At 71.4% G+C, this 41,945-nt stretch carries 40 protein-coding genes; 14 read left to right on the top strand and 26 right to left on the bottom strand.

Annotated features, from left to right (window positions below; genetic code table 11):
- Positions 1-163: 163 nt before the first annotated feature.
- From murC to EDM22_RS12880, 12 genes are all read right to left on the bottom strand, one after another.
- Positions 164-1,567 (bottom strand): UDP-N-acetylmuramate--L-alanine ligase, encoded by a 1,404-nt coding sequence (gene murC / locus EDM22_RS12935; RefSeq protein ID WP_122937498.1) that lies wholly within the window; start codon positions 1,565-1,567, stop codon positions 164-166.
- A 43-nt stretch (positions 1,568-1,610) separates the two neighbouring features.
- Positions 1,611-2,711 (bottom strand): undecaprenyldiphospho-muramoylpentapeptide beta-N-acetylglucosaminyltransferase, encoded by a 1,101-nt coding sequence (gene murG / locus EDM22_RS12930; protein ID WP_122937497.1) that lies wholly within the window; start codon positions 2,709-2,711, stop codon positions 1,611-1,613.
- On the bottom strand, positions 2,708-3,964 hold the full coding sequence (gene ftsW / locus EDM22_RS12925) for a putative lipid II flippase FtsW (protein WP_122937496.1): 1,257 nt from the start codon (positions 3,962-3,964) through the stop codon (positions 2,708-2,710). Before ftsW ends, murG begins: the two co-directional genes overlap by 4 nt.
- The gene (gene murD / locus EDM22_RS12920) at positions 3,921-5,477 is read right to left on the bottom strand and encodes a UDP-N-acetylmuramoyl-L-alanine--D-glutamate ligase (RefSeq protein ID WP_245989358.1); all 1,557 of its coding nucleotides are present in this window, start codon (positions 5,475-5,477) and stop codon (positions 3,921-3,923) included. Before murD ends, ftsW begins: the two co-directional genes overlap by 44 nt.
- Entirely contained in the window at positions 5,462-6,559 is a 1,098-nt protein-coding gene (gene mraY, locus EDM22_RS12915) for a phospho-N-acetylmuramoyl-pentapeptide-transferase (RefSeq protein WP_122937503.1), read from the bottom strand. The genes murD and mraY overlap by 16 nt, the downstream gene beginning before the upstream one ends.
- A complete protein-coding gene (locus EDM22_RS12910) occupies positions 6,556-7,968 on the bottom strand; it encodes a UDP-N-acetylmuramoyl-tripeptide--D-alanyl-D-alanine ligase (RefSeq protein ID WP_122937502.1) in 1,413 nt (470 codons plus the stop codon). Before EDM22_RS12910 ends, mraY begins: the two co-directional genes overlap by 4 nt.
- On the bottom strand, positions 7,965-9,509 hold the full coding sequence (locus EDM22_RS12905; protein ID WP_122937494.1) for a Mur ligase family protein: 1,545 nt from the start codon (positions 9,507-9,509) through the stop codon (positions 7,965-7,967). The genes EDM22_RS12910 and EDM22_RS12905 overlap by 4 nt, the downstream gene beginning before the upstream one ends.
- Before the next feature lie 13 nt (positions 9,510-9,522).
- The gene (locus EDM22_RS12900; protein ID WP_245989357.1) at positions 9,523-11,322 is read right to left on the bottom strand and encodes a peptidoglycan D,D-transpeptidase FtsI family protein; all 1,800 of its coding nucleotides are present in this window, start codon (positions 11,320-11,322) and stop codon (positions 9,523-9,525) included.
- A gap of 46 nt (positions 11,323-11,368) precedes the next feature.
- Positions 11,369-11,989 carry a cell division protein FtsL gene (gene ftsL / locus EDM22_RS12895; protein ID WP_122937492.1) on the bottom strand — a complete coding sequence of 207 codons (621 nt, stop codon included), beginning with the start codon at positions 11,987-11,989 and terminating at the stop codon, positions 11,369-11,371.
- The gene (gene rsmH, locus EDM22_RS12890; protein WP_170964125.1) at positions 11,986-12,939 is read right to left on the bottom strand and encodes a 16S rRNA (cytosine(1402)-N(4))-methyltransferase RsmH; all 954 of its coding nucleotides are present in this window, start codon (positions 12,937-12,939) and stop codon (positions 11,986-11,988) included. The genes ftsL and rsmH overlap by 4 nt, the downstream gene beginning before the upstream one ends.
- A gap of 102 nt (positions 12,940-13,041) precedes the next feature.
- On the bottom strand, positions 13,042-13,473 hold the full coding sequence (gene mraZ, locus EDM22_RS12885; protein ID WP_122937490.1) for a division/cell wall cluster transcriptional repressor MraZ: 432 nt from the start codon (positions 13,471-13,473) through the stop codon (positions 13,042-13,044).
- Between the two features lie 331 nt (positions 13,474-13,804).
- Positions 13,805-14,185, bottom strand: coding sequence for a DUF3040 domain-containing protein (locus EDM22_RS12880; RefSeq protein WP_122937489.1), 381 nt, complete (start codon positions 14,183-14,185; stop codon positions 13,805-13,807).
- Positions 14,186-14,259: 74 nt separating this feature from the next.
- Here EDM22_RS12880 and EDM22_RS12875 point away from each other — a divergent pair, with 74 nt between their 5' ends.
- Positions 14,260-15,372, top strand: coding sequence for a polyprenyl synthetase family protein (locus EDM22_RS12875; protein ID WP_122937488.1), 1,113 nt, complete (start codon positions 14,260-14,262; stop codon positions 15,370-15,372).
- A 48-nt stretch (positions 15,373-15,420) separates the two neighbouring features.
- Here the strand turns inward: EDM22_RS12875 and EDM22_RS20065 are convergent, their stop codons facing one another.
- Entirely contained in the window at positions 15,421-15,759 is a 339-nt protein-coding gene (locus tag EDM22_RS20065) for an Rv2175c family DNA-binding protein (protein WP_122937487.1), read from the bottom strand.
- An 810-nt stretch (positions 15,760-16,569) separates the two neighbouring features.
- Here EDM22_RS20065 and EDM22_RS20055 point away from each other — a divergent pair.
- On the top strand, positions 16,570-17,163 hold the full coding sequence (locus EDM22_RS20055) for a LysM peptidoglycan-binding domain-containing protein (protein ID WP_245989356.1): 594 nt from the start codon (positions 16,570-16,572) through the stop codon (positions 17,161-17,163).
- Positions 17,164-17,292: 129 nt separating this feature from the next.
- The gene (gene pknB, locus EDM22_RS12860) at positions 17,293-19,200 is read left to right on the top strand and encodes a Stk1 family PASTA domain-containing Ser/Thr kinase (protein ID WP_122937486.1); all 1,908 of its coding nucleotides are present in this window, start codon (positions 17,293-17,295) and stop codon (positions 19,198-19,200) included.
- 28 nt (positions 19,201-19,228) lie between these two features.
- Here the strand turns inward: pknB and EDM22_RS12855 are convergent, their stop codons facing one another.
- The 4 genes from EDM22_RS12855 to EDM22_RS12840 all read right to left on the bottom strand — a co-directional run bounded on the left by EDM22_RS12855 (position 19,229) and on the right by EDM22_RS12840 (position 22,842).
- Positions 19,229-19,612, bottom strand: coding sequence for a YciI family protein (locus tag EDM22_RS12855; RefSeq protein WP_122937485.1), 384 nt, complete (start codon positions 19,610-19,612; stop codon positions 19,229-19,231).
- Between the two features lie 86 nt (positions 19,613-19,698).
- A complete protein-coding gene (locus tag EDM22_RS12850; RefSeq protein WP_245989355.1) occupies positions 19,699-21,027 on the bottom strand; it encodes a class II 3-deoxy-7-phosphoheptulonate synthase in 1,329 nt (442 codons plus the stop codon).
- Positions 21,028-21,147: 120 nt separating this feature from the next.
- A complete protein-coding gene (locus EDM22_RS12845) occupies positions 21,148-21,837 on the bottom strand; it encodes a lysophospholipid acyltransferase family protein (protein ID WP_122937501.1) in 690 nt (229 codons plus the stop codon).
- 54 nt (positions 21,838-21,891) lie between these two features.
- A complete protein-coding gene (locus EDM22_RS12840; protein WP_122937483.1) occupies positions 21,892-22,842 on the bottom strand; it encodes an ROK family glucokinase in 951 nt (316 codons plus the stop codon).
- A 143-nt stretch (positions 22,843-22,985) separates the two neighbouring features.
- Between EDM22_RS12840 and EDM22_RS12835 the strand changes: the two genes are divergently transcribed.
- Entirely contained in the window at positions 22,986-24,821 is a 1,836-nt protein-coding gene (locus EDM22_RS12835; protein WP_122937482.1) for an AMP-dependent synthetase/ligase, read from the top strand.
- A 116-nt stretch (positions 24,822-24,937) separates the two neighbouring features.
- Here EDM22_RS12835 and def read toward each other — a convergent pair whose 3' ends face one another.
- The 3 genes from def to EDM22_RS12820 are packed head-to-tail and all read right to left on the bottom strand — an operon-like array spanning position 24,938 to position 30,271.
- Positions 24,938-25,429 (bottom strand): peptide deformylase, encoded by a 492-nt coding sequence (gene def / locus EDM22_RS12830; RefSeq protein ID WP_122937481.1) that lies wholly within the window; start codon positions 25,427-25,429, stop codon positions 24,938-24,940.
- An 11-nt stretch (positions 25,430-25,440) separates the two neighbouring features.
- A complete protein-coding gene (locus EDM22_RS12825; RefSeq protein ID WP_245989354.1) occupies positions 25,441-26,829 on the bottom strand; it encodes a MinD/ParA family ATP-binding protein in 1,389 nt (462 codons plus the stop codon).
- Between the two features lie 37 nt (positions 26,830-26,866).
- Positions 26,867-30,271 carry a pyruvate carboxylase gene (locus EDM22_RS12820; protein WP_122937479.1) on the bottom strand — a complete coding sequence of 1,135 codons (3,405 nt, stop codon included), beginning with the start codon at positions 30,269-30,271 and terminating at the stop codon, positions 26,867-26,869.
- A gap of 75 nt (positions 30,272-30,346) precedes the next feature.
- Here EDM22_RS12820 and EDM22_RS12815 point away from each other — a divergent pair, with 75 nt between their 5' ends.
- Complete coding sequence (locus tag EDM22_RS12815; protein WP_122937478.1) at positions 30,347-31,192, top strand: ParA family protein; 846 nt, start codon at positions 30,347-30,349, stop codon at positions 31,190-31,192.
- Between the two features lie 108 nt (positions 31,193-31,300).
- Here EDM22_RS12815 and EDM22_RS12810 read toward each other — a convergent pair whose 3' ends face one another.
- The 4 genes from EDM22_RS12810 to EDM22_RS12795 all read right to left on the bottom strand — a co-directional run bounded on the left by EDM22_RS12810 (position 31,301) and on the right by EDM22_RS12795 (position 33,794).
- Positions 31,301-31,852, bottom strand: a complete 552-nt coding sequence (locus EDM22_RS12810; RefSeq protein WP_122937477.1) for a MerR family transcriptional regulator — start codon at positions 31,850-31,852, stop codon at positions 31,301-31,303.
- Positions 31,853-31,963: 111 nt separating this feature from the next.
- Positions 31,964-32,656, bottom strand: a complete 693-nt coding sequence (ftsR, locus tag EDM22_RS12805) for a transcriptional regulator FtsR (RefSeq protein ID WP_122937476.1) — start codon at positions 32,654-32,656, stop codon at positions 31,964-31,966.
- On the bottom strand, positions 32,653-33,156 hold the full coding sequence (locus EDM22_RS12800) for an FHA domain-containing protein (protein WP_122937500.1): 504 nt from the start codon (positions 33,154-33,156) through the stop codon (positions 32,653-32,655). Before EDM22_RS12800 ends, ftsR begins: the two co-directional genes overlap by 4 nt.
- 17 nt (positions 33,157-33,173) lie before the next feature.
- Complete coding sequence (locus tag EDM22_RS12795) at positions 33,174-33,794, bottom strand: CDP-alcohol phosphatidyltransferase family protein (protein ID WP_122937475.1); 621 nt, start codon at positions 33,792-33,794, stop codon at positions 33,174-33,176.
- 31 nt (positions 33,795-33,825) lie between these two features.
- Between EDM22_RS12795 and EDM22_RS12790 the strand changes: the two genes are divergently transcribed.
- On the top strand, positions 33,826-34,656 hold the full coding sequence (locus tag EDM22_RS12790; RefSeq protein ID WP_122937474.1) for a DUF1295 domain-containing protein: 831 nt from the start codon (positions 33,826-33,828) through the stop codon (positions 34,654-34,656).
- Positions 34,657-34,720: 64 nt separating this feature from the next.
- On the opposite strand, the gene EDM22_RS12785 is transcribed toward EDM22_RS12790, so the two are convergent.
- Entirely contained in the window at positions 34,721-35,170 is a 450-nt protein-coding gene (locus EDM22_RS12785; protein WP_122937473.1) for an NUDIX domain-containing protein, read from the bottom strand.
- Between the two features lie 23 nt (positions 35,171-35,193).
- Positions 35,194-35,730, bottom strand: a complete 537-nt coding sequence (locus EDM22_RS12780; protein WP_122937472.1) for a MarR family winged helix-turn-helix transcriptional regulator — start codon at positions 35,728-35,730, stop codon at positions 35,194-35,196.
- Between the two features lie 95 nt (positions 35,731-35,825).
- Between EDM22_RS12780 and idi the strand changes: the two genes are divergently transcribed.
- The 8 genes from idi to EDM22_RS12745 are packed head-to-tail and all read left to right on the top strand — an operon-like array spanning position 35,826 to position 41,914.
- Positions 35,826-36,368 (top strand): isopentenyl-diphosphate Delta-isomerase, encoded by a 543-nt coding sequence (gene idi / locus EDM22_RS12775; protein ID WP_122937471.1) that lies wholly within the window; start codon positions 35,826-35,828, stop codon positions 36,366-36,368.
- Complete coding sequence (locus tag EDM22_RS12770) at positions 36,361-37,407, top strand: polyprenyl synthetase family protein (RefSeq protein ID WP_245989353.1); 1,047 nt, start codon at positions 36,361-36,363, stop codon at positions 37,405-37,407. The genes idi and EDM22_RS12770 overlap by 8 nt, the downstream gene beginning before the upstream one ends.
- On the top strand, positions 37,404-38,294 hold the full coding sequence (locus tag EDM22_RS19610) for a phytoene/squalene synthase family protein (protein WP_170964123.1): 891 nt from the start codon (positions 37,404-37,406) through the stop codon (positions 38,292-38,294). Before EDM22_RS12770 ends, EDM22_RS19610 begins: the two co-directional genes overlap by 4 nt.
- Positions 38,291-39,913, top strand: a complete 1,623-nt coding sequence (gene crtI / locus EDM22_RS19605) for a phytoene desaturase family protein (RefSeq protein ID WP_170964122.1) — start codon at positions 38,291-38,293, stop codon at positions 39,911-39,913. Before EDM22_RS19610 ends, crtI begins: the two co-directional genes overlap by 4 nt.
- Positions 39,910-40,275 (top strand): lycopene cyclase domain-containing protein, encoded by a 366-nt coding sequence (locus EDM22_RS12760; RefSeq protein ID WP_122937470.1) that lies wholly within the window; start codon positions 39,910-39,912, stop codon positions 40,273-40,275. Before crtI ends, EDM22_RS12760 begins: the two co-directional genes overlap by 4 nt.
- On the top strand, positions 40,272-40,610 hold the full coding sequence (locus EDM22_RS12755) for a lycopene cyclase domain-containing protein (protein ID WP_122937469.1): 339 nt from the start codon (positions 40,272-40,274) through the stop codon (positions 40,608-40,610). Before EDM22_RS12760 ends, EDM22_RS12755 begins: the two co-directional genes overlap by 4 nt.
- Entirely contained in the window at positions 40,597-41,496 is a 900-nt protein-coding gene (locus EDM22_RS12750; RefSeq protein ID WP_122937468.1) for a prenyltransferase, read from the top strand. The genes EDM22_RS12755 and EDM22_RS12750 overlap by 14 nt, the downstream gene beginning before the upstream one ends.
- Positions 41,497-41,542: 46 nt before the next feature.
- A complete protein-coding gene (locus EDM22_RS12745) occupies positions 41,543-41,914 on the top strand; it encodes an RNA-binding S4 domain-containing protein (RefSeq protein WP_122937467.1) in 372 nt (123 codons plus the stop codon).
- The last annotated feature ends 31 nt before the right edge of the window (positions 41,915-41,945 follow it).

Below are 41,945 nucleotides of genomic sequence, written 5' to 3'. Positions count from 1 at the left end.
GGGCGGAGCGGGCGGCGCCGGCGGACGACGGCGCGACCCCGCGCCGGCCCCCGCGGGCGTGGGCGCGGCATCCGGGTGCGAGCCCTGCGAAGCACCCGGACGCGCCACCCGTGCGCGCGTCGCCCGATCGTCGAAGCCCTGGGGCCGCTTCACGGGCGCCGCCTCACCCGCGCTCGCGCTCGAGCGAGCCGAGGATCTGCGGCACGATGCGGTAGACGTCGCCGCAGCCGAGGGTGATCACGAAATCGCCCTCGCGTGCGATGCGCGCAGTGTGGTCGGCGGCCTCCTGCCAGTCGGGCACGAAGGCCACCCGCTCGGGGTGCGCGAAGCGCTCGCTCACGAGCGCGCCCGTGACTCCGGGCTCGGGGTCCTCGCGGGCGCCGTAGACGTCGAGTACCACGGTCTCGTCGGCGTACTGCTCGAGCACCTCCGCGAACTCCTTCGCGAAGAGGCGGGTCCGGCTGTAGAGATGCGGCTGGTGCACCGCGATGATGCGCCCGTCGCCCACGACCGTGCGCGCCGCCGACAGGGCGGCAGCGACCTCGGTGGGGTGGTGGGCGTAGTCGTCGTAGACGCTCACGCCGCCCACGGTGCCGTGCAGCTCGAACCGTCGACCGGTGCCCGCGAACCGCGCGATGCCCTCGAGGGATGCCGCGGGGTCGAACCCGAGTCCGACGAGCACCGCGAACGCACCGGCGGCGTTGATCGCGTTGTGGCGCCCGGGGATGCGCAGTCGCGCGCGGTACTCGACGCCCGCGTAGTCGACGGCGAAGGCCACGGGACCATCGGTCTCGATGTCCTGCACGCGTACCGTGGCATCCGCCGCCTCGCCGAACGTCATGACGGTGGAGTGCTGCAACCGCTTCGCGACGTGGGTGGCGCCGGGGTCGTCGGAGGAGATCACGACGAACTCGCGGGCTCCGTCGGCGAAGTCGACGAACGCCTGCTCGAACGCCTCGAGCGAGCCGTAGTGGTCGAGGTGATCGGGGTCGACGTTGGTGATGAGCGCCACCGACGTGTCGTACAGGAGGAAGGAGCCGTCGGACTCGTCGGCCTCGACCACGAAGAGCTCGCCGTCGCCGGAGGCCGCGCTGACGCCCAGCTCCTCGATGACGCCGCCGTTGACGAAGCTCGGGTCCTCGTCGAGGGCGAGCAGCGCGGTGATGATCATGCCGGTCGAGGTCGTCTTGCCGTGCGCGCCGGCCACGGAGACGAGGCGTCGACCCGCGATGAGCGCCGCGAGCGCCTGCGAGCGGTGCAGCACGGGCAGGCCGCGCTCGAGCGCGAGCTGGTACTCGGGGTTGTCGAGCCAGAGGGCCCCGGTGACGACGACCGTGTCGACGTCGTCGCGCAGGTTGGCTGCGTCGTGCCCGATCGCGATCTCGGCACCGAGCGCACGGAGCGCCGCGATGTTGTCGGAGTCGCGCACGTCGGAGCCCGTGACGCGGTGGCCGTCGCCGAGGAACAGCCTCGCGATGCCGCTCATGCCCGAGCCGCCGATGCCGACGAAGTGCACGTTGCCGAGCTCGGCGGGGATCTGGATGGAAGGGTCGGGCTTGATCGTCACGGTGTCGCGGTGCTTCCTGCTTCGAGTGGGGTCGAGGTCAACGTTACGCGCCCGCGGGCGGTGGTGCGCCCGCCCCGCCGCGGGCGGCGTCGACGAGGGCGACCATCCGGTCGGTGCCGTCCAGGGCGCCGACGGATGCCGCGGCCGCGGCCATCGCCCGGAGCCGGTCGCGGTCGGCCAGCAGCGGGACGACGTTCGCCGCCACCCATTCGGGCAGGAACTCCGCGTCGTCGACGAGGATGCCGCCGCCCGCGGCCACGACCTCGGCGGCGTTGAATCGCTGCTCGCCGTTGCCGACGGGATACGGCACGTAGATGGCCGGGATGCCGAGCGCGGAGAGCTCGCTCACGGTCGCCGCGCCCGCGCGCGACACGGCGGCATCGGCGAGGGCGAGGGCGAGGTCCATGCGGTCGGCGTACTCGACCATGCGGTAGCCGTCGAGCCCGGGATCGGCGACCTCCGACGTGGCGCCCGTGATGTGCAGCACCTGCCACCCGGTCGCGACGAGCGCCGCGGCGCTGTCGACGACCGTGCGGTTGATGCGGCGCGCGCCGAGCGACCCGCCGGTCGCGAGCAGTACGGGTCGTGAGGCGTCGAGGCCGAAGAAGCCGGCCGCCTCCTCGCGGAGGGCCGCACGGTCGAGCGTCTCGATCTCACGTCGCAGGGGCATCCCGACGAACTCGGCGCGCGGCAACGGGGTGCCGTGGAACGCGACGCCAACCCGGGCGGCGAAGCGCGCGCCGAGGCGGTTCGCGAGGCCGGGCCGCGCGTTCGCCTCGTGGATCACGACGGGAACCCCGGCACCGCGCGCCGCGAGGTACGCCGGCGTCGAGACGTAGCCGCCGAAGCCGACGACGACATCGACGTGCCGCTCGGCGAGCATCCCCCGGACGTCGTGGATCGAGCGGCGGAACCGCGACGGGAACGCGACCGCGTTCCGGTTGGGGCGACGCGGGAACGGCACCTTCGCGATGGTGAGGAGCTCGTAGCCGCGGGCGGGCACGAGGCGCGCCTCGAGGCCCTCGGCGGTGCCGAGCACGAGCACGCGCGCGTCCGGGTCGCGCTCGCGCAACCGGTCGGCGACGGCGAGCAGGGGGTTCACGTGGCCGGCGGTGCCGCCGCCGGCGAGGAGGTAGGTCGTCATCGGGTGGTCCGCGCCCCCGTGCGCATGCCGGCGCGCGCGGCCGAGCGCGCGGCCGCGCGGGCGGGGGCCTCCGGGTCCCGCGCGACGGAGAGCACCACGCCGATCGCGAACAGGGTGGTGAGCAGCGCGGTGCCGCCCGCCGAGACGAGCGGGAGGGGAACGCCGAGGACGGGGAAGACACCGAGCACGACACCGATATTGACACACGCCTGCCCGACCACCCAGACGAGCACCGCCGCCGAGACCGACCTCGCGAACGGCGTGCGGGCTCCGCGCAGCACCCGGGCGAGCGCGACGGCGAGCACGACGAAGAGGCCGATCACCACGACCGCGCCGATGAGGCCGAGCTCCTCCCCGATGATCGCGAAGATGAAGTCGTTGTCGGCCGCGGGCAGCCACGACCACTTCGCCGCCGAGTTGCCGAGGCCCACCCCGAACAGCCCGCCGTTCGCGAGCGCGAACGTGCCGTGCTGGATCTGCCAGCAGTCGGCGACGTCGTAGCGCGTGCAGTCCTCCTGGAGGAAGGAGGTGATCCGCCGCATCCGGTTCTCGCTCGACAGGGCCACCATCGTGAACGCGGCCGCGCCGAGGACCACGGGCAGGACCAGCAGCCGGAAGCGAACCCCGATGAGGAAGAGCGTGCCCATGAGCATGCCCGCCATGATCATGACCGTGCCCAGGTCCCCACCCAGCAGCACGAGCCCGATCGCACCGCCGCCCACGATGAGGATCGGCATGATGCCGTGCGAGAAGTCGCCGAGCTGGGACTCCTTCTTCGTGATGATGAGGCCGAGCCAGAGCACGAGGGCGACCTTGATCAGCTCCGACGGCTGGAACTGCAGCGGTCCGAGGTTCAGCCAGTTCGTGTTGCCGCCGACCTCGACGCCGAGGGGCGTCGCGACGACGAGGAGCTGCAGGAAGCACGACACGGCCAGGGCGGGCCACGCGACGCGCATCCAGAACGCCTCCGGCATGCGGCTCGCGATGAGCATGATCGGGATGCCGACCACCGCGTAGGTCGCCTGCTGGATGGCCTTCACGAAGAAGCCGCCGTCCTCGAGGCGCGACTCCACGGTCGACGAGGACAGCACCATCACGAGGCCGAGCGCGACGAGGAACAGCGTCGTGCCGAGCAGGAGGAAGTAGTCCTTGGACTCGACGCGGAAGATGCGGCCGAGGCGGATGCGGGCGGCGGAGACGCCCGCCGCGTCAGCTTCCTTCGCCGGACGGGTCGTGCGGGGCGGGCTCGTCATCCGCCTCACCTCCCAGCATCTCCCTGACCGCGTCGTGGAATCGTCGCCCGCGGTCGGCGTAGTCGGCGAACTGGTCCATGGATGCCGCGGCGGGAGCGAGGAGCACGGTGTCGCCCTCCTCGGCGACGGCCGCCGCGAGGGCGACCGCGTCGGGCATCACGCTCCCAGTGTCATCCGCCGTCACCTCGAAGAGCGGAAGCCCCGGCGCGTGTCGCCGGAACGCGGCCACGAGGGGCGCGCGGTCGACGCCGATCACGATCGCGGCACGCAGTCGCGCGGCATGGGCGGCCACGAGCGCATCCGCGTCGACGCCCTTGAGGAGGCCGCCGACGATCCACACGACCCGGCCGAACGCCCGCAACGACGCCTCGGCCGCATGCGGGTTCGTCGCCTTCGAATCGTCGATCCAGCGGATGCCGCCCGCGACGGCCACCGTCTGGATGCGGTGCGCATCGAGGCGGAAGTCGCGCAGCGCGTCGTGCACGATCGCCACCGGCACGCCGAAGGAACGCGCGAGCGCCGAGGCCGCGAGGATGTTCGCCACGATGTGCGGGGCGGCGAGTCCGGCGGGCTCCAGCTCGTCGAGCGTCGTGATCTCGAGGGCCGCCGTGCGGCGCTCCTCGAGGAACGCCCGATCGCACAGGATGCCGTCGACGACGCCGAAGTCGCTCGGACCGGGCACGTCGAGGCCGAAGCCGATGGCGCGGGCGCCGTCCTCCACCTCGGCATCCTCGACCATGTGCATCGTCGCCTCGTCGGCGCGGTTGTAGACGCACGCGACCTTCGTGTTCCAGTAGACCTTCGCCTTCGCGTCGCGGTAGGCCTCCGCGGAGCCGTGCCAGTCGAGGTGGTCGTCGGCGATGTTGAGGCACACGCTCGCCCACGGATGCAGCGCGCCCGGCCCCCAGGTCGGCAGGTGGTGGAGCTGGAAGCTCGACAGCTCGACGACGAGCACGTCGAAGCCCGCGGGATCGCGGATCGCGTCGAGCACGGGCACGCCGATGTTGCCGCAGGGCGCGGCGCGCAGCCCGTTGGCGGCGAGGAACGTGGCCGCGAGCTGCGTCGTGGTCGTCTTGCCGTTCGTGCCGGTGACGAGGATCCACTCGGCGGCGTTCACCTTGTCGCGCACGCGCCACGCGAGCTCGATGTCTCCCCACACGGCGATCCCCGCGGCATCCGCCCACCGGAGCACCGGGTGGTCGGGGTGGAACCCCGGCGACGCGATGAGCACCTCCGGAGCGAACGCCACGAGCTCGGCGGGCACGGTCTCGAGCGGGTCGTCGACGTGCCGCACCCCGATGACGTCGAGGATGCGCGCGCGGTCGTCGTCGCGCGCCGGAGCGGCGACGAGCACGTCGGCGCCGAGCTCGGCGAGCGTGTCGGCCGCCGCGAACCCGGTGACGCTGAGCCCCAGCACCCCGACGCGGAGGCCGAGCCAGTCGGCGTGCCAGCTGGTGAGCTCGTCGAGCCGACCCGCGGCCGAGGCATCCGGACCGCTCAACTCTGCAGCCACTCGAAGTAGAACGCGCCGACGCCCGCCGCCACGAAGCCGCCGGCGATGATCCAGAAGCGCACGACGATCGTGACCTCGGCCCACCCCTTGAGCTCGAAGTGATGGTGGATGGGACTCATGAGGAAGATGCGCTTGCCGCCGGTGGCCTTGAAGTACGCGCGCTGCACGATCACCGAGCCGGTCTCGATCACGAAGAGGGCGCCGATGAGCAGCAGGAGGAGCTCGGTCTGGCTCACGATCGCGAGGGCCGCGAGGGCGCCGCCCAGCGCGAGCGAACCGGTGTCCCCCATGTAGATGTGGGCGGGGTTGGTGTTCCACCACAGGAAGCCGATGACCGCACCGACGATGGCCGTCGCGACGATCGCCAGGTCGAGCGGATCGCGCACGTCGTAGCACCGGTACGCGTCGCTCGGGTTGAGGTTCTCGCTGAAGCACGACTGGTTGAACTGCCAGAAGCCGATGATCACGAACGATCCGATCGCGAGGATCGAGGCGCCCGACGCGAGCCCGTCGAGCCCGTCGGTCACGTTCACCGCGTTCGACGTGGCCGTCGTGAGGAGCACGATCCAGATGACGTAGACGATCACGCCGATCACCGTGCCGAAGACCATGAAGTCGAGCGGCAGGTCGCGGATGAACGAGATCTTCGTCGACGCGGGCGTCGCTCCCTGCTCGTTCGGGAACTGCAGTGCGAGCAGCGCGAACGCCGCGGCGACCACGGTCTGGCCGAGGATCTTGGCCCAGCCGCCGAGGCCGAGGCTCTGCTTCTTGTGCGTCTTGAGGAAGTCGTCGATGAAGCCGACGAGCCCAAGGCCCACCATCATGAACAGCACGAGCAGGCCCGAGGCCGTGGGCCGCTCGTCGCTCAGCAGCAGCGTCGCGCCGAAGTAGCCGAACAACGTGCCGAGGATGAAGATGATGCCGCCCATGGTGGGCGTGCCGCGCTTGACGTGGTGGCTCTTCGGGCCGTCGTCGCGGATGAACTGCCCCCACCCGAGGCGCGTGAAGAGCCGGATGAACAGCGGCGTGAGGAACAGCGTGAAGGCGAGCGACAACGCCCCGGCGGTCAGCAGTGCTCTCACGAGAACCATTCTCCCAGTCGGTCGCCGAGGTGTCGGAGACCCGCCGCGTTCGACGATTTCACCAGCACGGTGTCCCCCGGGCGGATCGATCCCGTGACGAGTTCGAAGGCCTCCTCGTCGGTCTCGACGAAGGCCGACTCGCCGTCCCACGAACCCTCGTTGATGGCGGAGATGTGCAGGCGCCGCGCACCGCGGCCCACGACGACGAGCTGCGAGATGCCGAGCCGCACGGCGAGGAGGCCGATGCGGTCGTGCTCCTCGCCCGAGAACTCGCCGAGCTCGCTCATCTCGCCGAGCACGGCGACCGTGCGGGTGCCCGGGGCCTTGACCTGGGCGAGCGTCTTCAGCGCGGCCGCCATCGAGTCGGGGCTCGCATTGTACGCGTCGTTGATGATCGTGATGCCGTCGCGGCCGCCCAGGACCTGCATGCGCCAGCGCTCCGCGAGCGTCACCTGCTCGAGCCCGCGCACGATCTCGGCGAGCGGCACGCCGAGCTCCCTCGACGCGGCGATCGCGGCGAGGGCGTTCATGACGTGGTGCTCGCCGAGCACCGAGAACCGCACGCGCGCCGACTCGCCGCCGGGCACGATCACCGTGAACTCGGTGCCGCGCGCGTGGGAGACGACGTCGACCGCGCGCACGTCGGCGCTGTCGGCCATGCCGAACCAGGTCACGCGGGCGCGGGTCAGGGCGGCCATGGGCACGACGCGGGGGTCGTCGGCGTTGAGCACCGCGACATCCGTCTCGAGCAGGTCGGTGACCATCTCCGACTTCGCCCGCACGGTCTGCTCGATGCCGCCGAACTCGCCGGCGTGGGCGAGCCCCACCTTGAGCACGATGCCCACGTCGGGCCGCGCGAGGCGCACGAGGCGGGCGATGTGCCCCACGCCCGACGCGCCCATCTCCGCGACGAGGAACTGCGTCTGCTCGGTGAGCTCGAGCATCGTGATGGGCGCGCCCACCTCGTTGTTGAACGAGGCGCGCGCCGCGACCGTCGGGCCGACCTGCTCCAGCACGGTGCGCAGCAGGTTCTTGGTCGTCGTCTTGCCGTTGGAGCCCGTGACGCCGACGATGCGCAACCGGCCGAGCGCGCGCACGCGGCGCACGACCTCGCTCGCGAGATCGCCGAGGGCGTCGACCGAATCGGCGACCACGACCTGCGGCACCGGCAGGTCGAGCGGGCGCTCGACGATGAGCAGGGCGGCTCCCTGCTCGGCCGCGGCAGCCGCGAAGTTGTGGCCGTCGTCGAACTCGCCTCGCTTCGCGACGAACACGTCGCCGGTGCCCACCTCGCGCGAGTCGGTCGTCACCGCGCCGTCGACGACGGTCTCGGGCGCGGCATCCGTGGCGCCGAGCTCGAGACGGCCGGATGTCGCGGCCGCGATCTCGGCGAGCGTGAGCGCGATCACGCGAGCCACCCCGCTTCGCGCAGTGCGAGCCGGGCATCGTCGCGTGCCGAGTAGGGAATCTTCACGCCGGCGACCTCCTGGTAGTCCTCATGGCCTGGGCCAGCGTAGAGGATCGCGTCGCCCTCCGCCGCCAGGGCGAGCGCGGCGCGGAACGCGGCGCGCGGGTCGGCGATCTCATGGAGCTCGCGGTCGGGCACCGCCGCGAGGGCGCCCGCGACGAGGGCGGCGCGGATCGCGGCCGGGTCCTCCCAGCGGGGGTGGAAGTCGGTGATGACGACGACGTCGGCGCCGCGTGCCGCGATCGCGCCCATGTCAGCCCGCTTGGTGGTGTCGCGGTCGCCGTCGGCGCCGAAGACCATGACGATGCGGCCGTTCGTGGTGCGCCGGATCGCGTCGAGCGTCTGCAGGAAGGCGTCGGGCGTGTGCCCGTAGTCGATGTACACGACGGGGCCGCGATCGCCGGAGATGCGCTCGGCGCGCCCGGGGATGTAGGCGTCGATGCCGCCGTCGCCGAGGGCGTGGGCGATCTGGTCGAGGTCGTAGCCCGACTCGACGAGCATCACGATCGCGAGCGCCGCATTGGCGGCCATGAAGTGCCCGAGGAGCGGCACCGACGTCGCGAGGCTGCGGCCGCCGGGACCCGTGAGCTCGAAGCCCGTGTGCGTGGGCGCCTCTTCGGTGACGGTGACGTGCCAGTCCGCCTCGACGGCGGCATCGGTCGCGAGGGTCGTGACGGGGATCCGGCTCTCGCCGACGAGCCGTCGGCCCCACTCGGAGTCGACGGTGATCACGGCGCGGCGGGCGCGCTCGGGCTGGAACAGCTCCCGCTTGGCCTCGTAGTACTGCTCCATGGACTCGTAGTCGTCCATGTGGTCATGGGTGAGGTTCGTGAAGCCGGCGACGTCGAACACGATGCCGTCGACGCGGTGGCGAGTGAGCGCCTGCGCCGAGACCTCGATGCCGACGGCGCGCACGTCGACCTCGCGCATGCGCGCGAGCAGCGCGTGCAGCTCGCTCGCCTCGGGCGTCGTGAGCGAGCTGGTCACCGCCTCGTCGCCGATGCGGCGCTCCGCGGTCGAGGTGAGCCCCGCGACGACGCCGAGCTGGCGCAGGATGCCGTACAGCAGGTACACCACGCTCGTCTTGCCGTTGGTGCCCGTGACCGCGAAGAACGTGGCCGGGTTCTCGGCCGTGCGGTGGATCCAGGCGGCGACCTCGCCGAGCGCGGCGCGCGGGTCGGCGGTCACCAGCACCGGCAGGTCCGCGGCGGCCGCGGCGTCGGCGCCGGCGGCATCCGTGAGCACCGCGACCGCGCCGTTCGCCGCGGCCTCGGCCGAGAAGTCGGCGCCGTGCGCGTTGCGGCCGGGCACGCCGACGTACAGGTCGCCGCCCTGCACGGTGCGCGAGCTGATTGCAGCGCCGGTCACCTCGACGCCGTCGATGTCGCCGCGCACGTCGAATCCGAACGTCTCGGCAAGGCCGTGCAGCGATCGGGGGCTCGGATGCTGCGGCCGGAGTGCCGTGGGAGGCGTTCCGGTCACGAATCCAACTTTCTCACCAGGTTGCTGGCAGCTCGGGCGCCGGAGCGCCGGACGGAACGGTCCGATACTTCTTCAGCACCTGGCTCATCACCTGTTGGAAGACGGGAGCGGATGCGGCGGACGAGTTCATCTTAACGGGATCCATGATGCTGACCGAAACGACGAACTCGGGGTCGTCGGCGGGCGCGAAGCCCGAGACCGAGACGAGGTAGCCGCTCTGGTAGCCGCCCTGACCGTCGGGAACCTGCGCCGTTCCGGTCTTCGCGGCCACCCGGTACCCGGGGATCTGCCACACGTCGGAGAGCCAGCCGTCGGCGTAGACCCGCTCGAGCATCTGCGAGGTCTGGTCTGCCGCCTGCTCGGAGATCACCTGCCGGCCCTCGGTGCTCGGATTCTCGGTGACCGTGCCGTCGGGCGCCCGGCATCCCTCGACGAGGGTGACGGGCATCCGCACCCCCCCGTTCGCGATCGTCTGGTAGACGCTCGCGATCTGCAGGGCCGTCGTGGTGAGGCCCTGGCCGAACATCGTCGCGTACTTGGTCTGGTTGTCCCACCCGTCGGGGCCGCCGTGCAGGTCGCCCGACGCCTCGCTCGGGAACCCGACCTCGGTGGGGTTGCCGAGGCCGAAGTCGAGGAAGTCCTGGTACCGCTGCTCGTCGGTCAGCCGCTCGCCGAACAGCGACATGCCCGTGTTCGACGAGTCGATGAGCACGCCCGTGAGCGTGTAGCGGGTGTCGTCGTGGAAGAAGCTGTCGTTGATGTCCGCGCCGTTCGGGGGCAGGTAGCGGTAGGGCGCGACGACCTGGCTCAGCGGGTCGGCCTTGCCTGCGTCGATGACGGATGCCGCGGTGAGCGCCTTGAGCGTCGAGCCCGGCTCGAACGGCGCCGTGAACGAGCGCGAGCCGCGGTCGTCGGAGGCGACGCCGGCGGGGTCGTTGGGGTCGACCGTCGGCACGTCGGCGACGGCGAGGAGCCGCCCGGTCTTCGCCTCCATGACGGTGACCGTCGCCCACTGCGCGCCCGTGGCCTGCACCTGGGCGGCCGCGATGCGCTGCACGTCCCACTGCAGGTCGGAGTCGATCGTGAGCTGCAGGTCGCCGCCGTCGCGGGCCTGCTTGTGCACGACCTCGCTGCCGGGGATCGCGACCCAGTCCTTGAGGCTGTGCAGGAAGCTCGACTCGCCGTTCTCGGCCGCGAGGCACTGGTCCTCCGAGAGCTCGAGCCCCGCGAGGGCATCGCCGTCGTCGCCCATGAAGCCGATGAGGTTGCCGGCGACCGCTCCGTTCGGGTACCGCCGGCCGGGGTGCTCGTAGGGCACGACCCACGGGATGTCGAGCTTCTTCACCTGCTCGTAGGTCTCGGTGTCGACGAGCTTCGCCGCGTAGGCGAAGTCGGAGTCGGGGTCCGCGGCGAGGGAGTCGTCGATGAGCTGCTGCAGCTGCGCCGCCGGCTTGCCGATCACGGCGCCGAGCTCGGCGAGCACCTGGTCGAGCGGCACGTCGACGTCGATCGTCTTGGCGGGGTCGGCCGGATCCGGCTCCTCCCGCACGAGGGGACCGCTGGCGGCCTGCTTGGGCGAGAGCGCGATGTCGTATCGCATGACGCTGTCGGCGAGCACGGTGCCGTTCGCGTCCACGATCTCACCGCGGGTGCCGTACAGCGTGCGCGTCTCGGAGCGCACCTGCGTCGACTCCTGGTTCAACTCGGCCGCGCGTACCACCTGGATGTCGACGAGCCGCACGACGAAGACGCCGACCATCGCCACGAGCAGCACGGCCGCCAGCAGGATCCGCCGCATCGGGTGTCGGCTCACTCGGTCCATCCGGTGCCGTCCTCGCTTCTCGGTGGTGGTCGTCGGGTCAGTGGGTGGCCGGAGTCGGCAGCCCCTCTGCGGGGGCCGGGGGCGTGGTTGCCGCCGGCTCGGCGGCGGGCGCGGCGCCGATGCCCGCGCCCTGTCCCCCACTCGGAGTCTGCGCCGCCTGCTGCTCGGTGACGAGCGGCACGCCGTCGATGAGCGAGTTCGGGACGAGCGGCCCGGATGCCACGGCGCCGCCGTCGGCCGCCGTGGGCACGCCGAGCACCGCGCCGTCGGAGAGCCGGAGGTACACCGGGTCGGAGTTGGGCACCATCCCGAGCGCCTCCGCGTTCGCCGCGAGGAACTGGGGCGACTCGACGCCGTCGAGGTCCTCGGAGAGCTTCGCCTCGTCGCGTGCGAGCTGCGCCTGGCGGATCTGGTAGCCGTCGAGCTCGTAGGCCCCCTGCGTCATGGCGATCGAGAGCAGGAGCTGCGCGATGGCGATGACCCCGATCGACCCGACGGCGACGATCGCATAGACGAGGCGCGGCTTCGCGCGTCCGAGTGCCCGGTCGGGTGCCGGGCGCAGGCGCGGCTCGGCGGCGGCGCTGGTGGTGCGACGATCGGGTCGCGGTTGCGCCGCGCGCGCGCGCGGAGGCCTGGTCTGGGCCGGCAGTGCGCTCATGACGGCCTCCTCACTCGTTCTGCGGCGCGAAGTCGCACCGGCTTCGCACGCGGGTTCTCCGCCTGCTCGGTCTCGCTCGCGAGTTCCGCCCCTCGCACGAGGAGCTTGAACTGCGGACGGTGCTCGGGCAGCTCCATGGGCAGCCCGGCCGGCGCCGTCGACGACGACGCCGCCTGGAGGACCCGCTTCACGATGCGGTCCTCGAGCGACTGGTAGGCGAGCACGACGATGCGGCCGCCGACCGCGAGCGTGTCGAGGGCGGCGGGCATCGCACGCGCGAGCACCGAGAGTTCCTCGTTCACCTCGATGCGCAGCGCCTGGAACACGCGCTTGGCCGGATGCCCGGCCCGTTGCACGGCGGCCGGCGTCGCGGCGCTGATGATGTCGACCAGCTGCGCGGAACGCGTGATGGGCTGCTCGGCGCGGGCCCGAACGATCGCCCTCGCGTACCGCGGGGCGAGCTTCTCCTCGCCGTACTCGTAGAACATGCGGCGCAGTTCGTCTTCGCTCGACTCGGCGATCACGTCGGCCGCGGTGCGTCCGCTCGTGGAGTCCATGCGCATGTCGAGCGGGGCGTCCTTCGAGTACGCGAAGCCCCGTTCCGCACGATCGAGCTGCAGCGACGAGACGCCGAGGTCGAACAGCACGCCCTGCACCTCGGGGAACCCCTCGGAACGCACGGCGTCGGCGATGCCGTCGTACACGGTGTGCACGAAGCGCGCACGATCGCCGAACGGCGCGAGGCGCTGCCGGGCGATCGCGAGTGCCTCGGTGTCTCGGTCGAGGCCGATGACGGTGAGCTTCGGGAAGCGCTCGAGGAATGCGGCGGTGTGCCCGCCCATGCCGAGCGTGGCGTCGACGAGCACGGCGCCGTCGCCGTCGATGGCCGGGGCGAGCAGCTCGATCGTCCGTTCGAGCATGACCGGGGTGTGAATGCGTTCGATGTCCATGATGTGTTCGGGACTCGTGCCCCGGGCTCCGATCCCCATCCGTTCGTCCTGGTGCGGGGAAGTGCATCAGGCGCGCACGGCTGGGAGTCGCAACCCGGGGACTCAGAAGAGTCCGGGAATCACCTCCTCCGCCGTCTCCGCGAAGGCCGCCTCCTGCTCGGCGAGGTAGCTCTGCCACGCCGTCGCATCCCAGATCTCCACCCGGCTGCCCGTGCCGATGACCGTGAGGTCTCGGCCGAGGCCCGCATAGCTGCGGAGCATGGCGGGGATCGTGACGCGATTCTGCTTGTCGGGGGTCTCCGCGGATGCCCCCGAGAGGAAGACGCGCATGTAGTCGCGCGCCTGCTTGCTCGTCACCGGGGCCTGGCGGATCTTCTCGCTCATGCTCTCGAACTCCCGCGCGCTGAACACGTAGATGCAGCGCTCCTGCCCGCGCGTGAGCACGAGGCCGTTCGACAGCTCCTCCCGGAACTTCGCCGGAAGAATGACGCGACCCTTCTCGTCGAGCTTGGGCTCGTACGTACCAAGAAACACCGCATCACCCCCACTCCTCCGGCCAGGAACCAGGTAACCCCACTTTACTCCACTCCCATCCACATATCCACGATGATGGGCGGTCTCGCAGGGAATCTCCTCAGGGCAGCCCCGGAATCATGCGGATCCAGCGGGTGGAGCGAGGTGGAGGAAACGGAGCCACCGGGGAGGATTCCGGGCGCGTCGGCGGCCGCACAGGGTCGATTCCGGTCCCGTTCGCCCGGATCCGGCACCTCCCGGCGTGCTCAGCGACCGAGTGACGGCCCCCGAACACGACGAAACGGGCCGATCATCCGATCGACCCGTTCAGTGGTGGTGCGAAGTGGAGGGGTTAGTCGCGGCCGTCCTGGCGGCGGTCCCATCGGTCGTTCAGGCGATCCATGAATCCCCCGCCCGAACGACGGGCTCGCGGGGCGCTGGGCTCCGACGGAATGGAGGATGCGGAGACGCGCTTCGAGGGCGTGATCGCGATCAGGACGCCGGCGAACATCAACGCGAAGCCGAGCACGCCCACGACGAGGATCTGCAGTGCCACTCCCGCGATGAGCCCTGCGACTCCGGCGACGGCGAGGAGGATTCCCAGGACGATGGACCGGTAATTGGGCCGACCGCGACCGGCCCCGCCGACGGTCGCGACGAAGTCGGCGTCGTTCTTGTAGAGATTCCGTTCCATCTCCTCGAGAAGGCGCTGCTCCTGCTCTGAAAGCGGCATCTCATTCCCTCCTTCTCGGGACCGACGCTTCGTGACGCCATTCTAGGCCTCCGCGCCGTCGCTAGGCTAGGACGATGGTCCCGGTCCCCCGCCTCGTCGATCTGGTGCACGATCGGCTCGAGGAATTCCTCGATGATCGCGCTTCCATTCTCCGCTCGATCAGCCCCGACCTCGACCCGCTCGCCGCATTCTCAAAGCGGTTTCTCAGCGGCGGGAAGCGGTTCCGCGCGCTGTTCTGCTACTGGGGCTGGGAGGCCGTCGGCGGACGCGGCGCGGACGCCCTCACGGGACGTGACACGGGCGATCGATTCGCGGTCGTCTCCGCGGCATCCGCCCTCGAGATCTTCCACGCGGCGGCCCTCGTGCACGACGACATCATCGACAACTCGGACACCCGCCGCGGCGCCCCTGCGGCGCACCGGCTCTTCGAATCGCTGCACGGCGAGTCGGGCTGGGCGGGCGCCGGCGACGACTTCGGCCGCGCCTCCGCGATCCTGCTGGGCGACCTCCTCCTCGGCTGGAGCGACGAGCTCCTCGACGAGGGGCTCGCGACGCTGCGCGATCCCCGCGCGGTGCGCGCGGCGCGCACCGAGTTCAACCGGATGCGCACCGAGGTGACCGCCGGCCAGTACCTCGACATCCTCGAGGAGCGCGCCTGGCTCACCCAGCCCGAGGAGCAGCAGCGCACCCGGGCCGAGCGCGTCGTCATCTTCAAGTCCGCGAAGTACAGCATCGAGGCACCGCTCGCCATCGGCGCGGCGATCGCGGGCGGCTCCGTGGCGCAGCTCGACGGCCTCCGCTCCTTCGGCCTGCCGCTCGGCATCGCGTTCCAGCTGCGCGACGACCTGCTCGGTGTCTACGGCGACCCCGAGGTCACGGGCAAGCCCGCGGGTGACGACCTCCGCGAGGGCAAGCGCACGCTCCTCGTCGCGATCGCGCGGGAACGGCTCGCGCCGGGGCAGCGGCGACTCCTCGACGAGCTGCTCGGCGACCCGTCGCTCGACGGCGCGCAGGTGCGGATGCTGCAGCAGACCATCCGCGAGTGCGGCGCCGTCGACGAGGTCGAGCGCATGATCGCCACCAACATGGACCGGGCGATGGCCGCGCTCGAGGATGCGCCGATCAGCCGCGAGGCACGCGCCGAGCTCGGTTCGATGGCGAGGGCCGTCACCCGTCGGGCGAGCTGAGGGGCGCGCCCTCGTCCATGGCGGTGCTCGGGCCGAGCGCGGGACCGGTCAGGCCAAGGCCTGGGCGACGCGGCGCACCTCGGACTTGCGGCCCGCGCGCAGCGCCTCGATCGGCGTGGTGCCGAGGCTGTCGTCGACGCCGATCAGCCACTCGAGGGCCTCGGCGTCGGTGAACCCCGCGTCGGCGAGCACGATCGCCGTGCCGTGCAGCTCCGGCAGCGGCGCGGCGTCGCGGAGGAAGAGTGCTGGCACCTTCAGCACGCCGTCGACGCGCGCGGCGAGCAGGTAGCGCTCGTCGATCAGTCGCCGGATGCGGCTCGGGCTCTGCCCCAGCAGCTCGACGAGGTCGGGAACGGTCAGCCAGTCGATCGGGTCGGCATCGGTCACCCCATAAGAGTGCCACGACGGGACCGGACGGTGGAACCCATCCGCGGGTCTCGCCGAGTGCCGCGTGGGAGTTTGACTCGCCCCCTCCCCCGTGCGACGTTGAGCTCGACCGCTGACGGATGTTCGCGGAGGGGGAACGATGGCGTACGACTCCGATGCCCGGGCTCCGCGCGATCCCGCCCCATTCAGCCGACACCACGCACTCGAGTCCGAGCCGGGCGCCCGGCCCCGTCGCATCCGCCGCCTCCTCGCGGTTCCGCTCGCGATCGTGAGCACGGTGAGCATCACGCTCGGCATCGCGCAGCCCGCCGAGGCGGCGCCCCAGCCGCCGAAGCGCCAGCCGAAGGGCAAGGAGCATCGCGCCGCGACGACACCCGCCGCCGGCGCGGTCGCCGCAGCCGCATCCGTGCCGTCGGAGGTGACCGTCGCCGACGGCGACACCGTGAGCTCGATCGCCGAGCGTTTCGGGCTCGCGACGGCCGAGGTGCTCGCGATCAACGGGCTCGGCTGGTCGAGCCTCATCTTTCCCGGCCAGCGGCTCGCGCTCCCCGGCAGCGACCACATCACGCACGATCCGCCGCCGGCGGCGGTCCCCGAGATCTCCCGGCACATCGTGGCCCCGGGCGACACCATCGCCGACATCGCCGCCGCGCACGGGCTCGGCATCGACCAGGTGCTGAGCGCGAACGGCCTCAGCCGCCAGAGCCTCATCTTCCCGGGACAGGCGATCGTGCTGCCGAGCCCGCAGCCGGCGGATGCCGGGCAGCCGCTCCGGCCGCACCGCCTCCGCCTCCCGACACGGGTGCCGAGGTGCACGTCGTCGTCGCCGGCGACACGCTCATCGGCATCGCCGAGCGCACCGGCGTGGAGGTGGAGGACCTGCTCGCCCTCAACTCCATCGCCCGGTCCGAGGTCATCGCGATCGGGCAGCGCATCGTCGTCCGCCGACCCGAGCCGCAGGCGGTCGCGGCACTGCCGGTCGCCTCGGTGAACGTGCCGCTCACCGACGAGATGCGCGCGTCCGCGCGCATCGTGATCGAGGTCGGCCGGTCGCTCGGCGTGCCGGACCAGGGCATCGTGATCGCGCTCGCGGCCGCTGCGCAGGAGTCGGGACTCCGGAACCTCCACCACGGCGACCAGGACTCGCTCGGCCTGTTCCAGCAGCGGCCGAGCACCGGGTGGGGCACGCCCGAGGAGGTGCTCGACCCCGTACGCGCCGCCACCGCCTTCTACGGGGGCCCGTCGAATCCGAACTCGGGCCGCACCGCAGGCCTCCTCGACATCGACGGCTGGGAGTCGATGACGCTGACCCAGGCGGCGCAGGCGGTGCAGCGCAGCGCGCACCCCGACCACTACGCGAAGTGGGCGGCATCCGCCCGGGCCTGGCTCGAGGAGCTCGGCTGACGAGCCACGGCGCGTGAATCGGGCGACACGGCCGCGAACCGGGTTGGAGCGTGTCACGATGCCATTGCGATCCACGGCACCCCGGCGTTTGTTCGACTTGGGGCATATGGCAGTTCGTAGACTCGAACGGTGACCACCGCGCCCGCAGATCCGATGATCGGTCGTCTCGTCGACGGCCGCTATCAGGTGCGCTCTCGGATCGCCCGCGGGGGCATGGCCACGGTGTACCTCGCGACCGACCTCCGCCTCGAGCGCCGGGTCGCCATCAAGGTCATGCACGGCCACCTCGCCGACGACAACACGTTCAAGACGCGGTTCGTGCAGGAGGCGCGGTCGGCCGCGCGCCTCGCGCACCCGAACGTCGTCAACGTCTTCGACCAGGGCCAGGACGCCGACATGGCGTACCTCGTCATGGAGTACCTGCCCGGCATCACCCTGCGCGAGCTGCTGAAGGACTACAAGAAGCTCACGCCCGAGCAGACCGTCGACATCCTCGACGCCGTGCTCTCGGGACTCGCCGCGGCGCACAAGGCCGGCATCGTGCACCGCGACCTCAAACCCGAGAACGTGCTGCTCGCCGACGACGGTCGCATCAAGCTCGGCGACTTCGGGCTCGCGCGGGCCGCGACCGCGAACACCGCGACCGGGCAGGCACTCCTCGGCACGATCGCGTACCTCTCCCCCGAGCTCGTGACGCGTGGCGTCGCCGACGCCCGCAGCGACATCTACGCGCTCGGCATCATGATGTACGAGATGCTCACGGGCGAGCAGCCGTACGTGGGCGAGGCGCCCATGTCGATCGCCTACCAGCACGCGAACGACACGGTGCCGACCCCGAGCTCGAAGAACCCCGCGGTGCCGCACGAGCTCGACGAGCTCGTGCTCTGGGCCACGGCGCGCGACCCCGACGAGCGGCCGGCCGACGCGCGCGTCATGCTCGACCGCCTGCGCGAGATCGAGCCCGTGCTGCGCGGTGGCGCTCCCGCCGCCCCGACGCAGTCCACGACCGTCCTGTCGCCGCTCGCCGACGCACCGACGGCCGAGACGAGGGTGCTCGCTCCCGCCGGTGCACCGCTCGTCACGACCGTCGAGGACGACGACAGCGGTGAGGATGCCGCGGCCCTCACCCGCAGCGTCGAGCGGCGGCGCCGTCGCGGCTACTGGCTGCTCGCGCTCGTGCTGCTGCTCACCGGGCTCGCGGCGGGCACCGGCTGGTACTTCGGCGCCGGGCCAGGCGCCCTCGCCGAGGTGCCCAAGACGGCGACGATGCTGCCCGAGAACGCCACCGCGGTGCTCGAAGGCGCCGGCTTCGTCGTCGAGACCGACCAGCGCAACGATCCCGTGGTGCCGAAGGGGCAGGTGTCCGGCACGTCGCCCGAGGCCGGGGCGCAGGCGCGCAAGGGCTCCACCGTCACGCTCTTCGTCTCCCTCGGTCCGACGATCCTGCCCGTGCCCGACGTGATCGGGAAACCGGAGGCCGATGCGCGCGCGGCGCTCGCCGACTTCAGCGTGAACGAGACGAACGCCCAGCAGTTCTCCGCGGACGTCGCGGCGGGAACCGTGATCGCCGTGCTCGACGCCGACGGGGCCGCCGTGGCTGCCGAGTATCCCGAGCGGGGCAAGCTCACCCTGCTCGTCTCCGTCGGCCCGGTGCCGCCCGTCGAGGGGTTGCCGGTGGCGGAGGCCCAGGCGACGCTCACCCAGGCCGGGCTGCAGGTGCAGCTCGAGGACCCCGTCTTCGACAACGAGGTGCCCGCCGACCACGTGAAGACCGCCACGTGGACCGAGGACCCGATGAAGCCCGGATCGGTCGTCGTGCTCACCCCGTCGAAGGGTCCCGACCTCGTCGACGTCCCGAACGTCGTGGGAAAGAACATGGCCGAGGCGATCGACACGCTCACGGCCGCGGGCTTCGAGGTGAGCTACGAGCTGCCCGACCTGTTCCTGCCGGTCGCGACCGTGAAGTCGCAGGATCCCGAGTCGGGCCAGGCCGTGCGCGGCAGCACGATCCGCCTCGTCGGCTCGCTCACGCTGTAGCTGGGCGACGCGACGCGGCCTCGGCGCGTCAGTCGTCGGGCATCGAGCGACGGTCGCCGACCGGCCGATCGGCGAGCGGGAAGGCGAGCGATCCCGCACGCACCCACCACTCCATGACGTCGTAGGCGAGTCGGCCCGCGATCACGGACGGATCCCCGTCGGAGAGCCGCGCGGCCTCGACGGGATCGCAGGCGAAGATCGACATCCCGCGATACGAGGGGTCGCTCTGCCCGTCGAACGGACCGTTCGCCACCAGGATGCCCCGCCTTCCCAGCTCGGCACGGTAGGCGAGGTGTCGTGCCTGGAGCGCGTCGAGGTCCGCTTCCGACATCTCCGGTGCGTCGGCGGGCCGCCGCAGCACCACGACCGTGACGACGTCGAACGCATCGGGGATGTCGGGATTGCGCGCCATCCGACGATTGTAGGTCGGTGTCGCCGACGAGCGGGCGGTAGCGGCATCCGCAGGGATGCCACGACCGTCCGGGCGAACGCCGCCGGTCAGCGGACCGCGAGCTCCTCCGCCACCAGGAAGGCGAGCTCGAGCGACTGCATGTGGTTCAGGCGCGGGTCGCACAGCGACTCGTACCGGGTTGCGAGGGTGGCCTCGTCGATGTGCTCGGACCCGCCGAGGCACTCGGTGACGTCGTCGCCCGTGAGCTCGACGTGGATGCCGCCCGGGTGCGTGCCGGCGGCGCGGTGCGCCTCGAAGAAGCCCTTGACCTCGTCGACGACGTCGTCGAAGCGGCGCGTCTTGTACCCCGTGGGCGTCGTGATGCCGTTGCCGTGCATGGGATCGGTGACCCACAGCGGGTTCGCATCGCTCGCCTTGATCGCCTCGAGCAGGGGCGGGAGGGCGTCGCGGATCCTGCCGGAGCCCATGCGCGTGATGAACGTGAGGCGACCGGGCTCGCGGTGGGGATCGAGCTTCTCGACGAGCTCCATCATGGTCTCGGGCGTCGTGGTCGGCCCGAGCTTCACGCCGATCGGGTTGCGCACGCGCGAGAGGAAGTCGACGTGGGCGCCGTCGAGCTCGCGGGTGCGCTCGCCGATCCAGATGAAGTGCGCCGACGTGTTGTACGGCGTGCCCGTGCGCGAGTCGATGCGCGTCATCGGCCGCTCGTAGTCCATGAGCAGGCCCTCGTGGCCGGTGTAGAACTCGGTGCGCTTGAGCTCGTCGAAGTTGGCGCCGCAGGCGTCCATGAACTTGACGGCTCGGTCGATCTCGCGGGCGAGCTTCTCGTAGCGGGCGTTGGCAGGGTTCGAGGCGAAGCCCTGGTTCCACGAGTGCACCTGGCGCAGGTCGGCGAATCCACCCTGCGTGAAGGCGCGGATCAGGTTGAGCGTCGACGCGGCCATGTGGTAGCCCTGCAACAGGCGCGCTGGGTCTGCCGTGCGCGATTCGAGCGTGAAGTCGTAGCCGTTCACGATGTCGCCGCGGTAGGCGGGCAGGGTGACGTCGCCGCGCGTCTCGCTGTCGCTCGACCGGGGCTTGGCGAACTGACCCGCCATGCGTCCCATCTTCACGACGGGCATCGAGGCGCCGTAGGTGAGCACGACCGCCATCTGCAGCACCGTCTTGACGCGGTTGCGGATCTGGTCGGCGGTCGCGCCGGCGAAGGTCTCGGCGCAGTCGCCGCCCTGCAGCAGGAACGCCTCACCCCGCGACGCGGCGGCGAGCCGCTCGCGCAGCATGTCGACCTCGCCGGCGAACACGAGCGGCGGCAGGGTCGCGAGCTCTGCGGATGCCGCGTGCGCGGCCTCGGCGTCGGGCCACTGCGGCTGCTGCTTGATCGGCAGGGTACGCCAATAGTCGAGGCCGGCAATCACGGAGGGATCTGCATTCACGACCGGCTCGACGAGCTGTACCACGGGTGTGTCCTGAAGGGTTCGGGCGCCTCGGCGCCGGGTGGAGACGGGCGTCGCGGATCGCGACGCCATCGTTCGAGCCTACCGCGACGCTGAGGCGCGTTGCTCCTTCACCGAGCTCGCGTAGACGTCGACGTACTGCTGGTCGCTGAGCTCGCGCAGGTCGTACACGAGCTCGTCGGTGACCGAGCGCAGGACGAAGCGGTCGCCCTCCATCCCCTCGAACCGGCTGAAGTCGAGCGGGGCGCCGAACACGATGCCGATGCGGCGCACCTTGGGGATGCGGGTGCCGATCGGCATGACCTCCTCGGTGCCGATCATCGCGACGGGCACGACGGGGACCCCCGCCTCGAGCACCATGCGCGCCACGCCCGTGCGACCGCGGTACAACTTGCCGTCGGGGCTGCGGGTGCCCTCCGGGTAGATGCCGAGGACGCGCCCCTCACGGAGCACGCGGAGACCGGTGTTGAGCGACGCCTCGGAGGCTTTGCCTCCGGACCGGTCGATGGGGAGCTGGCCCGTCGCCTGGAAGAACATCTTCGTGGCCCAGCCCTTGAGGCCCTTGCCCGTGAAGTACTCGCTCTTGGCGAGGAACACCACCGGACGGTCGACGACGAGCGGCAGGAAGATGGAGTCGATGAACGAGAGGTGGTTCGAGGCCAGGATGACGGGCCCCTCCTTGGGCACGTGCTGCAGGCCCACGACCCACGGCCGGAAGATCGCCAGCAGGATCGGGCCGACCACGATGTTTTTCATGATCCAGTAGAACACCGTGGACTCCTTCCGTCGGACGACCATCGCCCAGCCTATCGCCGGGGGGAGCGGTCAGGCGTGGTCGTCGACCCAGACGCGCGCGAGGTCGGCGGCACCGACGACGCCGGCGTCGTTCACGAGCTCCGCGATGACGAAGTCGGGCTCGGGGTGGTAACCCCGCGCGGGGAGGTGCTCGAGGTAGGCCTCGCGGACCGGGCCGAGCAGCAGTTCGCCCGCCACCGCGACGCCGCCGCCGAACACGAACCGCTGCGGATCGAGCACGGCGGAGAGGCTCGCCGCGGCCTCTCCGAGCCAGTGGCCGAGCTGGCGGAGTGCCGCGACGGCACCCGGATCCTGCTGCTCGATGAGCGCACCGACGAGTCCGCCGTCGAGCGCCCCGTGCTCCGCACGCACTCGGGCGAGTGCCTGTCCGATGCCGCCCGCGTCGGCGATCTCGTTCGCCATGCGCAGGAGGGCACGGCCGGAGCCGTACTGCTCGAGGCATCCGTGCTGGCCGCACCCGCACGCGATGCCGTTGGGCACCATGCGCATGTGGCCGAGCTCGGCGCCGGCGCCGAATCCGCCGCGGAAGAGGCGGTCGCCCGCCACGATCGCGCCGCCGACGCCGGTGCCGATGGTGAGCATGACCATGTCGCTCACCAGGCGCCCGGCCCCGAAGCGGAACTCGGCCCAGCCGGCCGCGTTCGCGTCGTTGTCGACGACGACCGTCGCGCCGACCCGGGCCTCGAGCTTCTCGCGGAAGGGCTCGTTGCGCCAGTCGATGTTCGGCGCGTAGTAGACGGTGGACTGGGCGGCGTCGATGAAGCCGGCCGCGGCGACACCGACGGCAGCGACGGGACCGGAGTCGGAGAGCGACCGGATCATCTCGACGACCGCGTCCTCGAGTCGGCGCGAATCGCCGGCCGGGGTCGGGACGCGCTCGCTGCGCACCATGGCGCCGAGCTCGTCGACGACGGCCCCGGCGATCTTCGTGCCGCCGATGTCGATGCCGATCGCGTGCACGCGGACCGCCTTCCGGAGAGAGTCGAGGGGTGTGGAACGGTCAGGAAGGCCCCCGACAGCACCGACTAGAGTGTAGTCAACCCCAATGCCGAGGTTCGCGCGGTACCCGACGAGTGCGACCTCCCGGTGCCGAAGGAGCTACCGTGATCGAATTCGCCACTGCCCCGCTGGTCGCGCCCGACCCCGAGGCGAACACCACCGACCTGCTCGTCGAGCGCGTCCGCGCCACGCCGGACTCGGTGCTGTTCTCCCTCCCGACCGCCGACGGCGGCTGGTCGCCGGTCACGACGCGCGAGTTCCACGAGCAGGTGGTGGCGCTCGCGAAGGGCCTCGCCGCAGCGGGCATCCAGCCGGGCGACAAGGTCGGCCTCATGTGCAAGACCCGCTACGAGTGGACGCTCATCGACTTCGCGATGTGGTTCGCGGGCGCCGTGCTCGTGCCGATCTACGAGACCAGCTCCCCCGCTCAGGTGCGCTGGAACCTCGGCGACTCCGGGGCGATCGCCGTCATCCTCGAGACGGCCGACCACTTCGCGCGGTTCGACGAGGTCCACCCCGACCTGCCCGCCATCCGCAACGTCTGGCAGATCGACCTGGGCGACCTCGACAAGCTCGTCGCGTCGGGCGCCGACGTGCCCGACGACGAGATCGAGCGCCGACGCAATCTCGCGGTGGGCTCCGACATCGCGACGCTCATCTACACGTCCGGCTCCACCGGCAAGCCCAAGGGCTGCGTGCTCACGCACTCGAACTTCGTGGAGCTGTCGCGCAACGCCGCCGTCGCCCTCAAGGAGGTCGTCCTCGACCCCGACGGCGCGTCCACCCTCCTCTTCATCACGACGGCGCACGTGTTCGCCCGGTTCATCTCCGTGCTCTCCGTGCACGCCGGCGTGCGCGTGGGCCACCAGCCCGACACCAAGCAGCTCCTGCCCTCGCTCGCGAGCTTCAAGCCGACGTTCCTGCTGGCGGTGCCGCGCGTGTTCGAGAAGGTCTACAACGTCTCGGAGCAGAAGGCCGAGGCCGGCGGCAAGGGCAAGATCTTCCGCGCCGCCGCCGACGCCGCCGTCGCCCACTCCACCGCGCTCGAGTCGGGTGCGAAGATCCCGTTCGGGCTCAAGGTCAAGTTCGCGCTCTTCGACCGGCTCGTCTACTCCAAGCTGCGCGCGGCGATGGGCGGCAACGTGAAGTACGCCGTCTCCGGCTCGGCACCGCTCGGTCCGCGCCTCGGCCACTTCTACCACTCGCTCGGCATCACGATCCTCGAGGGCTACGGCCTCACCGAGACCACCGCGCCCGCCACCGTCAACCTCGCCACGCGCTCGAAGATCGGCACGGTCGGCCCCGCGCTGCCTGGTGTGGCAGTGCGCCTGGCCGACGACGGCGAGATCCAGGTCAAGGGCAACAACGTGTTCAAGGAGTACTGGAAGAACCCCGAGGCGACCGCCGCGACGTTCGACGGCGAGTGGTTCAAGACCGGCGACCTCGGCTCGTTCGACGCCGACGGCTTCCTCACCATCACGGGTCGTCTCAAGGAGATCATCGTCACGGCCGGCGGCAAGAACGTCGCCCCCGCGGCGCTCGAGGACCCGATCCGCGCCAACCCGCTCGTCGGTCAGGTCGTCGTCGTCGGCGACAAGAAGCCGTTCATCTCGGCGCTCATCACCCTCGACCCCGAGATGCTTCCCGTGTGGCTCAACAACAATGGAGAGGACGCGGGCATGAGCATCGAGGAGGCGACCACGAACCCTGCCGTGCTCGCGGAGGTGCAGCGCGCGATCGACGCCGCCAACGAGAACGTGTCGCGCGCCGAGTCGATCCGCAAGTTCACGATCCTGCCCACCGAGCTCACCGAGGCGAGCGGGCACCTCACCCCGAAGATGAGCATCAAGCGCAACGTGATCCTCGAGGACTTCGCCGACTCCATCGAGTCGATGTACTCGGGAGCGCCTGCGACCGAGGGCCACTCGATCATCGCCTGACCCGCGTCAGTGCATCGCGAACGGCCCCGCGGATGCCGCGGGGCCGTTCGTCACTCGTCGCGGCGGCGTCGGGCGCCGGCGGGGTGGCACCGGCCGCACGCCGACCGGTGGCGGGGTCAGAACCAGTCGGACTCGCGCACGGCCTTCATGGCCGCGCGTCGCTCGTCCTTCTCGAGTCGGTCGAGGTAGAGCAGCCCGTCGAGGTGGTCGGTCTCGTGCTGCAGTGCCTGCGCCATGAGCCCGGTGCCCGAGAGCTCGATCTCGTTTCCGTCGAGGTCGATCCCGCGCACGCGCGCGAACGCGTGGCGCGGCGTCTTGTGCCAGAGACCGGGAACCGAGAGGCATCCCTCGTCGATGGCCTCGACCTCGCCGGAGAGCTCCACGATCTCGGGGTTGATGATGTAGCCGATCTCACCGTCGACGTTGTAGCTGAACACGCGGAGGTTCACGCCGATCTGCGACGCCGCGACCCCTGCGCGGCCTGGGAGCTTCACGCTGTCGATGAGGTCGTCGACGAGCGCGCGCACCCGGTCGTCGATCTGTTCGACGGGGGCGGAGACGGTCTTCAGGACAGGGTCGCCGAACAGGCGAATGGGTCGTTCCGGCAATGGTGCTCCGATCAGTGCCCGCGGTCGACGGGCAGGCCTTCCACCACGAGGGCGGCGAGTTCGCGGGCCGCGTACTGCGTGACCGGGCGGAGTTCGCTCCAGTTCACGACCGAGCCCGCCGCGAGCTGCGGATCGTACGGGATGCGCACGATCTCGCGCACGCGAGACTGGAAGTGGGCCTCGATCTCGTCGACCTTGACGAGATGGGTGCCCTGGGTGGCCAGGTTGATCGCGACGACGGCATTTCGCACGAGGTCGCCATAGCCGTTCGCCTCGAGCCAGGTGAGCGTCTCGCTCGCGAGCCGCGCCTCATCGACACTGCCGCCGGAGACCACCACGATCGAGTCCGCGCGCTGCAGCGTGGCGCGCATGACCGCGTGCACGATGCCCGTGCCGCAGTCGGTCAGCACGATCGAGTAGTACCGCGCCGCAAGTCCCGCGACGATGTTGTAGTCGTCATCGTCGAACGCCTCGGAAAGGGTGGGATCGGTGTCGGACGCGAGGATGTCGAGCCGGGTCTCGTCGCGGGAGACGAATCTCGAGAAGTCGGTGTACCCGCCGATCGACGGCGCCTTCGTGACGACGTCGCGCACGGTCTCGCGCGTCTGCCGGTCCACGCGCTCGGCGAGCGTGCCACGGTCGGGATTGGCGTCGATCGCGATCACGCGGTCGTCGCGGGCATCGGCGAGGGCCATGCCGAGCAGCGTCGTGATCGTGGTCTTGCCGACGCCGCCCTTGCGTGTGAGCACCGGCACGAATCGGGCACCGCCCTCGAATCGGCGCTGGATGCGGGCGCTCATCGCCTTGTGCGCCTGCACCTTCGCCGAATCGCCGAGGTTCACGAGGTGCAGGGTCGCCTCGTAGAGGAAGCGGTTGAATCCGCCGTGGGGCGCCGGCCGCGTGGTGCGGTTGACGTCGATCAGCCGGTCGGCCGTGAGCGATTCGGCGGTCTCGGGCACCTCGGGTGCGACGAGCTCGTCGTCGGGAACGTCGACGACCGCCACGTGGCTGCCCGTCTCGGTGCTCACGCGCTCGCGACGGAGCCGCGACGCGTCGGCTGCGAGCAGCGCGCCGTACGGCGACGGATCGCGCCGCATCGCACTCGAGCCCCTGCCGCCGCGTCGAAGGGCGGGCGTGACGACCTCGACCGAGGTGACGGGCTCGGCGACTCCCCCGAGCGAACCGGGATTGACGGCCACGTCGTCGATCGCGACGGCCACCTCATCGTCGGGCATCTCGGGTTGCGGCGCCGGTGGGAGATCGACCCGCACCGTGACGGAGTCGGCGTCGTCGGCGGCGTGCGCGCCCCCCGACGCAGCCCCGCCCCGGCCGGCGGCACCCGCGCGAGAGCCCGACCCCCGTCGAGCCGTGGACTCCTGGTCGTCGTGATTCTCAGCCACCGATACCCCTCCTCATCAGTGCGGAACACGCATCAGCCTACCGTGGACGTACGACCACCAGCAGGTCACCGGCCTCCACCTGCTGCGTGCGCGGGATCGCGACGCGCTCGACGACCCCCGCGACGGGAGACGTGATCGCGGCCTCCATCTTCATGGCCTCGATCGACGCGACCGCCTGTCCGGCCTGCACCTCGGCCCCGACCTCGGTCGACAGCGTGACCACGCCCGAGAACGGCGCGGCGACCTGGCCCGGCTGCGAGGCATCCGCCTTCTCGGCCGCACGCGACTCGACCGTGATGCTGCGGTCGCGTACGAACACGGGGCGGAGTTGCCCGTTGAGGATCGTCATGACGGTGCGCATGCCCTTGTCGTCGGCCTCGCCGATCGCCTCGAGCCCCGCGTAGAGGCGGACGCCCTTCGCGATCTCGACGACGTGCTCCGAGCCCGGGCGGAGGCCGTAGAGGTAGTCCGCCGTATCGAGCACCGAGAGATCGCCGAACAGCTCGCGGATCTGCTCGAACTGGCGGGTCGGCGCGGGGAAGAGCAGCGTGTTGAGCATGGCGCGCCGGGCGGGCCCCGCCTCGACGAGCGCGGCGCGTTCGTCGTCGGCGAGCTCGGTGACGCCGATGCGGACGTCACGACCGGCCAGCACCTTGGTGCGGAACGGCTCCGGCCAGCCCCCGGGCAGGTCGCCGAGTTCACCCGCCATGAACCCGATGACCGAGTCGGGCACGTCGTACTTCTCGGGGTTGGCCTCGAAGTCGGCCGGATCCGCCTTGACGGCCGCGAGGTGGAGGGCGAGGTCGCCGACGACCTTCGACGAGGGCGTCACCTTCGGGACGCGTCCCAGGATCTTGTCGGCGGCCGCGTACATGTCCTCGATGAGCTCGAAGTCGTCGGCGAGGCCGAGGGCGATCGCCTGCTGGCGCAGGTTGGACAGCTGGCCACCGGGGATCTCGTGGTGGTACACGCGGCCGGTCGGGCCCGGCAGGCCGGACTCGAACGGCCGGTAGATGCGGCGGACCGCCTCCCAGTACGGCTCGAGGTCGGAGACGGCGTCGAGCGAGATGCCCGTGTCGCGCTCGGTGTGCGCGAGGGCGGCGACGAGCGACGACGCCGAGGGCTGGCTCGTCGTGCCGGCCATCGGCGCGCTCGCGACATCCACGGCGTCGACGCCGGCGCGGCTCGCCGCGAGCAGCGTGGCGAGCTGTCCGCCTGCCGTGTCGTGCGTGTGCAGGTGCACCGGCAGGTCGAAGCGGTCGCGCAGGGCGGTGACGAGCTTCTCGGCGGCCGACGGCCGGAGCAGGCCCGCCATGTCCTTGATGGCGAGGATGTGCGCTCCGGCGCCCACGATCTCGTCGGCGAGCCGGAGGTAGTAGTCCAGGGTGTAGAGGTTCTCGGCAGGGTCCAGCAGGTCGCCCGTGTAGCAGACGGCGACCTCGGCCACGGCGTGCCCGGTGGCGAGCACCGAGTCGATGGCCGGGCGCATCTGCGACACGTCGTTGAGCGCGTCGAAGATGCGGAAGATGTCCACGCCCGTCGCGGCGGCCTCCTGTACGAAGGCGTCGGTGACCTCGGTGGGGTACGGCGTGTAGCCGACCGTGTTGCGGCCGCGGAGCAGCATCTGGATGTTGAGGTTCGGGAGCGCCTCCCGGAGGGCGGCGAGCCGCTCCCAGGGGTCTTCGCCAAGGAACCGCAGCGCGACGTCGTACGTTGCGCCGCCCCACGCCTCGACCGAGAGCAGCTCGGGGGTCATACGCGCCACGTACGGTGCGACCGCGACGAGGTCCCGCGTGCGCACCCGGGTCGCGAGGAGCGACTGGTGCGCGTCGCGGAAGGTGGTCTCGGTGACCGCGAGCGGCGTCTGCGCGCGCAGCGCCGCCGCGAATCCCGTGGGGCCAAGCTCCAGCAGGCGCTGGCGCGACCCGGCGGGAGCGGGCTGCGACAGGTCGATCGCGGGAAGCTTCTCGGCGGGTCGCACGCTCGTGGGAGCCGGCCCGTTCGGCTGGTTCACCGTGACATCCGCGAGCCAGTTCAGGATCTTGGTGCCGCGGTCCTTCGAGACGCGACCGCGCATGAGCTGCGGACGCTCGTCGATGAAGGAGGTGCTGAGGTCGCCCGCGATGAACTGCGGGTCCTCGAGCACCGCCTGCAGGAACGGGATGTTCGTGGAGACGCCGCGGATGCGGAACTCGGCGAGGGCGCGCTTGGCGCGCGTGACCGCCTGCTCGTAGTCGCGTCCGCGGCAGATGAGTTTGGCGAGCATCGAGTCGAAGTGGGGGCTGATCTGCGCTCCCGGGTTCACGGTGCCGCCGTCGAGGCGGATGCCGGCGCCGCCGGGCGAGCGGTAGGTGGTGATCTTGCCCGTGTCGGGGCGGAAGCCCGCGGTGGGGTCCTCGGTGGTGATGCGGCACTGCAGCGCAGCACCGCGCAGCCGGATGTCCTGCTGCTGGAGGCCCAGCTCGGCGAGCGTCTCGCCCGCGGCGATGCGGATCTGGGCGACGACCAGGTCGACGTCGGTGACCTCCTCGGTCACCGTGTGCTCGACCTGGATGCGGGGGTTCATCTCGATGAACACGTGCTGGCCCGCACGCTCCCCCGCGGTGTCGAGCAGGAACTCGACGGTGCCGGCATTGACGTAGCCGATCGACTTCGCGAACGCGACCGCGTCGCGGTACAGCGACTGGCGGACCTCGTCGGACAGGTTGGGTGCCGGCGCGATCTCGACGACCTTCTGGTGACGACGCTGCACCGAGCAGTCGCGTTCGAACAGGTGCACGGTCTCGCCCGTGGCATCCGCCAGCACCTGGACCTCGATGTGACGCGGGCGCAGCACCGCCTGCTCGAGGAACATCGTGGGGTCGCCGAAGGCGCTGTCGGCTTCGCGCATGGCCTCTTCGAGGGCCGCGCGCAGGTCCTCCTTGGCGTCGACGCGGCGCATGCCGCGCCCACCGCCGCCCGCGACCGCCTTGGCGAAGATCGGGAAGCCGATCTCGTCGGCCTGCGCGAGCAGGAGCTCGACATCGCGCGACGGCTCGGTCGACTTCAGCACGGGCACGCCGGCCGCGATCGCCTGGTGCTTCGCCGTGACCTTGTTGCCGGCCATCTCGAGCACGCGGGTGGGCGGTCCGATGAAGGTGATGCCGGCCTCGGCCGCAGCCTGCGCGAGCTCGGGGTTCTCCGACAGGAATCCGTAGCCCGGGTAGATCGCGTCGGCGCCCGACTCCTTCGCCACGCGGATGATCTCCGACACGTCGAGGTAGGCGCGCACGGGGTGCCCGGGTTCGCCGATCTGGTACGCCTCGTCGGCCTTCAGGCGGTGCAGCGAGTTGCGGTCTTCGAACGGGAAGACGGCGACGGTCTTCGCACCGAGCTCGACTGCGGCGCGGAACGCCCGAATGGCGATCTCACCGCGGTTGGCGACCAGGATCTTCGTGAACATGCAGGCCTTTCGGAACGGTTTCCGTACAGCGAACGTTTAGGTATCACCCGAGTAGTAAAGGTAACGTATCTACTCGTGCACGTTCTCTCCGTCAGTTCCCTGAAGGGCGGCGTCGGCAAGACCACCGTCACCCTCGGACTGGCGTCGGCGGCCTTCGCCCGCGGCGTCCGCACCCTCGTGGTCGACCTCGATCCGCAGTCCGACGTCTCGACCGGCATGGACATCCAGGTGTCCGGCCACCTCAACGTCGCCGACGTCCTCGCCTCCCCCAAGGAGAAGATCGTCCGGTCGGCCATCGTCTCCAGCGGCTGGGCGCGATCCAACCCGCAGTCGACGATCGACGTCATGATCGGCAGCCCGTCGGCGATCAACTTCGACGGCCCGCATCCGTCGATCCGCGACATCTGGAAGCTCGAGGAGGCGCTCGCCAACGTCGAGTCCGACTACGACCTCGTGCTGATCGACTGCGCCCCGTCGCTCAACGCGCTCACGCGCACCGCGTGGGCCGCGAGCGACCGCGTCGCCGTGGTCACGGAGCCGGGCCTGTTCTCGGTCGCCGCCGCCGACCGGGCGCTGCGCGCGATCGAGGAGATCCGCCGCGGCCTCTCGCCGCGCCTGCAGCCCCTCGGCATCATCGTGAACCGCGCCCGCGTGCAGTCGCTCGAGCACCAGTTCCGCATCAAGGAGCTGCGCGACATGTTCGGGCCGCTCGTGCTCTCGCCGCAGCTCCCCGAGCGCACGTCCCTCCAGCAGGCGCAGGGCGCCGCGAAGCCCCTGCACATGTGGCCGGGCGAGAGCGCCGAGGAGATGTCGCGGCACTTCGACCAGTTGCTCGACCGTGTGCTCCGCACCGCGCGCATCGGCGAGTACGCGAACACTCCGGCGCCCCGCCTCGAGGTCGAGTCCTCGCCCGTCATCTGACGCAGCGGCGCCATCAGGCCGAGCGGATGCCGCGGCGCGGCATCAGTCGAATGCCGCCGTGTGGCCCGCCGTGCACGGGCATGCCCGTGGCGCCGTGCGGGCGACGCGTCAGGAGATCCTGCGGGCGCGGCTGCGACGGGCCGCGAGCTCGTCCATGGGGTCGGCCGGGTGCGTATCGAGCTCGACGAGCGTCGACTCGACCTCTCGCAGCACCTTGCCCACGGCGATGCCGAAGACGCCCTGGCCGCGGTTGACGAGGTCGATGACCTCGTCGTCGGACGTGCAGAGGTAGACGCTCGCGCCGTCGCTCATGAGCGTGGTCTGGGCGAGGTCGTCGATGCCGGACTCGCGCAGCTGCGTGACGGCGGTGCGGATCTGCTGGAGCGAGATACCCGTGTCGAGGAGCCGCTTCACGAGCTTCAGCACGAGGATGTCGCGGAAGCCGTAGAGGCGCTGCGATCCGGAACCGGCCGCGCCCCGCACGGTGGGTTCCACGAGCTGCGTGCGGGCCCAGTAGTCGAGCTGGCGGTAGCTGATCCCGGCCGCGCGAGCAGCGACCGCCCCGCGATATCCCGCGGCGTCGTCGTGCGCGGGCATTCCGTCGGTGAAGAGCAGCCCGAGGTCGTAACGCGTGCGTTCGCTCCGGTCGAGCTCACTCATCGGATCGCCCCTCACTCTCAGCACCGCACCCCGGCGGCGCTGGTTCCACGGTACCCACGCGTGCGACCTGAGTCGAGGACATCGGGCCGAACGTCACGGCGTGTCGCGGGGTCACCGCGCCCGACTCGCGAGCGCGACGCGGAGGACGCTCTCGTGCACCGCGTCGAGGTGCGTGGCGAGCTCGCGAGCGCGCTCGGCGGTGCGTGCCGCCGCCGCGGGATCGGTGCGCCGCGACGGCGCGAGGGCGCCCTCGATGAGCGCCGCCTCGCGCTCCGCTGCGGCGCGCAGGCTACGGAGGTGACGTGGCTCGATGCCCACGTCGCGCAGGGCGACGAGGGCGGTGAGGACCCGCAGCGACTCCTCGCCGTGGTGCTCGGCGGCCGGCAGCAGGGCCGCCGACACGGCATCGTCGAGGAGCGCCGGGGTCGCGCCCGCGCGCGCGATCAGCTCGTCGCGTCGGTACCGACGGGAGGCGGCGAGGAAGGTGGTGGCGCTCGTCGCGCCCGGGAGGGCGGGCGTCTCACCCGCGTCGATCGCCTCGAGGTGCGTGCGGATGACCTTGAGCGGCAGGTAGTGGTCGCGCTGCATCGAGAGCACGACCGTGATGCGCTCGACGTCGGCGGGCGAGAACTTGCGATAGCCGGCCGAGGTGCGCGCCGGGGTCACCAGCCCCTGCTCCTCGAGGAAGCGCAGCTTCGACGGGGTCAGGTCGGGGAACTCCGGTTGGAGCCGCGCGAGCACCTGGCCGATGCCGAGCAGCGGAGTCGCGCCGCTCGCGCGTCGAGGAGCGGCGGACGAAGTCACCCGCCGCTCGCCGCGGGAGCCAGGTCGCGCCGTGAGGCGTAGAACGTGAGCCGGTACTTGCCGATCTGCACCTCGGCGCCGTCGCTCAGCAGCGCGGTCTCGATGCGCACGCCGTCGAAGTAGGTGCCGTTGAGCGAGCTGAGGTCCTTGACCTCGAACGCCGTGCGGTGCCGCAGGAACTCGGCGTGCTTGCGCGAGACGGTGACGTCGTCGAGGAAGATGTCGGCGTCGGGGTGACGACCGACGGTCGTGACATCCGTGTCGAGCAGGAACCGGGCACCCGCGTTGGGACCGCGACGCACGATGAGCAGCGCCGAGCCGGACGGCAGGGCCGCGATGGCCTCCTGCTCGGCCGCGGTGATGTCGGCGTCGAGGTTGCCCAGCTGGGCGGCCGCCTCGCGGCTGAAGCCCATCGTGGTGTCGTTCGCGCCGAGGTGGTGCGCCGACGTCGTGGGCGAGGGCTCGCCCACGCCCTCGTTCGCGCCCTCTGCGTTCGTCATGTCGGATTCCGCCACGGCTAACCTCCCTCGTCCAGCGTATCGGATGCCGCTGGGCCCGACACCCGCGGAATGCGGATGACACGTGCGGTCTCGATCGCGTAGATGATGCCGGCCCACCAGTAGAGGAACGCCCCCCACAGGGTGATCGCCCAGCCGATCGGCTCGCTCACCGGCTGCACTGCCGGGAACGCGAGGCCGAGCATGATGACCGGGATGCCGAAGAAGAGGGCGAAGGTGGCCGCCTTGCCGAGGTGGTGCACGGGGAGCGGGCCGTAGCCGTGGTTCGCGAGCACGATCGCGAGGACGATGAGCATGACGTCGCGCAGGATGATCACGACGACGATCCACCATTGGACGAGGCCCTGTGCCGCCAGCCCGATGAGCGCGGCGAAGATGTAGAGGCGGTCGGCGGCGGGATCGAGGAGCTGCCCGAGGCGCGTCACCTGGTTGAAGTGCCGGGCGATGTACCCGTCGAGCAGGTCGGTGAAGCTCGCGATGACGAGCACGACGAGGGCCGCGACGTACTGCCCCTGCACGATGAGCACGAGGAAGACGGGGACGAGCAGGAGCCGCAGCATGCTGAGCACGTTGGGCACCGTCCAGACCCTGGTCGACACCCCCGTGCTCTCCCCCGCCACGGCTCGATCCTATCGACCCTAGAATGCGCGCATGGGCCCCGTCTCCGTGTGTCTCCTCATCTGCGCCGCGCTCACCGCCGCGACGTGGATCGCCTCGATCGCGACCCGCGAGTACTCGTGGGTGGACCGCATCTGGTCGATCGCGCCGATCGTCTACGTCTGGGTGTTCGCGATCGCGACCGCCTTCGACGCGCGACTCGTGCTGATGGCGGCGCTCGTGACCATCTGGGGCCTCCGGCTCACGTTCAACTTCGCACGGAAGGGCGGCTACCGTCCGGGCGGCGAGGATTACCGCTGGGCGGTGCTGCGCGGCCGGATGTCGCCCGCGCGATTCCGGCTCTTCAACCTGTTCTTCATCTCCATCTACCAGAACGCGCTCATCCTGCTGTTCTGCCTGCCCGCCGCGACCGTCGCGGGGTCGGCCCGGCCCCCGCTCGGCGGATGGGACGTCGCGCTCGCGGTCGTGTTCCTCGGATTCCTCGTCGGCGAGACCGTCGCCGACGAGCAGCAATGGCGGTTCCACCGCTGGAAGGCCGCGGAGCGGGCGGCCGGGCGCACACCGGAGCCGGGCTTCCTGCAGTCGGGCCTGTTCCGGGTGTCGCGGCATCCGAACTACTTCTTCGAGCAGGCCCAGTGGTGGGTGTTCTACGGCTTCGCGATCGTCGCGACCGGCGTCTGGCTGCACTGGAGCATCGCGGGCGCCGTGCTGCTCTCGGTGCTGTTCGTGGGGTCCACCGTGTTCACCGAGCAGATCTCGCGATCGAAGTACCCCGACTACGACGACTATCGGGCGCGGACGTCGCCGCTCGTCCCGTGGTTCCCGCGTTCGCCGCGCGCGGCCGCCGACCGACGCACCGCCTGACCACCGCCCGCCTCGTCGGCCGCGGCGGGCTCGCCGTGGATACGCCCCGCGGAGGGACCGGTCGTCAGAGCCGCGCCCGAAGGCCCGGCCACGCCTCCGCGAACGCCGGGTGCAGCGGCAACGACCCGACGTCGGCGAGCGGCACCCAGCGCAGGGCGATGGACTCGGGGTCGCTGATGACGGGATCGAACCGCACCGCGGCATCCGCCACGACCGTCGTGTACGACCAGTAGCCGAGGTCGAGGACGCTCTCGAACCGCACGGCCAGCAGGGCGGCGGGCACGCCCGCCTCCTCGGCCGCCTCGCGCACCGCGGCCTCGACGGCGGATTCGCCCCGGTGGCGCGCCCCGCCGGGGACGCCCCACGTGCCGCCGAAGTGGCTCCAGGCCGCCCGATGCTGCAGCAGCACCGAGGCGTCGGGTGAGATCACGAGGAGTCCCGCCGCGCCGAATCGGCCCCAGTGCCGGGATCCGTCGGGACCCTCGACCCACGCGTCGCCACTCGTGCCGCTCATCCCTCCAGCATGACGCACGGGAGCTACCGGTCCTGCCGCGGCGGGGTCGGCGGGAACGGAGCATCCGGCGGCTCCGGCTCGCCGACGATCGCGCCGAGGCGGTCGAGGAAGTCCACGACCGTGCGGCGCTCGACGGGCTCGAGGGATTCGGCGAGGCGCAGCATCCGCTCGTGCATTGGGGCGAGCACCTCGCGGATGCGGGCGTGCGCCGAGGGTCGGCTGCGCAGCACGACGACGCGACCGTCGTCGGCGTGCGGTTCGCGACGGAGGTGGCCCGCCGCCTCGAGCCGGGCGACGAGCTTGGCGGATGCCGCGGTCGACATGCCGAGGGCGCGTGCGAGGCCCGCGGCGTTCGGCGACAGGCCCGCGCGCTCCTGGGCGACGATCCAGCGGAGCGCGCGGAGATCGTTCTCGCCCATGCGCGCGGCGCGTTGGGTGCGGCGGCGCATCGCGGCCTCCGCCTCCCGATGGCGACGCACCGCCTCGAGGACGTCGACGGCGGTCGGTCCGGCCGCAGGGTCGTCGGAGGCGGCCCCGTACCAGTAGGACGGGCCGCTCATACTTTCGTATGTTCCCTCCGGCACAGGCTCGATGCTAGCTTCAGGTTCACTAACCGAGTTAGTGGAATTTCCACCGCACACCCGAGGAGACCCGGATGCCGCACATCACCGAATCGGTCGAAGACGAGGTGGTCCTCCTCGACGAGTCGGGGACCCCGATCGGCCGGGCCCCGAAGAGCGCTGCCCACGGACCGGACACGGCCCTCCACCTCGCGTTCTCGTGCCACGTCGTGAATCCGATCGGCGAGATCCTCGTGACCCGCCGTGCGGTCACCAAGCAGACCTGGCCCGGCGTGTGGACCAACTCATTCTGCGGGCATCCGAAGCCCGCCGAGGCCCTGCCCCACGCCGTGCACCGCCGAGCCGACTTCGAACTCGGCCTCGAGCTCGACGCGATCGAGCTCGCACTCCCCCTGTTCCGCTACCGCGCGACCGACGCGAGCGGCACCGTCGAGAACGAGGTGTGCCCGGTCTACATCGCACGCACCTCGGGCGACCCCGACCCGAACCCGCGCGAGGTCGCCGAGTTCCGCTGGGTCGAGCCGCGCGCCCTCGCCACCGCGGTCGAGGCCGCGCCCTGGGCCTTCAGCCCGTGGCTCGTGCTCCAGGCGCGCGAGCTGGAGCTCTTCCGTGCCTGACCTCCTCGACGCCGCGATCGACGACGAGCTCCGCGCGTTCTTCGCCGACGCCCGCATGCGCGCCGGAGACTACGGCGCACACTACGCGGCGCTGTGGGAGTCCCTCGAACAGCAGAGCGCCGGCGGCAAGCGGGTGCGCCCGCGTCTCGTCTGGTCGGCCTATCGCGGCTTCGGCGGTGCCGACCGCGCGCTCGCGACGCGCGTCGCGCTCTCGTTCGAGCTGCTGCACACCGCGTTCCTCATCCACGACGACCTCATCGACCGCGACACCGTGCGCCGCGGCGCGCCGAACGTCGCCGGGCGCTTCGCCGAACGGGCGCTCGCGCACGGCGCCGACGAGCGAGCGAGCGCGGTGTGGGGCGAGACCGCGGCAGTGCTCGCCGGCGACCTCGCGCTGAGCCGCGCGCACCGCGAGATCGCGGTGCTGCCCGTCGAGGCCGCCTGCCGCGAGGCGCTGCTCGACATCCTCGACCGAGCGGTGTTCATCTCGGCGGCCGGCGAGCTGGCCGACGTCGTGCACTCGCTGCGCGGCGCCGCGCCCGGCATCGAGGTCGTGCTCGCGACGCTCGAGCACAAGACCGCCGTGTACTCGTTCGAGGCGCCGCTCGCGGCCGGCGCCACGCTCGCCGGCGCCGACCCCGAGAGCGTGGCCGCGCTCTCGCGGTTCGGCCGGCTCGTCGGGGTGGCGTTCCAGATCACCGACGACGTGCTCGGCGTGTTCGGCGACCCCGCCGTCACGGGCAAGTCCGCCTCGGCCGACCTGCGCGAGGGCAAGCAGACCGCGCTCATCGCCCACGCGGCGACGACCGACGCCTGGCCCTCGATCGCCGCCCGCTTCGGCGACCCGACGCTCGACGACGACGCCGCGACGACGTTGCGCGAGGCGCTCCGCGACTGCGGCGCCCTCGACGCCGCGACGCAGCTCGCCCAGGAGCACGTGACCCTCGCGCGCTTCGAGCTCGACGCGGCCGACCTGCCGCACGAGCTCCGCGGTGAGCTCGGCGACTTCGCGCAGCGGGCCATGGAGCGGGTGCGATGAACGGCTCGAATCCGGATCCCACCCTGCTGTCGCGCTACGACGACGCCGCCGAGGCGAGCGCCGCGGTGGTCATCGCGCGCTACTCGACCTCGTTCGGCGCCGCGGCGCGCCTGCTCGACGCCGAGACCCGGCGCCGCATCCGCTCGATCTACGCGCTCGTGCGCGTGGCCGACGAGATCGTCGACGGAGCCGCGGCCGAAGCGGGCCTCTCGCCCGACGAGCTCGTCGAGGTGCTCGACGGTCTCGAGGCCGACACCGAGACCGCCCTGCGTCGCGGCTACTCGTCGAACCTCGTCGTGCACGCGTTCGCGAAGACGGCCAGGGAGACGGGGTTCGACGAACGACTCACGCGCCCGTTCTTCGCCTCGATGCGACGCGACCTCGACCCGGCGCCGTTCCGGGCCGAGGAGATCGGCCCCTACATCCACGGCTCGGCCGAGGTCGTGGGGCTCATGTGCCTCGCCGCGTTCCTGACCGGTGAAGACGTCGACGACGCCCGTCGCGCCCGCCTCGAACGTGGCGCCATCCACCTCGGCGCCGCGTTCCAGAAGATCAACTTCCTACGCGACCTCGCCGTCGACTGGCGCACGCTCGGTCGCAACTACTTCCCGTGGGTGGACCCCGACGCGTTCACCGAGGCCGACAAGACCGCGATCCTCGACGACATCGATCGCGACCTCGCCATCGCCGGCGCGAGCACGACCGAGTTGCCGCGGCGGGCCCGTGCCGCCGTCGCCGCCGCACACGGGCTGTTCGCCCGACTCACCGACCGATGCCGTCGCACCCCGGCGGAGCAGATCATCGCCACGCGCATCCGCGTGCCCGACGGCGAGAAGCTCGCAATCGCGGTGCGCTCGGCGCTCACCACAGGAGGGAACCGCCGATGATCGGCGCATCCGAACGCATCGTCGTGATCGGCGGAGGGATCGCGGGCCTCGCCTCGGCGGCGCTGCTCGCCCGCGACGGGCACCGCGTCACCCTGCTGGAGGCGCACGACACGCTCGGCGGGCGCGCCGGACGGTGGGAGCGCCGCGGGTTCCGGTTCGACACCGGTCCGTCGTGGTACCTCATGCCCGAGGTCTTCGACCACTTCTTCCGCCTGTTCGGCACGACCGCCGACGCCGAGCTCGATCTCGTGCAGCTCGAGCCGGGCTACCGGGTGTACGCCGAGGGCTACGACGAGCCGATCGACATCCGCCGCACGCGGGCCGAGAACGTCGCGCTCTTCGAGTCGATCGAGCCCGGCGCCGGCGCCGCACTCGAGCGCTACCTCGACTCCGCGAAGTCGACCTACGACGTCGCCCGCCGACGCTTCCTCTACACGAACTTCGACGACCCGCGCGGATTCCTCGCCGGCGAGGTGCTGCGGCAGGCGGGTCGACTCGCCCGGCTCCTGACGACGCCGCTCGACCGGTTCGCGGCTCGCGCCGTCGACGATCGGCGACTCCGCCAGGTGCTCGGCTACCCGGCGGTCTTCCTCGGCTCCTCGCCCGACGCGACGCCCGCGATGTACCACCTGATGAGCCACATGGACCTCGAGCAGGGCGTGTTCTACCCGCAGGGCGGCTTCGGCGAGCTCATCGACCGGATCGCCGCGATCGCGAGGGCGGCCGGCGTCGAGATCGTCACAGGCGCAACGGTCGAGGCGATCGAGCTCACCGAGGAGACGCACCCGCACGTCACGGGGGCGAGGTACCGGGACCCCTCGGGCGCGAGCATCGTCGTGCCCGCGCATCGCGTCGTCTCGGCCGCCGACCTCCATCACACCGAGACCGAGCTGCTGCCCAGACGCGCGCAGACCTACCCGGAGTCGTGGTGGAACCGCCGCACCTCGGGTCCCGGCGCCGTGCTCGCCATGCTCGGCGTGCGCGGCGAGGTGCCCGGCCTCGCGCACCACAGCCTCTTCTTCACCGCGGACTGGGAGCGCAACTTCGGCTCGATCTTCGGTGCCGACCCGCACGTGCCCGACCCGGCCTCGTTCTACGTCTGCGCGCCGAGCGCGACCGACGCGACCGTCGCGCCCGACGGCGACACGAACCTGTTCGTGCTCGTGCCGATCCCGGCCGACACGGCGATCGGCCGCGGCGGCGAGGACGGCGCGGGTGATCGCCTCGTCGAGGAGACCGCCGATCGCGCGATCGCCCGGATCGCCGAGGCGACGGGCACGCCCGACCTGGCCGAGCGGATCGTCGTGCGTCGCACGGTCGGTCCGGCGGACTTCGCCGACGACCTCAACTCCTGGCAGGGCGGCGCGCTCGGCCCCGCGCACACGCTGCGGCAGAGCGCGTTCCTCCGCGGCACGAACCGCTCGCGTCGCGTCGACGGCCTCTACTACGCGGGCGGGTCCAGCGTTCCCGGCATCGGCCTGCCGATGTGCCTCATCAGCGCCGAGAACGTGCTGAAGCGGGTGCGGGGCGACCGGTCCACAGGTCCGCTGCCCGAGCCCGCGCCGGACGCGGCCCGCGCCGCCCGGGACCTCGCCGAACCCGGCGCATCGCGGGCATGACGGGCCTCATCTACCTCGGGTGCCTGCTCGCGTCGCTCGGCGCGATGACGCTCGTCGACGCCCGATGGCGGCTCGTGTTCTGGCGGTCGCCGTGGGCCTCCGCGATCGCCATCGGCGTGAGCACCGCATTCTTCCTGGCCTGGGATGCCGCGGGAATCGTGTCGGGGGTGTTCTTCCGCGGCGCCTCGACGATCACGACCGGCATCCAGCTCGCACCCGAGCTGCCCCTCGAGGAGCCGGTCTTCCTCGTGTTCCTCTGCTACCTCACGCTCGTCCTCGTCTTCGGGACCGAGCGGGTGCTCGAGCGGAGGGCCGAGCGAGCGGATGCCGGCGCCTCGCCGTCGGCGGAGCGGCATCCGTGACCTACCTGCTCATCTCGCTGCCGTTCCTCGCCGCCGCCGTCGTGGTCGGCCTGGTCGGCCTGCCCGCCGGCGCCCCCGCCCGCCGGCGTCGCTGGCTGGCGATCGGCGTCGCCACGATCGCGCTCCTCGTGCTCACGGCGGTGTTCGACACGCTCATCATCGCGAACGGGATCGTCGCGTACGACGACGCGCATCGGGTCGGACTTGCGATCGGGCTCGCACCCGTCGAGGATTTCGCGTATCCGCTGGCCGGCGTGCTGCTCGTGCCCGCGATCTGGACGATCGCGCATCGGTGGAGCCGCACGAGGAGGAGGAACCGCGATGTCGTACGTTGAGACCCCGAGCCTCGGGCATCGCGCCGGGCAGGTGCTGCTCTCGTCGCGGCCGATCAGCTGGATCAACACCGCCTTCCCGTTCGCATCCGCCTACGTGCTCACGACGGGTCGTGTCGACGCGCTGCTCGTGGTCGGCACGCTCTTCTTCCTGGTCCCGTACAACCTGCTCATGTACGGCATCAACGACGTGTTCGACTACGAGTCCGACCTCCGGAACCCGCGCAAGGGCGGCGAGGAGGGGGCCGTGCTCGATCCGAGCCTGCACCGCACCGTCGTCTGGGCGGGCATCATCACGGCGCTGCCGCTGCTCGTGGCGATGGTGTGGCTCGGCGGTACGGGGCATCCGTGGTCGTGGGCGGTGCTCGCGGTGAGCCTCTTCGCCGTGTTCGCCTACTCGGTGCCCGGCCTGCGGTTCAAGGAACGCCCGGTGCTCGATTCGATCACGTCGAGCACCCATTTCGTGAGCCCCGCGGTCTACGGTCTCGCGGTGGCGGGCGCCGACTTCACCTGGCCGCTCATCGCCCTGCTCGCCGCGTTCTTCTGCTGGGGCATGGCGAGCCATGCGTTCGGTGCGGTGCAGGACGTGGTGCCCGACCGGGAGGGCGGCATCGCCTCGATCGCCACGGCCTTCGGTGCGACGGCGACGGTGCGCATCGCGCTGCTGCTGTGGGCGGCAGCCGGCCTGCTCATGCTCGCGACGGAGTGGCCGGGGCCGCTCGGCGGACTCCTCGTCGTGCCCTACCTCGTCGCCGCCTGGCCCTACCGGTCGATCAGCGACGCCGACTCGTGGCAGTCCAACCAGGGCTGGCGGTACTTCATCCGCATCAACTACGTCGTCGGATTCCTCGTCACCATGCTCATGATCTGGTGGGCCCTGATCCGGTGATGCCTGATCCGGTCATCCCCATCGCACGCGGTCGTAGGCTGGGGTGATGGCCGATCAGGACGCAGCGCGGGTCGACGCGTGGCTCTGGGCCGTGCGGCAGTTCAAGACCCGGTCGGCCGCGACGACGGCCTGCCGGGCCGGGCACGTGCGAGTGAACGGCGAACGGGCCAAGGCCGCGCAGTCCGTCCGCGCCGGCGACGAGGTGCGCGTGCGGGTGAACGGCTTCGACCGCACCCTCATCGTGCGCCGCACGATCGTGAAGCGCGTGTCGGCCGAGCTCGCCGCGACCGCGCTCGATGATCGCACGCCTCCCCCGCCGCCGCGCGAGGCCGTGGCATCCGCACCCGTGCGCGAACGCGGCGCGGGCCGGCCGACCAAGCGCGAGCGCCGCGACCTCGAGCGGCTGCGCGGTCGCTGACGGCCGGGTCGACGGATGCCGCCGCGGCGCG

Source organism: Agromyces tardus, from assembly GCF_003710805.1.
Classification (GTDB): domain Bacteria; phylum Actinomycetota; class Actinomycetes; order Actinomycetales; family Microbacteriaceae; genus Agromyces; species Agromyces tardus.
This window is presented reverse-complemented; position numbering and strand designations above follow the sequence as displayed.

Excerpts from the sequence above, each read along its gene's own strand:
- murG (WP_122937497.1), bottom strand. The coding sequence starts at position 2,711 with ATGACGACCTACCTCCTCGCCGGCGGCGGCACCGCCGGCCACGTGAAC.
- EDM22_RS12750 (WP_122937468.1), top strand. The coding sequence starts at position 40,597 with ATGTCGTACGTTGAGACCCCGAGCCTCGGGCATCGCGCCGGGCAGGTG.
- EDM22_RS12785 (WP_122937473.1), bottom strand. The coding sequence starts at position 35,170 with ATGAGCGGCACGAGTGGCGACGCGTGGGTCGAGGGTCCCGACGGATCC.
- EDM22_RS12800 (WP_122937500.1), bottom strand. The coding sequence starts at position 33,156 with ATGACGAACGCAGAGGGCGCGAACGAGGGCGTGGGCGAGCCCTCGCCC.
- ftsW (WP_122937496.1), bottom strand. The coding sequence starts at position 3,964 with ATGACGAGCCCGCCCCGCACGACCCGTCCGGCGAAGGAAGCTGACGCG.
- EDM22_RS12875 (WP_122937488.1), top strand. The coding sequence starts at position 14,260 with ATGGTCCCGGTCCCCCGCCTCGTCGATCTGGTGCACGATCGGCTCGAG.
- rsmH (WP_170964125.1), bottom strand. The coding sequence starts at position 12,939 with ATGGACATCGAACGCATTCACACCCCGGTCATGCTCGAACGGACGATC.
- EDM22_RS19610 (WP_170964123.1), top strand. The coding sequence starts at position 37,404 with ATGAACGGCTCGAATCCGGATCCCACCCTGCTGTCGCGCTACGACGAC.
- idi (WP_122937471.1), top strand. The coding sequence starts at position 35,826 with ATGCCGCACATCACCGAATCGGTCGAAGACGAGGTGGTCCTCCTCGAC.
- EDM22_RS12780 (WP_122937472.1), bottom strand. The coding sequence starts at position 35,730 with ATGAGCGGCCCGTCCTACTGGTACGGGGCCGCCTCCGACGACCCTGCG.
- EDM22_RS12855 (WP_122937485.1), bottom strand. The coding sequence starts at position 19,612 with ATGGCGCGCAATCCCGACATCCCCGATGCGTTCGACGTCGTCACGGTC.
- ftsL (WP_122937492.1), bottom strand. The coding sequence starts at position 11,989 with ATGAGCGCACTGCCGGCCCAGACCAGGCCTCCGCGCGCGCGCGCGGCG.
- EDM22_RS12790 (WP_122937474.1), top strand. The coding sequence starts at position 33,826 with ATGGGCCCCGTCTCCGTGTGTCTCCTCATCTGCGCCGCGCTCACCGCC.
- crtI (WP_170964122.1), top strand. The coding sequence starts at position 38,291 with ATGATCGGCGCATCCGAACGCATCGTCGTGATCGGCGGAGGGATCGCG.
- EDM22_RS12880 (WP_122937489.1), bottom strand. The coding sequence starts at position 14,185 with ATGCCGCTTTCAGAGCAGGAGCAGCGCCTTCTCGAGGAGATGGAACGG.
- EDM22_RS12810 (WP_122937477.1), bottom strand. The coding sequence starts at position 31,852 with ATGAGTGAGCTCGACCGGAGCGAACGCACGCGTTACGACCTCGGGCTG.
- EDM22_RS12820 (WP_122937479.1), bottom strand. The coding sequence starts at position 30,271 with ATGTTCACGAAGATCCTGGTCGCCAACCGCGGTGAGATCGCCATTCGG.
- EDM22_RS12745 (WP_122937467.1), top strand. The coding sequence starts at position 41,543 with ATGGCCGATCAGGACGCAGCGCGGGTCGACGCGTGGCTCTGGGCCGTG.
- EDM22_RS12760 (WP_122937470.1), top strand. The coding sequence starts at position 39,910 with ATGACGGGCCTCATCTACCTCGGGTGCCTGCTCGCGTCGCTCGGCGCG.